At 68.5% G+C, this 55346-nt stretch carries 56 protein-coding genes, 2 tRNA genes and 1 pseudogene (2 of these 59 only partly in view); 27 read left to right on the forward strand and 32 right to left on the reverse strand.

All coding sequences use genetic code 11. From position 1 onward, the window contains the following. Positions 1-340 carry the 3' portion of a hypothetical protein gene (locus G5B46_RS12595; RefSeq protein WP_165259116.1) on the forward strand. It extends 53 nt beyond the left edge of the window, so 340 of the gene's 393 nt are visible here — the last part of the coding sequence; the start codon falls outside the window, past its left edge; its stop codon occupies positions 338-340. Here G5B46_RS12595 and G5B46_RS12600 read toward each other — a convergent pair. Continuing rightward, positions 337-1047, reverse strand: coding sequence for a DJ-1/PfpI family protein (locus tag G5B46_RS12600; RefSeq protein ID WP_165259117.1), 711 nt, complete (start codon positions 1045-1047; stop codon positions 337-339). The genes G5B46_RS12595 and G5B46_RS12600 overlap by 4 nt on opposite strands. Before the next feature lie 97 nt (positions 1048-1144). Between G5B46_RS12600 and G5B46_RS12605 the strand changes: the two genes are divergently transcribed. Beyond that, positions 1145-2086: a GlxA family transcriptional regulator gene (locus G5B46_RS12605; protein ID WP_165259119.1), complete on the forward strand. Its 942-nt coding sequence runs from the start codon at positions 1145-1147 to the stop codon at positions 2084-2086. On the opposite strand, the gene G5B46_RS12610 is transcribed toward G5B46_RS12605, so the two are convergent. Continuing rightward, positions 2083-2637 carry a DUF1003 domain-containing protein gene (locus G5B46_RS12610; RefSeq protein ID WP_165259121.1) on the reverse strand — a complete coding sequence of 185 codons (555 nt, stop codon included), beginning with the start codon at positions 2635-2637 and terminating at the stop codon, positions 2083-2085. The two genes, G5B46_RS12605 and G5B46_RS12610, sit on opposite strands and share 4 nt — an antisense overlap. A gap of 143 nt (positions 2638-2780) precedes the next feature. Here G5B46_RS12610 and G5B46_RS12615 point away from each other — a divergent pair, with 143 nt between their 5' ends. Together G5B46_RS12615 and G5B46_RS12620 are read left to right on the forward strand one after the other, a co-directional pair. Beyond that, complete coding sequence (locus G5B46_RS12615) at positions 2781-2960, forward strand: YegP family protein (protein ID WP_165259123.1); 180 nt, start codon at positions 2781-2783, stop codon at positions 2958-2960. An 89-nt stretch (positions 2961-3049) separates the two neighbouring features. Then, positions 3050-3847: an SDR family oxidoreductase gene (locus G5B46_RS12620; protein WP_165259125.1), complete on the forward strand. Its 798-nt coding sequence runs from the start codon at positions 3050-3052 to the stop codon at positions 3845-3847. Here the strand turns inward: G5B46_RS12620 and G5B46_RS12625 are convergent. Beyond that, the gene (locus tag G5B46_RS12625; protein ID WP_165259126.1) at positions 3807-4904 is read right to left on the reverse strand and encodes a cell wall hydrolase; all 1098 of its coding nucleotides are present in this window, start codon (positions 4902-4904) and stop codon (positions 3807-3809) included. The two genes, G5B46_RS12620 and G5B46_RS12625, sit on opposite strands and share 41 nt — an antisense overlap. 384 nt (positions 4905-5288) lie before the next feature. Between G5B46_RS12625 and G5B46_RS12630 the strand changes: the two genes are divergently transcribed. After that, a complete protein-coding gene (locus tag G5B46_RS12630; RefSeq protein ID WP_165259128.1) occupies positions 5289-5507 on the forward strand; it encodes a hypothetical protein in 219 nt (72 codons plus the stop codon). Positions 5508-6332: 825 nt separating this feature from the next. On the opposite strand, the gene G5B46_RS12635 is transcribed toward G5B46_RS12630, so the two are convergent. Next, positions 6333-6713: a nuclear transport factor 2 family protein gene (locus tag G5B46_RS12635; RefSeq protein WP_165259130.1), complete on the reverse strand. Its 381-nt coding sequence runs from the start codon at positions 6711-6713 to the stop codon at positions 6333-6335. Positions 6714-6847: 134 nt separating this feature from the next. Between G5B46_RS12635 and G5B46_RS12640 the strand changes: the two genes are divergently transcribed. After that, positions 6848-7399: a GNAT family N-acetyltransferase gene (locus G5B46_RS12640; RefSeq protein ID WP_165259131.1), complete on the forward strand. Its 552-nt coding sequence runs from the start codon at positions 6848-6850 to the stop codon at positions 7397-7399. Here G5B46_RS12640 and G5B46_RS12645 read toward each other — a convergent pair whose 3' ends face one another. The 9 genes from G5B46_RS12645 to G5B46_RS12685 all read right to left on the reverse strand — a co-directional run bounded on the left by G5B46_RS12645 (position 7400) and on the right by G5B46_RS12685 (position 16813). After that, positions 7400-7687, reverse strand: coding sequence for a type II toxin-antitoxin system RelE/ParE family toxin (locus G5B46_RS12645; protein ID WP_165259133.1), 288 nt, complete (start codon positions 7685-7687; stop codon positions 7400-7402). It lies immediately after the preceding gene. Continuing rightward, on the reverse strand, positions 7684-7938 hold the full coding sequence (locus tag G5B46_RS12650) for a hypothetical protein (protein WP_165259134.1): 255 nt from the start codon (positions 7936-7938) through the stop codon (positions 7684-7686). Before G5B46_RS12650 ends, G5B46_RS12645 begins: the two co-directional genes overlap by 4 nt. 117 nt (positions 7939-8055) lie before the next feature. Next, positions 8056-10119, reverse strand: coding sequence for an ATP-binding protein (locus G5B46_RS12655; protein WP_165259136.1), 2064 nt, complete (start codon positions 10117-10119; stop codon positions 8056-8058). A gap of 162 nt (positions 10120-10281) precedes the next feature. Then, a complete protein-coding gene (gene flhB, locus G5B46_RS12660) occupies positions 10282-11364 on the reverse strand; it encodes a flagellar biosynthesis protein FlhB (protein ID WP_165259137.1) in 1083 nt (360 codons plus the stop codon). Positions 11365-11373: 9 nt separating this feature from the next. Next, positions 11374-12129 carry a flagellar biosynthetic protein FliR gene (gene fliR, locus G5B46_RS12665; protein ID WP_165259139.1) on the reverse strand — a complete coding sequence of 252 codons (756 nt, stop codon included), beginning with the start codon at positions 12127-12129 and terminating at the stop codon, positions 11374-11376. 13 nt (positions 12130-12142) lie between these two features. Further along, the gene (fliQ, locus tag G5B46_RS12670) at positions 12143-12406 is read right to left on the reverse strand and encodes a flagellar biosynthesis protein FliQ (RefSeq protein ID WP_058349392.1); all 264 of its coding nucleotides are present in this window, start codon (positions 12404-12406) and stop codon (positions 12143-12145) included. Between the two features lie 373 nt (positions 12407-12779). Then, positions 12780-14453 carry an alkaline phosphatase family protein gene (locus tag G5B46_RS12675; protein WP_165259140.1) on the reverse strand — a complete coding sequence of 558 codons (1674 nt, stop codon included), beginning with the start codon at positions 14451-14453 and terminating at the stop codon, positions 12780-12782. A 58-nt stretch (positions 14454-14511) separates the two neighbouring features. Continuing rightward, positions 14512-16056, reverse strand: a complete 1545-nt coding sequence (locus tag G5B46_RS12680; RefSeq protein ID WP_165259141.1) for a glycine betaine ABC transporter substrate-binding protein — start codon at positions 16054-16056, stop codon at positions 14512-14514. Then, positions 16049-16813 carry an ATP-binding cassette domain-containing protein gene (locus G5B46_RS12685; RefSeq protein WP_165259143.1) on the reverse strand — a complete coding sequence of 255 codons (765 nt, stop codon included), beginning with the start codon at positions 16811-16813 and terminating at the stop codon, positions 16049-16051. Before G5B46_RS12685 ends, G5B46_RS12680 begins: the two co-directional genes overlap by 8 nt. 113 nt (positions 16814-16926) lie before the next feature. Between G5B46_RS12685 and G5B46_RS12690 the strand changes: the two genes are divergently transcribed. Next, positions 16927-17124, forward strand: coding sequence for a hypothetical protein (locus tag G5B46_RS12690; protein ID WP_240903459.1), 198 nt, complete (start codon positions 16927-16929; stop codon positions 17122-17124). A gap of 328 nt (positions 17125-17452) precedes the next feature. Here the strand turns inward: G5B46_RS12690 and G5B46_RS12695 are convergent, their stop codons facing one another. The 4 genes from G5B46_RS12695 to flgB form a co-directional block, all read right to left on the reverse strand. Further along, on the reverse strand, positions 17453-17692 hold the full coding sequence (locus G5B46_RS12695; RefSeq protein ID WP_205691650.1) for a CsbD family protein: 240 nt from the start codon (positions 17690-17692) through the stop codon (positions 17453-17455). Positions 17693-17766: 74 nt separating this feature from the next. Beyond that, complete coding sequence (gene fliE / locus G5B46_RS12700; protein WP_101718891.1) at positions 17767-18072, reverse strand: flagellar hook-basal body complex protein FliE; 306 nt, start codon at positions 18070-18072, stop codon at positions 17767-17769. An 11-nt stretch (positions 18073-18083) separates the two neighbouring features. Further along, positions 18084-18503 carry a flagellar basal body rod protein FlgC gene (gene flgC / locus G5B46_RS12705; RefSeq protein ID WP_165259144.1) on the reverse strand — a complete coding sequence of 140 codons (420 nt, stop codon included), beginning with the start codon at positions 18501-18503 and terminating at the stop codon, positions 18084-18086. 11 nt (positions 18504-18514) lie between these two features. Then, positions 18515-18961 (reverse strand): flagellar basal body rod protein FlgB, encoded by a 447-nt coding sequence (gene flgB, locus G5B46_RS12710; protein WP_165259145.1) that lies wholly within the window; start codon positions 18959-18961, stop codon positions 18515-18517. A 105-nt stretch (positions 18962-19066) separates the two neighbouring features. Here flgB and G5B46_RS12715 point away from each other — a divergent pair, with 105 nt between their 5' ends. From G5B46_RS12715 to G5B46_RS12730, 4 genes are read left to right on the forward strand one after another with little or no spacing between them, the layout of a single operon-like run. Continuing rightward, positions 19067-19393: a flagellar biosynthetic protein FliO gene (locus G5B46_RS12715; protein WP_165259146.1), complete on the forward strand. Its 327-nt coding sequence runs from the start codon at positions 19067-19069 to the stop codon at positions 19391-19393. Further along, complete coding sequence (fliP, locus tag G5B46_RS12720) at positions 19390-20190, forward strand: flagellar type III secretion system pore protein FliP (protein WP_165259392.1); 801 nt, start codon at positions 19390-19392, stop codon at positions 20188-20190. Before G5B46_RS12715 ends, fliP begins: the two co-directional genes overlap by 4 nt. Positions 20191-20237: 47 nt before the next feature. After that, positions 20238-21149 (forward strand): ribokinase, encoded by a 912-nt coding sequence (locus G5B46_RS12725; protein ID WP_165259147.1) that lies wholly within the window; start codon positions 20238-20240, stop codon positions 21147-21149. Positions 21150-21193: 44 nt separating this feature from the next. Then, a complete protein-coding gene (locus G5B46_RS12730) occupies positions 21194-21391 on the forward strand; it encodes a hypothetical protein (protein ID WP_165259148.1) in 198 nt (65 codons plus the stop codon). Here G5B46_RS12730 and G5B46_RS12735 read toward each other — a convergent pair. From G5B46_RS12735 to G5B46_RS12760, 6 genes are all read right to left on the reverse strand, one after another. Beyond that, positions 21380-21613, reverse strand: a complete 234-nt coding sequence (locus tag G5B46_RS12735) for a hypothetical protein (RefSeq protein ID WP_165259149.1) — start codon at positions 21611-21613, stop codon at positions 21380-21382. The genes G5B46_RS12730 and G5B46_RS12735 overlap by 12 nt on opposite strands. A gap of 10 nt (positions 21614-21623) precedes the next feature. Beyond that, positions 21624-22121: a PAS domain-containing protein gene (locus G5B46_RS12740; protein ID WP_165259394.1), complete on the reverse strand. Its 498-nt coding sequence runs from the start codon at positions 22119-22121 to the stop codon at positions 21624-21626. A 224-nt stretch (positions 22122-22345) separates the two neighbouring features. Then, positions 22346-22765, reverse strand: coding sequence for a MucR family transcriptional regulator (locus tag G5B46_RS12745; RefSeq protein WP_165259150.1), 420 nt, complete (start codon positions 22763-22765; stop codon positions 22346-22348). A gap of 242 nt (positions 22766-23007) precedes the next feature. Next, positions 23008-24219: a DUF2336 domain-containing protein gene (locus G5B46_RS12750; protein ID WP_165259151.1), complete on the reverse strand. Its 1212-nt coding sequence runs from the start codon at positions 24217-24219 to the stop codon at positions 23008-23010. A 130-nt stretch (positions 24220-24349) separates the two neighbouring features. Beyond that, positions 24350-25234 (reverse strand): crotonase/enoyl-CoA hydratase family protein, encoded by an 885-nt coding sequence (locus G5B46_RS12755; protein ID WP_165259152.1) that lies wholly within the window; start codon positions 25232-25234, stop codon positions 24350-24352. Positions 25235-25374: 140 nt separating this feature from the next. Next, positions 25375-26712: a cytochrome P450 gene (locus tag G5B46_RS12760; protein ID WP_165259153.1), complete on the reverse strand. Its 1338-nt coding sequence runs from the start codon at positions 26710-26712 to the stop codon at positions 25375-25377. Between the two features lie 204 nt (positions 26713-26916). On the opposite strand from G5B46_RS12760, the gene G5B46_RS12765 reads away from it, so the two are divergent. From G5B46_RS12765 to G5B46_RS12780, 4 genes are all read left to right on the forward strand, one after another. Further along, positions 26917-28455, forward strand: a complete 1539-nt coding sequence (locus G5B46_RS12765) for an acyl-CoA synthetase (RefSeq protein ID WP_165259154.1) — start codon at positions 26917-26919, stop codon at positions 28453-28455. A gap of 50 nt (positions 28456-28505) precedes the next feature. Then, positions 28506-29522: a GSU2403 family nucleotidyltransferase fold protein gene (locus G5B46_RS12770; RefSeq protein WP_165259155.1), complete on the forward strand. Its 1017-nt coding sequence runs from the start codon at positions 28506-28508 to the stop codon at positions 29520-29522. A gap of 53 nt (positions 29523-29575) precedes the next feature. Continuing rightward, positions 29576-30913 carry an Nramp family divalent metal transporter gene (locus G5B46_RS12775; RefSeq protein ID WP_165259157.1) on the forward strand — a complete coding sequence of 446 codons (1338 nt, stop codon included), beginning with the start codon at positions 29576-29578 and terminating at the stop codon, positions 30911-30913. Between the two features lie 76 nt (positions 30914-30989). Continuing rightward, a complete protein-coding gene (locus G5B46_RS12780; protein ID WP_165259158.1) occupies positions 30990-31439 on the forward strand; it encodes a MaoC family dehydratase in 450 nt (149 codons plus the stop codon). Between the two features lie 171 nt (positions 31440-31610). On the opposite strand, the pseudogene G5B46_RS12785 reads toward G5B46_RS12780, so the two are convergent. Beyond that, positions 31611-31798: pseudogene (locus G5B46_RS12785) on the reverse strand (CsbD family protein); the annotation flags it as partial. A 91-nt stretch (positions 31799-31889) separates the two neighbouring features. Then, a complete protein-coding gene (locus G5B46_RS12790; protein ID WP_116489004.1) occupies positions 31890-32738 on the reverse strand; it encodes a serine protease in 849 nt (282 codons plus the stop codon). Between the two features lie 104 nt (positions 32739-32842). On the opposite strand from G5B46_RS12790, the gene G5B46_RS12795 reads away from it, so the two are divergent. Together G5B46_RS12795 and G5B46_RS12800 are read left to right on the forward strand one after the other, a co-directional pair. Then, complete coding sequence (locus G5B46_RS12795; protein ID WP_165259161.1) at positions 32843-35023, forward strand: S9 family peptidase; 2181 nt, start codon at positions 32843-32845, stop codon at positions 35021-35023. Between the two features lie 140 nt (positions 35024-35163). Then, entirely contained in the window at positions 35164-35715 is a 552-nt protein-coding gene (locus G5B46_RS12800; protein WP_165259162.1) for a GNAT family N-acetyltransferase, read from the forward strand. 88 nt (positions 35716-35803) lie between these two features. Here G5B46_RS12800 and G5B46_RS12805 read toward each other — a convergent pair whose 3' ends face one another. Both G5B46_RS12805 and G5B46_RS12810 read right to left on the reverse strand, forming a co-directional pair. Continuing rightward, positions 35804-36241, reverse strand: a complete 438-nt coding sequence (locus tag G5B46_RS12805; RefSeq protein WP_116489006.1) for a MucR family transcriptional regulator — start codon at positions 36239-36241, stop codon at positions 35804-35806. A 444-nt stretch (positions 36242-36685) separates the two neighbouring features. Then, a tRNA-Gln gene (locus G5B46_RS12810) sits at positions 36686-36759 on the reverse strand. A gap of 184 nt (positions 36760-36943) precedes the next feature. Here G5B46_RS12810 and G5B46_RS12815 point away from each other — a divergent pair. Together G5B46_RS12815 and sppA are read left to right on the forward strand one after the other, a co-directional pair. Further along, positions 36944-37020 (forward strand) — tRNA-Pro (locus tag G5B46_RS12815). Positions 37021-37201: 181 nt separating this feature from the next. Then, positions 37202-38980, forward strand: coding sequence for a signal peptide peptidase SppA (gene sppA / locus G5B46_RS12820; protein ID WP_165259163.1), 1779 nt, complete (start codon positions 37202-37204; stop codon positions 38978-38980). Between the two features lie 947 nt (positions 38981-39927). Here the strand turns inward: sppA and G5B46_RS12825 are convergent. Continuing rightward, positions 39928-42789: a TonB-dependent receptor gene (locus G5B46_RS12825; RefSeq protein ID WP_165259164.1), complete on the reverse strand. Its 2862-nt coding sequence runs from the start codon at positions 42787-42789 to the stop codon at positions 39928-39930. A gap of 465 nt (positions 42790-43254) precedes the next feature. Here G5B46_RS12825 and G5B46_RS12830 point away from each other — a divergent pair, with 465 nt between their 5' ends. Both G5B46_RS12830 and G5B46_RS12835 read left to right on the forward strand, forming a co-directional pair. Next, positions 43255-43770, forward strand: coding sequence for a hypothetical protein (locus G5B46_RS12830; protein ID WP_165259165.1), 516 nt, complete (start codon positions 43255-43257; stop codon positions 43768-43770). A 98-nt stretch (positions 43771-43868) separates the two neighbouring features. Then, entirely contained in the window at positions 43869-44279 is a 411-nt protein-coding gene (locus tag G5B46_RS12835; protein ID WP_165259166.1) for a TIGR01244 family sulfur transferase, read from the forward strand. Positions 44280-44288: 9 nt separating this feature from the next. On the opposite strand, the gene G5B46_RS12840 is transcribed toward G5B46_RS12835, so the two are convergent. Then, entirely contained in the window at positions 44289-44441 is a 153-nt protein-coding gene (locus G5B46_RS12840) for a hypothetical protein (protein ID WP_165259167.1), read from the reverse strand. A gap of 69 nt (positions 44442-44510) precedes the next feature. On the opposite strand from G5B46_RS12840, the gene G5B46_RS12845 reads away from it, so the two are divergent. Continuing rightward, positions 44511-45407: an MBL fold metallo-hydrolase gene (locus G5B46_RS12845; RefSeq protein WP_165259168.1), complete on the forward strand. Its 897-nt coding sequence runs from the start codon at positions 44511-44513 to the stop codon at positions 45405-45407. A gap of 111 nt (positions 45408-45518) precedes the next feature. Here the strand turns inward: G5B46_RS12845 and G5B46_RS12850 are convergent, their stop codons facing one another. Beyond that, positions 45519-47570 (reverse strand): TonB-dependent siderophore receptor, encoded by a 2052-nt coding sequence (locus tag G5B46_RS12850; RefSeq protein ID WP_205691652.1) that lies wholly within the window; start codon positions 47568-47570, stop codon positions 45519-45521. 19 nt (positions 47571-47589) lie between these two features. Here G5B46_RS12850 and G5B46_RS12855 point away from each other — a divergent pair, with 19 nt between their 5' ends. The 5 genes from G5B46_RS12855 to G5B46_RS12875 all read left to right on the forward strand — a co-directional run bounded on the left by G5B46_RS12855 (position 47590) and on the right by G5B46_RS12875 (position 51655). Next, entirely contained in the window at positions 47590-48807 is a 1218-nt protein-coding gene (locus G5B46_RS12855; protein WP_240903460.1) for a heparan-alpha-glucosaminide N-acetyltransferase domain-containing protein, read from the forward strand. Positions 48808-48892: 85 nt separating this feature from the next. Further along, the gene (locus G5B46_RS12860) at positions 48893-49366 is read left to right on the forward strand and encodes a GatB/YqeY domain-containing protein (RefSeq protein WP_165259169.1); all 474 of its coding nucleotides are present in this window, start codon (positions 48893-48895) and stop codon (positions 49364-49366) included. 179 nt (positions 49367-49545) lie between these two features. Then, a complete protein-coding gene (locus tag G5B46_RS12865; protein WP_165258972.1) occupies positions 49546-49752 on the forward strand; it encodes a hypothetical protein in 207 nt (68 codons plus the stop codon). A 114-nt stretch (positions 49753-49866) separates the two neighbouring features. Continuing rightward, positions 49867-51063 (forward strand): GAF domain-containing sensor histidine kinase, encoded by a 1197-nt coding sequence (locus G5B46_RS12870; protein WP_165259170.1) that lies wholly within the window; start codon positions 49867-49869, stop codon positions 51061-51063. A 103-nt stretch (positions 51064-51166) separates the two neighbouring features. Next, positions 51167-51655: a hypothetical protein gene (locus G5B46_RS12875; protein ID WP_165259172.1), complete on the forward strand. Its 489-nt coding sequence runs from the start codon at positions 51167-51169 to the stop codon at positions 51653-51655. A 223-nt stretch (positions 51656-51878) separates the two neighbouring features. Here G5B46_RS12875 and G5B46_RS12880 read toward each other — a convergent pair whose 3' ends face one another. After that, positions 51879-53357 carry a GMC family oxidoreductase gene (locus G5B46_RS12880; protein ID WP_165259174.1) on the reverse strand — a complete coding sequence of 493 codons (1479 nt, stop codon included), beginning with the start codon at positions 53355-53357 and terminating at the stop codon, positions 51879-51881. Between the two features lie 92 nt (positions 53358-53449). Further along, positions 53450-55346 carry the 3' portion of a long-chain-fatty-acid--CoA ligase gene (locus G5B46_RS12885; RefSeq protein ID WP_165259176.1) on the reverse strand. It continues 1004 nt past the right edge of the window, so only the last 1897 of its 2901 coding nucleotides appear in the window; its start codon lies off the right edge, out of view; its stop codon occupies positions 53450-53452.

The raw sequence follows: 55346 nt of genomic DNA on the forward strand, positions 1-55346 counted from the left end.
CCTGGCCCAGCCCGCTGAAATGCAGCTGTCGTTGTTGCCCGAATTCGTATGCAAAGCCGACGAACTCGCACTGACCTTTGACGACGGGCTCCGTGAACTGGGCCGCGAAAGATCAGAGCTGAGCCCGCATTGCCAGGCCTCCCTCGACGCGCTTGAAGCTTGGCTTTGCCAGATGAGCGAAGCCGGCGACGAGGGTCTCTGGACCGACAACGCCGTGCGCAATCATCCGTCCTGGAGGGGCGTACGGTTGCTGGCGACGGCAGTGCTTGCGGCCTTCGAATGGGATGCCCCGGAGCCTAGTCCGCGCCAGGATGTCTACGTTCCAGCCGCGAGCGGCTAGACTCCTTCCAGCGCCCCCTTACCCAACCGCTCCGCCGCCGCCGCGGCCGCGGCCGCCGCGCGGCGCTCGTCCATGCCGTTGTCGTAGATGCGGCGCACGCGGGCCAGGATTTCCGGCGGGGCCAATTCAGGCCGGCCCGACTGGAACGGCGGGTCAGGCGCGTACTCGACGGCCAGCTGGATGGCCTGAGCGATGGTCGGACCGGCGATCTCGGCGACCAGGGTCAGGGCGAAGTCGACGCCGGCCGTCACCCCGCCGCCGGTGACGAAGCGGCCGTCGCGAACCACGCGGGCCTCGTCTGGGATGGCGCCGAACAGCGCCAGCTGGTCGCGCCAGGCCCAGTGGCAGGCCGCCCGCTTGCCCTCCAGCAGGCCTGCCGCCGCCAGCACCAGCGAGCCGGTGCAGACGCTGGTGACGTAGCGCGCGCTCCAGGCCAGGCGCTTGACCTGATCCAGGAAGGCTTCGTCGCCCATGGCCTGGGTCGTGCCGAAACCGCCGGGAATGCAGAGGATGTCGCAAGCCTCGATCTGGTCGAGCCGCGCCAGATGGGCGAAGATCAGGCCGTCGGCCTCGATCTCGCCGCCGGCGAGGCTGGCGACGGTGATCTGGGCGCCCGGCAGCCGCGCCAGGATCTGGTGGGGGCCGGTGAAGTCGAGATGGGTCACGCCCGGAAACAGGGCGAAGACGATGCGGATAGGGTCGGCCATGAGAGCCCTCCTGGTTTGACGACCGATGCTCTCCCCGATAGCGTTCGGCGGAAATGACGGAGATCCCTCGATTTCCGCCATCCTTCGGGGGAATGCGATGCCTCGCGCCGTCGGCATGCTGGTCTATCCGGGCTTCCAGCTTCTGGACGCCGCCGGCCCGATCTCGACCTTCGAGATCGCCGCGCGGTTCGATCCGGGGGCCTATGGCCTGACGGTGGTGTCGCGCGACGGCGGCTGGACGGCCAGCAGTTCGGGCGCGGCCTTCGACACCGTGGCGTTCGACAAGGCGCCTGCTTTCGACACCCTGCTGATCTCGGGCGGCGACGGCGTGCGGGCGCCGGCCAGTTGCGCGGCGACGCTCGACTATGTGCGCAAGACCGCGCGGCAGGCGCGGCGGACGGCCAGCGTCTGCTCTGGAACCTACGTGCTGGCGGCGGCGGGCCTGCTGGACGGCAAACGCGCCACCACCCACTGGAGCCGCACCAAGGACTTCCAGAAGCGCTTTCCGGACGTGCGGCTGGAGGCCGACCGGATCTGGGTGCAGGACGGCCCGATCTGGAGCTCGGCCGGCATCACGGCGGGGATCGACCTGGCGCTGGCGATGATCGGGGCTGACCTCGGCGAAGCCGTCGCCAAGCGCACGGCCCAGCAGCTTGTGGTCTATCACCGCCGGCCGGGCGGCCAGTCGCAATTCTCGGCCCTGCTGGAGCTGAAGGGCGGACGCTTCGACGCCCTCCTAGCCTGGGCGCGCGAGAACCTGGCCCGGCCGCTGAGCGTCGAGGAACTGGCCGAGCGCGCGGCCATGAGCCCGCGCAACTTCGCCCGCCTGTTCGCCGCCGAGACCGGCTCGACCCCGGCCAAGGCGATCGAGCGGCTGCGGGTGGAGGCCGCCCGGGCCCTGCTCGACAGCGCCCCGCTGCAGGTCGAGGACATCGCCCTGGAGTCAGGGTTCGGAGACTCCGAACGCATGCGCCGGGCCTTCATCCGCGTGTTCGGCCAGCCGCCCCAGGCCCTGCGCCGGGCGGCCAAGGCCAGCTAGCCGCCCCGCAGCGCCTTCACCTCGGCCCGCAGCTCGTCGAGGCATGCGGTGTTTGCGCGGGCCATGTCGGACAGTTCGGCCATGCGCAGGGCGTCGAGCTTGTCGTGCAGGCGCATGATCTCGAGCTCGGCGCGCAGGTTGACGACGTAGTCGTGCTCGGCCGCCTCGCGATCCTTCGCCGCCTGGCGGTTCTGGCTCATCATGATGATCGGGGCCTGGATCGCCGCCAGGGTCGACAGCACCAGGTTCAGGAAGATGAAGGGATAAGGATCGAAGGCCTTGTGGAACGGCATCAGGGCCAGGTTCAGGATCACCCAGGCGGCCAGCACCGCAGAGAACCCGCCGATGAAGCCCCAGGAGCCGCCGATCGCGGCCACCCGGTCGGCCAGGCGCTCCCAGAAGCTGCCCTCCTTCTGCGACAGCCCGGGCGCGAGACCCGTGGGGGCCTCGGCGGCGATCAGGTCGATGACGCTGCGCTTGACGGCCGAAAGATCGGCATAGGCCTCGCCCAGCAGGGTGCGCGAGAGGTGGTCGAGTTTGTCCGCGCTCATGGGTCCGTCCGGCCTGATGAGTCTCCATCATTCCGTGCGCCGGGCTTCACCGCAACGCGGTTGACAGGGTCGCGTCAGGGGCGCGAGGGTCGCTACGTCGGCTCGTCGACCAACGACCAGTCATCACCCCCCGGGAGCACCAGATGGCCCACAAGTTCCTGATCAAGAAGAACAAGGCCGGCGAGTTCGTCGCCTATTTCGTCTACAACAGCGAGACCATCTTCTGGACCGAAGGCTACGCCTCGAAGGCCTCGGCCAAGAACGCCATCGAGTCGATCAAGAAGAACGGCCCCGACGCCGAGATCGACGACCAGACCGACTGATGCGCGCCTGACGCGCACGTGAACTTGACCCCTCCCCGTCGGTCGCTGTCTGATCGGCGATAATGAACAACAACGACGGGGAGGCGGACATGTCGGCTCGCAAGGCCATCTTCATCACCGGCGCGGCCAGCGGCATCGGCCTGGCCAGCGCCAAGCGCTTTTCGGCGGAAGGCTGGTTCGTCGGCCTGTCGGACATCGACGAGGCGGGCCTGGCCCGCGCCCTGACCGAGATCGGCCCCGCCAACGGCTCCATCCATCCCCTGGACGTGCGCGACCGGCAGGCCTGGACGCCCGCCCTTTCCGCCTTCGTCGAGCGGTCCGGCGGCCGGCTGGACGTATTGTTCAACAACGCCGGCGTCGCGCGCTTCGGCCCCTTCTCGGAAAGCGACCCGCAGGGCGACGACCTGATGCTGGCGGTCAATGTGCAGGGCGTGCTGAACGGCGCGCGGGCCGCCCTGCCCTTCCTGAAGGCCACGCCCGGCTCGCGCCTCGTCAACATGGCCTCGTGCGCGGGGATCTACGGCTCGCCGGGCCTGGCGGTCTATTCGGCGACCAAGTTCGCGGTGCGCGGACTGTCCGAGGCGCTGGACGCCGAGTTCGCCGCCTTCGGCGTCAGCGTGGCCTGCGTCATGCCGTGGTTCGTCGAGACGCCGATCCTGCGCAACTCCCAGCCGGGCAAGAACGCCGACATGGGCGAGGAACTGCGCAAGAGCGGATTGCCCGTCTACGGCGTCGACGAGGCGGCGCAGACGGTCTGGCAGGCGGCGCACGGCCGCGAGCTCTATTACCTCGTGGGCAAGCGGGCCAGGCAGATGCGGTTCATGGCCCGCCTGGCCCCGGGGTTCCTCAGGAACCAGCTCCGGTCGCGATCACCGACGACGGCTTGACCGCCTCGGCCTTGTCGCCGGCCTTGGCCGGGCGCATCGCCGGGGCCGACGCCGGTTCGGGACCGACCTTCTCCGGACCGCCCATGCCGCCTTCCTTGGCCGTGACCAGGGCGCTGGCGACATAGATCACCGGCTTGCCGTCGGCGCTGGGCGCCTGCGGCAGGGCCGTCAGGACGGGCGCGTCCGGCAGGTCCTCGATGGTCGACGGCCGCGGCTTGTCGGTGAAGGCGCCCGGCGCGCCGGCGCGACCGCCGAAGCGGTAGAACACGTGCATGCCGACCTGGGCGACGCGCATCAGGCGCGGACCCCAGTTCGGCGCGACGCCGGTGGTATGGAAGTGGGTGGCCGAGCCGACCTCGGACATCACCGTGCCGGCCAGGGCGCGCGAGGCGACCTTGCGGGCCCGGGTCCAGGCGGCGCGTTCGGGACGGGCGCGCATCGAGCCGTCGCAGGCGAAGCTGAACTGGCAGCCGGTGCGGGCCGAGGCGCCCTGGAACACCACGCCGCAGATCGACTTGGGGAACGAAGGGTGGCGTACGCGGTTTAATACGACTTGAGCCACCGCGGCCTGGCCGCTGGAGGTCTCGCCCCGGGCTTCGTAGTAGACGGCCTGGGCCAGGCACTCGAGTTCGCGCGAGCTTTCGAGGGCGTTGGCGAGGTGGAACGGCGCGGCGGCCGGATTGAAGGAACCGCCGAGGCTGGCGCGCATCAGGAGCGGCTTGTCCTCGGTCTTGTCGTCACCGCTTTCGAGGCGGGCGGCGAGCAGAGAGGCCTGCCGGTCGCGCTGGGCGTCGCCGGCGACGGTGTAGGGGTCATGGCGACGGGCGATGGCGAGCGCCCCGGCGTCCATGCGCGACGCGGCCTGATGCAGCGCCGCTTCGGAGTAGCTCCCCGCGGCGCTGTCGGCCAGGCGCGTAACCCGAGCGTGCTGAGCGGCGGTCTGGGCCATGCCTCCCGCCAGATAGACGCCGCCAAGCGCCAGGCCCGTGACGGACCCGACCAATACGGCGCCGATCAGCCCGCGCGCGTCAGCGCACGTCTGCGACTTGATATTCAAAACTTGCGTCCTGCGCGACGAGGGCGCACCGGCCCCCCGACAAAAACGCTCCCAAGACACCCGGAAAAAGCACTATCGGGCCGGTCTGGCAGCGGAGGTTCGACCGTTCGCAATAAGGTCGAGATCCTGCTTATGCCTCGCCTTATGACCGAACTATGACCGAGTCGCAAGCGCCTGCTGCACCGCAGCATGCGTTTTGCCTGCCTTTTCGGCGACCGATACCGTTAACACTTTGATTCACAGGAAAAACCTGGACGGGCGCCAAAACGCCGCAGCAGCGCGGTTTTTGCCGCCGCCGCGCGGCTATGTCGGAACCTCGACCAAGCTTCGCCGTTAACCGCTGCAGTTGGATCGGCCCCGCGCCGAAGCTTTGGAGACCCCCTGATGCCCCGCCTCTCGCCGTTCGCGCCGCGCCTGGCCGCCATCCTGGCCCTGGCCGCCCTGACCACGGCCTGCGGCCACAACATGGAGCAACGGGCGGCCACCGGGGCCATCGCCGGCGCGGTCGTCGCCGGGCCTGTGGGCGCCGTCGTCGGCGCGGGGGCCGGGGCCGTGGTGAACACGGCGGCCAAGCCGGCGCCGAAGTCGAAGAAACGCCGGTAGAGCGCGCTTCGCGCGCCCCCTCCGGCCCTCCGCCTAGATGCTCCCCTGAAGGGGGAGCTGTCGCGGAGCGACTGAGGGGGAAGAGATAACGGCTCCAGCGGGTGAACCGACCTCATCAGATACTTCCCCCTCCGGCCCTTCGGGCCACCTCCCCCTTCAGGGGGAGGATCTTGGCGCGCGACTTCGACCTCTCGCGCGAAAGCGCAGAGTTTGTGGAGAGGGCGCGGGGCGTCCGGGCCTCGCCCGGATGTGTGAGTTTCAAATACCGTTTCGACGAAGCTGAACGCCCCGCGCGATCGTTATTCCTCAGGCCGGGGCGCGCGGGCCTCTTCCGCCCTTTGCCCCTTCCCCATGCAGTGCGCCCCGTTTCTTGGCGGCCAGGCGTGCATGGCGGCGCGAACCCTCGGACGGGCGGGAGCCTATTTAGGCAAGCTCCCGATAGGCGGATTTACGTCCCCCGCCCTCTAAACCCGCTCGATCGCATCCACGTCGCCGTTTCGGGCCGGATCCTTGCGCCCTCTCCCTGCGACGGGACAGCTTTGATTATGACCCGGGTTTCGGCGCGTCTGATCCAGGCGCATGAGAAAGTTGCAAGCGGTTGAGTTCGTGGAACTCTTTTCGGGATGCGCCGGGGATCCACGGGGCTCTATCCCCTTCGCCCCGTCTGATCCTTCTCCCTGGAGGGAGAAGGTGGCGTGAAGCTCCGGATGAGGGGTTAGCAACGGTCGACGGCGTGCCGGCACGCCGGCTGACACCGTAACCCCTCCCCCTCCCACGCTTCGCGCGGGCCCCTCCCTCTCCCTCTGGGAGAGGGTCGGAAAGATCCTACCCCAGCGTCACGAACAGTTCGTTCTCGATCACCCACTGGCCGGCGACCTTGCGCCAGGTGGCCAGGTAGGTTCCGCTCTGGGTCGCGCCCTCGCCTTTCCAGGTTCCCACCCAGCGGCCGCGTTCGGCCGCGCGGACGCCGTCGGCGTCGATCTCGATCAGGTCGCTGGTGCGGACGTAGGAGACGAAGTCGCGGTCGGCGAACTGGCCGGCGAAGGCCTCGATGATCTGGTCGCGGCCCAGCAGCAGCGAGCCGTCGCCGGCGATGACCTTGGCGTCGGTCGTGAAGAAGGGAACCAGCCGCCCAGCGTCCTTGCCGGCGATCAGCCGGTTGGTGAGCTTGCGACGGGCGGCGACGGCGTCCTGCGGCGCGATCATGAACTGACGAGTCCCTTCCTGGTGAAGACTCCAATCTTCGCGCATTTTCTTCACGTGAACCGGCGTCCACTTCGCTCGAAAATGCTCCGCGCGGTATAGGCTGCGCCGTCGCTCCTCAGCAAACCCGGACTCCGATGCCGCCCCTCGACGACCTCGCCGCCCGCGCCCCTCCCCTGCCCGTCCTGACGACGCCGCGCCTGACCCTGAGCCCGCCGGAGATCTCGGACTTCGACGACAGCGTGGCCATGTGGTGCGAGCCAGAGGTCTATCGCTATGTCGGGGGGCGCGCCTCGACCCGCGAGGAAAGCTGGGCGCGGCTGCTGCGCGCCCGGGGCCTGTGGGCCCTGCTCGGCTATGGCTACTGGGCCGTGCGCGAGACGGCCACGGGACGATATGTCGGCGAAGTGGGCTTCGCCGACTTCCACCGCGACATCGAGCCCTCGTTCGAGGGCGTGCCGGAAATGGGCTGGGTGCTGGCCAGCTGGTCGCACGGCCAGGGCTTCGGGACCGAGGCGGTGAACGCGGGCCTGGCCTGGGGGCAGCGCCGGTGGGGCCAGGATCCGGTGGTCTGCATCATCCACCCCGACAACGCCGCCTCCCTGGCGCTGGCCGCCAAGACCGGCTTCGTCGAGCAGGCCCGCACGACCTACAAGGACAGTCCGACGGTGCTGCTGCGGCGGGAGTGATCAGGGCTCGCGATCTTCGAGCGCATGGAAGAGGCGGAGCACGAGGACGCGGTCGTCCTCGACGCGATACTGGATGACATAGCCGTCGCGTCCGAACTCCACATTGAGTTCTCGCAGGTCGCTGGCAGTGACTCGCCCACGTAAAGCGAAAGCCCCAAGCGACCGGACAGCCGCCTTGATAGCGTCGGCCGAACGCCGAGCCGCTTGAGGACTCTTGCCGGCAAGGAAATCGGACAGTCGCACAAGATCGCGCTCGACCGCGCGCGCAAGAACGACCCGCCGCTTCAAGCCGGCCGCGTTCCGGGCCTGACTAGAGCGGCATCCAAGAATTCGAAAGCCTCTTCCATGGACATGACCTCTCCGCCACGATCCACGTCGTAGGCTCGGGCTCTAGCGATCGTGAAGCGCGGACCGCCCTTGCTGTCCTGCTCAAGCACGGCAAGAGCATACGCCTCGCGCGATACGCCTGCCGCCGCCGCAGCGGAAGATAACTGCTCGGCGAGTTCCGCATCGATATCGAGGGTGAAACCATCAGCCATGGCCGATGATAACCCAGCAGGCGGCTTCTGTCCTCAAGCCGCCCATCGTCGAGCGCCTAGCATTTCAGAAAATGCCTGCCCCCCGCTTTCCAGGGGTCTTACGGAAGAGAACAGCCTCTAGGCCGCCTGCAGCTGCTGCTTCACCCGCTCGGCCAGGGTCTTGATGTCGATCGGCTTGGGCAGGAAGGTCACGCCGGTCTCGCCCTCCAGCAGGTCGCTGAACTCGGCCTCGGCATAGCCGGAGATGAACATCACCGGGGCGTTGCCGAGATAGCCGCGCGCCTTCTTCAGCAAGGTGGGGCCGTCGATGCCGGGCATGATCACGTCGCTGATCAGGAGGTCGATCTGGCCGGCGTTCTCCTCGGCGATGACCAGGGCCTCCTCGCCGTCGCTGGCCTCCAGCACCTCGTAGCCGCGGGCGCGCAGCAGGCGAGCGGCGACGCCGCGCACGGCGTCCTCGTCCTCGACGAACAGGATGCGGCCGGCGCCCGACAGGTCGCGGGCGGCGCGGGGCTTGGGCGGCTCGGCGACCGCGACGGCCGCGGCCGCGGCCTGGGCCGGGGTCGGCTCGTGCACGGGCAGGAAGATGCGGAACGCCGCGCCCTCACCCGGACGGCTGTGGACGTGGATCCAGCCGTCGCTCTGCTTGACGATGCCGTAGACGGTGGCCAGGCCCAGGCCCGTGCCCTCGCCCACCGGCTTGGTGGTGAAGAACGGGTCGAAGATCTTGCCCATCACCTCGGGCGGGATGCCGGGGCCGTCGTCGCTGACCTCGATGAACGCCTGGTCGCCCTCGGCCCCGGGGAAGCCCAGGCTGCGCGCCTCGTCCTCGTTGAGGCGAGCGGTGCGGATGCGCACCACGCCGCCGCCCTTGGCCGCGCGCACCGCGTCGCGGGCGTTGACGGCCAGGTTCATGACCGCCGTCTCCAGCTGGCTCTTGTCGGCCCGCACCTGCGGCAGGTCGCGGCCGTAGTCGGTGATCAGCTTGACGTCTTCGCGCAGCAGGCGGCGCAGCAGGACCTCGAACTCGGAGATCAGCTCGCCCAGCTCCAGCACCTCGCGCTGGACGGTCTGCTTGCGGCTGAAAGCCAGCAGCTTGCGCACCAGGTCGGCGGCGCGCACGCCGGTCTGACGGATCTCGTTGAGACCCTCGTAGGAGGGATCGCCGACCGGGTGGCGGTGCAGCAGCTCGTCCAGGCGCAGCTGGATGGCGGTGAGCAGGTTGTTGAAGTCGTGGGCCACGCCGCCGGCCAGCTGGCCGATGGCTTGCATCTTCTGGGCCTGGGCCAGCTGCAGCTCGATCTGCTTCTGCTCGGAGACGTCGATCAGGTAGGCCACGAGGCGGCCGTCGGCGCGGTAGAGGTAGAGATGGGCGATGCGCGAGGGATCGCGGGCCAGGCGCACCTCGAACGGGCCGGCCTTGCCCTCGGCCAGGCGGGTCTCGGCCTCGGCGCGCGAAGGCGGATCGATCAGCTCGCCCAGGGTCATGCCGGCGCGCACGGCGCCGGTCATCGCCGACAGGGCCGGGTTGGCCTCCAGGATCGGCGAGTTGAACGGGTCCAGACCCTCCAGCAGGGCTGCGCCGAACGGCGAGGCGCCGGAGAAGGCGTCGAGCGCGCGCGGCGGCGGGGCGGCCTGGGCGACGACCGGCGCGGTGGGCGGCAGCGGCGCGGCGATCGGCTCGACCACGGCCGGCAGCCGGACCAGCAGGCGGCCACCGGCGACGCGGGCGGCCAGGGCGGGACGGTCGTGGCCGGCGACAACGATCACGCCTTCGGCCGCCTCGCCCTTGCGGGCGCGGACCAGGGCCGAGAACAGCGCGGCGTCCTTGGGCAGGCGGCGGGCCTCGCCCAGGGTGTCGCGCCACGCCTGGTTGGCCGACAGGATACGGCCGTCGGCGGCGGTCAGGGCCGCCGGCTCGCCCAGGGCGTCGATGAAGCTGTCGACCACGTCGACGCCGTTGTCGTGGGCGGCCGAGGCGCGGATGGCCACCAGGCCCAGGATCGCGACGCCCGCGACGCCCGCCAGCAGCAGCAGGCCCGCCAGGGTGGCCGGGCCGGCGCGCAGGGCCGGGGCCGTGGCGAAGCCGGCGGCGAGAACGAAGAAAACGGCCGCGCCCCAGATCAGGGGGTCGGCGCGGCGGCGGGTCGCCGTCATGTCTTTCGCGGGCGTCTCGGCCATGCCGACCGAAATCCTTCTGCAACTTTGCGGGGAAGAGGCCCCGACGATTCGTCCGGTAAGGATACTCCTTACGCGGCGCTAGAGCGCGTTTATCAAGCAGGCTGCTGATTCTACGGCGGAAATATGATTTCCCGGCTGATCCCTACAAGGATCAACGGCCGATCAGTCGGCCCAGGCGCGGCGCTTGGACTGCTTGTTGCTGAGCACGAAGCCGATGACCTTGGCCACGGCCTCGAAGTGCTCGGCGGGGATCTGCTGGTCGACCTCGACGGCGGCGTAGAGGGCGCGCGCCAGGGGCGGATCCTCCAGCACGTGGACGCCGGCTTCCTCGGCCACGGCGCGGATCTTCAGGGCCAGCTCGTCCAGACCCTTGGCCACGCAGATCGGCGCGGGGGTCTCGCCCTGCTCGTACTTCAGCGCCACGGCGTAGTGGGTCGGGTTCATGACGACGACGGTGGCCTGGGGCACGGCCTGCATCATCCGCTGGCGCGAGCGCTGCATCTGGATCTGGCGGCGCTTGGCCTTGATGTGCGGGTCGCCGTCGCTGTCCTTGTGCTCGTCCTTGACCTCTTTCAGGGTCATCCGCATGCGCTTGTTGAAGCGCAGGCGCTGCCAGAACCAGTCGAAGCCGGCGGTGACCACCAGGAAGATCAGCACCGCCCAGAACAGCTTCTTGCAGAGGTCGACGGCCAGCGGGAGCATGGCGGCCGGGTCCATGCCGACAAGGCCCGTCACCATGTCGGCGTCGGGCTTGAGCACGAACCAGGCGATGACGCCGGTGACCAGGAACTTCAGGGCCGACTTGGCGAACTGCATCATGCCGTCGGGCCCGAAGATGCGGCCCAGGCCCTTCAGCGGATCCAGCTTGTTGAGGTCGGGCTTCATCTTCTCGCCCGTGAACATGAACCCGGACTGGGCGATGTTGGCGGCCGCGCCCAGAACGCCCGAGCACAGCATGACCAGGATCAGCGGCGGCAGCGCGGCCAGCACCGCCTTGCGGGCGATGATCTGGGCGCCGCCCTCGACGTCCATCTGGCCGGCCTGGGCGATGAACGGCATCAGGGACTGGACGAGGTCGCGCGTCAGCCAGCCGCCGGCGATGACCACGGCCCCGAAGGCCCCGGCCAGCGAGGCCAGCTGGGCGATGTCGGCGCTCTTGGGAACGTCGCCTTTCTTGCGGGCGTCCGCCAGCTTCTTGGCTGACGGATCTTCTGTCTTCGATTCCTGGTCCGTATCGTCAGCCACGGCGCGCCCCTAGTTGAAGACGCCGAGCAGATCGCGATAGCGATCGCTCCACACCATGGCGATGCCGCCCAGGGACAGGGCCAGCAACGATAGGCCCAGGATCACGCTGAGCGGCGAGGTGACGAAGAAGATCTGGAACGAGGGCATGACCCGACCCACGAGGCCGGTCGCCAGGTTGAAGACGATCGAGAACACGATCACCGGCGCGGCCAGCTGGACGCCGAGCATGAAGCTCTGGGCCACCGTGCGCACGGCCAGGGCCGCGGCGTCGTTGACCGGCACGGTCTTGGTGAACGGAAACAGCTCGTACGAGCGCGCCATCGCCCCGATGAACAGGTGATGCAGGTCGGTGGCCATGACCAGGGTCAGGCCCAGCATCGACAGGAAGGTGGCGATGGCGGTGCTGGACGGCGCGCCGGACGGGTTGGTGGTCTGGGCGAACGACAGGGTGGTCTGCAGCGAGATGATCTCGCCGGCCGTCGTCAGGGCGCTCATGAACAGCTTCAGCACCGCGCCGATCATCAGGCCGATCAGGATCTCGTGGATCACCTGGCCGGCCAGACCGCCCAGGGTGGTGGGCAGCGGGCCGACGGTCTTGGCCACCACCGGGGTCAGGACGACGGCGATCAGCAGGGCGAAGGCCAGACGGATGCGCGGCGGCACGGCCTGCTCGCCGATGCCCGGCATGAGCATGACCATGGCCCCGATCCGGGCGAAGACCAGACCGGCGACATAGACCTGGGCGGTCGTCGCGAAGCTGTCCACGCCCCGCCCTTCCCTACATCGCCGCGATGCGGGCGGCGATCTGGCGCATGAAGCCAGACATCAGCGCGCCCATCAGCGGCAGGAACAGCAGCAGCGAGATGAAGATGGCCACGATCTTGGGCGCATAGACCAGGGTGGCTTCCTGGATCTGGGTCAGGGCCTGGAACAGGCCGATGGCGACGCCGACCACCAGGCCGACGATCAGCACGGGCGCGCACAGCTGCAGGGTCAGCCAGATCGCATCGCGACCCACGTCGAGGACTTCGGCTCCGGTCATGAACGGGCTTTCTGCGTACGCTCTGGTCGGTTTGGTGTGACCCGCACACTGCCCCCGACATGGTTAACAGGGAGTTAGGGACTGTTAACACCGCGTCTGCGTCACCGCGCCGCAGAGGTGACGCAGCGGCGCCCCGCATTAGTTGCTGGCGAAACTATCCAATGACATGCAAGCTGCACCGATCAGTCGGGAAACTGTCATGCGTACGGAATTGAAATTGCATTGGTGGCAGCGCCACCCCTTCGTCGGACTGGCCGTGGGCTGGGTGGCGATCGCGTTCGCGGCCGACCTGGTCGCCCTGATGCTTCGGCATTGAAAAAGGGCGCGGACCAGGATCCGCGCCCCCTCTCTCAAGCGATGCTTCCAGCCAGGATCAGCAGTCGTGGCCCGCGCCCAGCGGGCGACAGCGGCCATCGATCGCCTTGGGGATCGGCACGCCGGTGACGGCGGCGATGGTCGGGGCGATGTCGACGGTCTCGATCGGCAGGATGCGCTCGCGCGGTTGCGCGTTCTTCCACCAGAACAGGATCGGCACGCGGCGGTCGTAGTCCCAGGGCGTGCCGTGGGTGGCGACATAGGTCGTGCTGGCGGTCGCCGGCACCAGGTTCGACTTGAAGGCCACCAGGATGTCGCCCGAGCGGCCCGGATAGGCGCTGCGGCGCAGGCGCTCCTTGACGCTGATGGTGTCGGGCGAGGTTCCCTTGGCGACCGGCGGCGTAGTCAAGAGGTCGTTGATCTCATAGGCCTCGGCGACCTCGCCGCGCGAGCGGACCAGCGCCAGGGCGGCCGAGGCGATGCGGGCGCGCTCGACAGCCGGCGGGGTCTTCTTGTCGGCGCCGACGATCACCAGGGTGTCGATGCCGCCCGGCGCGACCAGCGGGTCGTAGTCGAGCGAAAGATCCGTGCGCAGCTGCTGGTTCAGGCCCTTCAGCCAGGCCGAGGTGGCGATGCGCGAAACGTCGTAGCCCTCGTCATGCAGGCGCTCGGGGAAGTCCGAACCGCCGTGGTCGGCGCTCAGCACCACCAGCACCTCGCCCTTGGCCTTGCCGATGCGCGACAGGAAGGTGTCGAGGCGCGCGTCCAGGCGGCTGAGGTGGTCGCACATCTCCGGACCGCGCGTGCCGTAGCGGTGGCCGATGAAGTCGGTGGCCGACAGGCTGACGGTCAGCACGTCGACCTGCGGGCCGTCGCCCAGGCCGAACTCGTCGCGCAGGGCGGCGGCGGCCTCCAGGGTCACCGCGTCGGTGTAGGGGCTGGCCGACAGGTCGCGCAGGGTCTCTGCGGCGTTGGTCGGCAGCGGACGCGGCAGCTTGGCGTCCCAGGTGCGCTCGCCGGTGGTCCAGGTCTTTTCGAGAGCGGCGCAGGCCTTGTTCTCGTAGGTCCAGACGAAGGGCTTCTTCTTCTGCTCGGCTGCCAGGCGCGCGTTCAGGGCGGCGACGGGCTTGAGCTTGGTCGCGGCGTCCTCGCCCGGCTTGACGTAGGTCGTGAAGCCGAAGCCCGCCTGGTACCAGAAGGCGCCGTCAGGATCGTGGCCGGCCATGGTGATGGCGCCGCGATCCTTGCCCGAGACGCCGTAGACGCGGCTCTTGGGCGAGACGGCCTTGAGCCATTCGCCGTAGGTGGGGACCATCAGGTTCCTGGGGCTGACCGGGTCCTGTTCGGACGGCGCGGCCAGGGTCACGGTTTCGTCGAGCAGGCAGTACGACTTCTTGCCGGTCGTGGCGTCGTACCAGTTGTTGCCGACGATGCCGGTGCGGTTGGGATAGGCGCCCGTGAGCAGGCTGGAGTGGCCCGGGCAGGTCTCGGTCATGCCGTGCGACTGATAGCCGTTGGGATAGGTCACCCCCTCGCGGCCGAGCTTGCCGAGGCCGCCCTTCCACTGGCCGCGCCACTGCTCGAACAGGTTGGCGCTGAACTGGTCGATGGAGATCACCACGACCAGCTTGGGATCGGGCTTCACCTGGTCGGCGGCCTGGGCCGGCGCGGAGGCGAAAAGGGCGACGCCGGCCAGCGCCGACAGCGCCGCCGTGTGGGTAAGCTTGCTCATGGCGCGCAACCTGCCCCAACGGCGAAGCGGCCGCAAACAAAGCTTCAGCGGACGGAGTTCATCGAGCCGCAGCGCCCAGTTCGCGCGCGGCCGCCGCGGGCGACTGCTTGCCCGCGTCGCGATCGACGGCGTAGTTGGCCCGGCGCATGGCCTGGACCGTGAGCTTGCCCGACAGCGACGCCGCCAGCGCCTTCAGCTCCGGATCATCGGCTCGCCCAGGCGAGACCAGCAGCACCGCATCGTAGGGCGGCAGCGCGCCCTTCGGGTCGGCCAGCACCACCAGGTCGTCGGCGGCGATGCGGCCGTCGCTGGAGAAGGCCGAGATGACGTCGGCCTCGCCCGAGGCCAGGGCGCGGTACATGAAGGTGGGCTGGAACTGGCGGCGGGCCTTGAATTTCAGGCCATAGGCCTTGTCGACCGCCGTCCATTCGGGCCGCGAGAAGAACTCCAGGTCGCCGCCCATGACGAGGCTGGGAGCCTTGGCGGAAAGATCGGCCAGGCTTTTCACGCCCAGGGCCTGGGCACGCTCGCGCTTCATGGCGAAGGCATAGGCGTTCTCGAAGCCCAGGGGCGCGGCCAGGACGACGCCGTCGCGCCTAGCCAGCTCGCCCCGCAGCGCGTCCAGGACCGCCTGGCGGCCGGGATTGTCGGTGCGGTGCAGGACGTTGGCCCACAGGGTGCCGGTATAGTCGACATAGGCGTCGATCTCTCCGGCCGCGAGAGCGCGATAGGCCACGGCCGAGCCGAGATTGATCCGCCGCTCGACGCGGGCTCCTCGCCCTTCCAGCCGCTGGGCCATCAGTTCGGCCAGCACGTACTGCTCGGAGAAGTTCTTGGCCCCGATCACATAGGCCTTTGGACGCGGGCTCAGGGCCGGCGCGGCCAGAGGGGCTAGGGCCGCGACCAGGCCAAGGCCCAGCGCCGCCAGCGCGCCGCCCCAGAGGACGGGCCTGCGCTGCTCCAGCCCGCGTCCGACCAGTCCCAGCAACTGGTCGACGACCAGGGCCAGCGCCGCCGAGGCCGCGCAGCCGACCAGCACCATGTCCCAGGCCTCGGTCTGGAGTCCTGAGAAGATGTAGTCGCCCAGCGAGGTCTGGCCGACGGGCGTGGCCAGGGTCGCGCCGCCGATGGTCCAGACGGCGGCCGTGCGCACGCCCGCCAGGATCACCGGCGCGGCCAGGGGCAGTTCGACCTTCGTAAGACTCTGGCGCGGGGTCATGCCCACGCCCCGGGCCGCCTCGGTCACGGCCGGGTCGACGCCGGCAAGGCCCGCGGCGGTGTTCCGCAGGATCGGCAGCATGGCGTAGAGCGACAGGGCCAGCAGCGCCGGCAGGAAGCCCAGCGCCGGAAAGCCGAAGCCCAGCGTCGCCTTGGCCAGGCTCGAGAGCAGCAGCAGCAGCGGATAGAACAGCGCCAGCAAGGCCAGGCTCGGGATGGTCTGGACAAGGCCCGTGACCGCCAGGGCCACCCAGCGCAGGCCCGGCCGGCGCGCGGCGGCGAAGCCCAGCGGCAGGGCGACGGCCAGGCCCAGCGCCAGGGCGGCGGCCGACAGGGCCGCGTGCCAGGCCAGGCGTTGCGGCAACAGGGCCAGCAGTTCAGCCATCCAGCAGCGCCCTCACCCGCTCGGCCTGGCGGCGCGGCGCGGCCATCAGGGCCTCGACGCGCGGGTCGTCGCCGCCCGCCATCAGGTCGCGCGGTGCGGCGTCGGCGATGATCCGGCCCTGGTCAAGCACGACGATCCGGTCAGCCAGCAGCAGGGCCTCGGCCACGTCGTGGGTGACCATCACCGTGGTCAGCGACAGCGCCTGGTGCAGGCGGCGGACGTCGTCGCCCAGGGCCTGGCGGGTGATCGGGTCCAGCGCCCCGAACGGCTCGTCCATCAGCAGGATCGAGGGCCGGCCGGCCAGGGCCCGGGCCACGCCCACCCGCTGGCGCTGGCCGCCCGACAAGGCCGAGGGACGGCGCTCGGCCACCGCGCGCGGCAGGTCGACGAGGTCGAGCAGTTCGTCCACCCGGGCGGCGATCTCGTCCCTGGCCCAGCCCAGCAGGGCCGGCACGACGCCGATGTTCTCGGCCACGGTCATGTGCGGAAAGAGACCGATCTCCTGGAAGACGTAGCCGATGCGGCGACGCAGGACCGGACCGTCCAGGGCGTTGACGGCCGTTCCGTCGATCCTGACGACGCCCGTGGTGGGCGGCGACAGGGCGTTGATGGTCTTGAGCAGCGTGGTCTTGCCCGCGCCCGAACCGCCGACCAGGGCCACGAACTGCCCCTTGGGGATGGACAGGTCGACGCCTTGCAGCGCGACGGCGCCGTCATGTGTCTTGCCGACCTGTTCGAGGGCTATGGCTGGGTTCATGCCGCCTCACCTTTCCCGGAAGCCGCCGCTGCGACAAGCCGTCCCGCTTGCACCAGGCCAAATCAGACGCGTTAATGGTGATTAACGGGGGTAGTTCTAGGCTGGCGTGGAGCATGACGATGGCCGCAACCCTGACCGCCTCCCCCTCGACGGGGAGCTTCAAGGCCCGCAAGCGCCGCAAGGCCGTGCAACGCCGCCTGCGCTGGGCGGTGGCCGTGATGCTGCTGCTGAACCTGGCTGTCTGGGCCGGGGTGGTCGCCGCGCTGCGCGGGATCGACGTGGCTGGGTTGTTGCCACCCCTCTCTCTTTGAGAGAGGGAGGGGCCCACCGCGAAGCGGTGGGAGGGTGAGAGGTTTCACCGGTAGCCGTTAGATCCCCGCCCGCCCCAAAGTCGTCATCCCGGCCGCAGCGCGTAGCGCGAAGAGCCGGGACCCAGGGCCGCCGACGAGGCCTTGACGACAGCGAGCCTAGCCACAGCGCCCAGTCCCCTGGGTCCCGGATAAACGCTGCGCGTTTTCCGGGATGAGGATGCGTTCTGAACGCATTTGACTGAGCTTCATTCGGAGAGATTGTAACCTCTCACCCTCCCACGCCTGCGGCGTGGGCCCCTCCCTCTCTCTCAGAGAGAGGGCTTCCAAGTCAGTCCTTGGCGTCCTTGGCGGCTTCCTTGATGTCTTCGCCGGCCGACTTCACGCCGCCGACCACCTCGTCCTTCTGACCTTCCTTCTTCAGCTCCTTGTCGCCGATGGCCGAGCCGACGGCGGACTTGATCTCGCCTTCGGTCTTCTGGGCGTGGCCGGAATCCTTGTCGCCGCAGGCGGTCAGGGCCAGCGCGGCGGCGGCGACGGCGGCGAGGGAAAGAGGACGGATGAGGTTCATGCGGTGGAGCTCCTTGTTCGAGCTCTCAACGCCCAGCTTTCAGGATCGGTTCGATCCGTTCGACGGCCAGGCCGTCAGATCGACATCCGCATGATCTCTTGATAGGCCGAGATCACCTGGTCGCGGATCGAGATCACGGTCTCGAGGCTGGCTTCGGCCGACGAGATGGCGGTGACGACGTCGATCAGCTCGGCCTTGCCGGCCGCCTGCTGGGCGATCTTGTGCTCGGCCTGGCGCGAGGCCTGGACCGTGTCGGTCATCGCCGACTTCAGCATGTCGCCGAAGTCCATCTTCTTGGGCTCGCCGACGCTCTTGCCGAGCGACAGCGGGGTCGCGCCGGTGGCGGCGTAGGCTTTCGAGGCGGCCAGAGCGGTGATCATCGCCTAAGCCCCTACTTCTTCAGGATGTCGAGCGTGCGCGACTGCATGCTGCGCGCGGTCTCGATCACGTTGAGGTTGGCCTCGTAGGCGCGCTGCGCCTCCTTCATGTCGAGCGCCTCGACCAGCGTGTCGACGTTGGGCAGCTTGACGTAGCCCTTGGCGTCGGCCGCCGGATTGCCGGGGTCGTACTCGGTCTTGAAGTCCTTCTGGTCGCCTTCGACGCGCGCCATGGCCACGCCCTCGGCGCCCTCGACCCTGGCGGGGCGGAACACCGGCACCTGGCGGCGGTAGGGGTCGCCGCCGGCCGTGCGGGCCGTCGAATTGGCGTTGGCGATGTTCTCGGCGATGATGCGCATGCGGCCCTGCTGGGCCTTGAGCGCGCTGGCCGCCACGGCCATCGCCGCCGCCGACTGGGATCGGATCTCAGCCATCTAGACGTCCTCTAGCCGTTCGGGCGACGCGCGGCGGTGCGCAGCATCGACATGGAGCGTTGGTAGAAGGAGACCGCCGCGTCGTAGTTCATGCGCGCATCGGTCATCTTGAGCATCTGGTCCTCGAGCGTCACGGAGTTGCCGTCGAGGGTGGTCTCGCTGTCGGGGCCCTGGGGCGAGCGGAACTGGCTCACCGGCTTGGAGGGCGCCAGGTGGCCGGCGCTGGTGGCCAGCATCTGGACCGGGCGGCCCGTAGGAGCCGCGCCATTGCCGCGATAGGGCGCACCGGTGGTCTGGGCGTCGAGCGAGGCCTGGAAGGTGAAGGGCTTCAGATCCCGCGGCTGGTAGCCGGGGGTGTCGCCGTTGGCGACGTTCTGGGCGACGACCTTCTGCCGCTCGGTCAGATAACCGAGCCGGTTCTTGAGCATCGAGAAAAGAGGGATGTCGTCCGGACCCATGCGAGCATGGTGAAGAAACAGGGTTAATCACGCATTAAGGACAGTCAGGCACACCAGGGATGCGGCGCCTCGCCGCGCCTCTTTCCTGTGGAATCCTGTCCGCGCATGGACGTCTTTCTCCTGATCCGCGCCGTGGCGGCGCTGGCCGTCACCCTGGGCCTGATCGGCCTGGCCGCCGTCGTGCTGCGCAAGTTCGGCCCCGAGGCCCTCAACCGCATCGTCTCCCAGCGCCGCGAGCGGCGGCTGCAGGTGGTCGAGACGCTGGTGCTGGACCCCGCCCGCCGCCTGGTGCTGTGCCGCCTGGACGGCGAGGAGCGCCTGGTGCTGCTGGGCGAAGGCCGCCTGCTGGACTGGGTTCCCGCCGGCCCGCCCTCGCCTTCCCCCGCCCCTTCTCCCGCCCCCGTCGCGACCCAGCCGGAGCCCGTGGTCTGATGCGCCTGCTCAAGAGCCTCACCGGCGCCACGCCGCAGGAACTGCGCCGCGCCGCCCTCATCGCCGTGCTGGCGGGCCTGGCGACCACGCTGGGGCCATCGCTGGCCATGGCCCAGTCGGCGATCAACGTCGACCTGGGCACGGGCGCGGGCCTGACCGAACGGGTCGTCCAGCTGGTCGGGCTGCTGACGGTGCTGTCGCTGGCGCCGTCGATCGTGATCATGACGACCTCGTTCGTGCGCATCGTCGTGGTGCTGGGCCTCTTGCGCACCGCGATCGGCGTGCAGCAGAGCCCGCCCAACCCGGTGATCATCAGTCTGGCGCTGTTCCTCACCGCCATCGTCATGGGCCCGACCTTCGAGCAGTCCTACGACGCCGGCGTCAAACCCCTGCTCGACAAGCAGATGGAGCTGCCGCAGGCCTTCGAGGCCGCCGGCCAGCCGGTGAAGACCTTCATGCTGCGCCAGGTGGACGAAGACGACCTGGCCCTGTTCATCCGCCTCTCGAAGATCGAGAAGCCCAAGACCGCCCAGGAGACGCCGCTGAAGGTGGTGACGCCGGCCTTCATGATCTCGGAACTCAAGCGCGCCTTCGAGATCGGCTTCCTGCTGTTCATCCCGTTCCTGGTCATCGACCTAGTCGTCGCCAGCGTTCTGATGAGCATGGGCATGATGATGCTGCCGCCGGCGACGGTGAGCCTGCCGTTCAAGCTGATCTTCTTCGTGCTAGTGGATGGATGGCGACTCGTCTGCGGCAGCCTGGTGGAAAGCTTCCAGCGCGGGGCCGGCGGCGGGTAAGCTGCGACGACACCGAACAGAATAACTAGAACAGAAGACCAAGACCGATGGGCGTTTTCGTACTGGGCTCGATCAATCTGGACGCCGTGGCGCGGGTCGACGACCTGCCGCGGCCGGGCGAGACGGTGGCCGGCCTGTCGCTGGAGCTGTTCCTCGGCGGCAAGGGCGCCAACCAGGCCGTCGCCGCCGCCCGCATGGGCGCCCCCACCCGCCTGATGGGCGCGGTCGGCAAGGACGACAGCGGCCTCAGCCTGAAGGGCAAGCTGGCCGGCTACGGCGTGCAGGTGGCCGACGTGGCCGAACTGTCGGGCGCCCCCACCGGCCAGGCCCACGTCTGGGTGTCGAACGGCGGCGAGAACATGATCGTCGTCACCGGCGGCGCCAACATGATGATCACGCCCCAGCAGGTGGCGGCCACGGCGCTGGAAGGCCAGCGCGTTCTGCTGGCCCAGCTGGAGACCCCGGCCGGCGCCATCGAGGCGCTGTTCAAGGCCGGCGCGGCCAAGGGCGGCCTGCGGGTGCTGAACGCCGCTCCCGCCCTGCCGCAGGGCGCGGCGCTGTTCCCGCTGACCGACATTCTCATCCTGAACCAGACCGAGCTGGCGACCTACGCCCGCCTCGACCACGAGCCGGCCAAGCTGGAAGAGGTCTCCAAGGCCGCCCGCAAGCTGATGAGCCGCCCCGACCAGACGATCATCGTCACCCTGGGCTCCACCGGCGTGGCCGCCGTGCGCCGCGACGAGGCCTTCCTGGTCGAGGGCCGCAAGGTCAAGGCGATCGACACCGTCGGCGCCGGCGACTGCTTCTGCGGCGCCCTGGCCGCCGGCCTGGCGGCCAATCTCGACCTGCGCGAAGCCGTCGAGCAGGCCAACGCCGCCGCCGCCCTGTCGGTTCAGAAGCCGGGCGCGGCGCCGTCGATGCCCAGCAAGCGCGAGGTCGAGGTCTTCCTGGAAGGTTGACCCTCGTCGCCTTCGGAGATCACTGTTTCCCCCGGAGGCGCATGATGGAAGACGGGATGGAACCCGCCGCCGAGGCGATGAAGAGCAACATCCTGATCCCGATCTGCGCCTTCGGCGCGGACCTCGGGACGGAGTACATATTGGTGTTGACGCCGCTCGTCGGCCTGTTGCTGTCGCTGAGCTGGGCGGTTCTCAACGCCCGCGGCAAGCGGCGGCGTCGCCGGCCTTCGTCAGGCCAGTAAAGCCAAGAGCTTCACGACCGCCATCGGCAAGCCGACCACGGCGAAGAAGAAGCCGAGCCCCCTGAAGGGCCCGATCAGCTTGGCGCCGCGGTCGCTCAGGGCGGCGTCGCTGTAGAGCAGATGGCGCACCCAGGTGTAGAGCTCTCGCGGCCGGGTCAGCAGAAGCAGGCCCACGACACCGAAGGCGGCGCACCAGACGATTTCGAAGATCAAGGCGCTCATGACCCGTCCGTCAGGCGGCGCGGATGCCGCTGAAGCCGCCTTCGGCCTGGGCGCCGACGACGGCGTCGTAGCCCAGGATCATGTCGACGTCCTTGCCGTTGGTCGCCAGCGGCAGGCGCAGCCACAGGATCGAGACGTGCGGCGCGCCGCGCCAGGCCAGGCTGTGCACGCCCACGCCCGGACGGCGCTCATCGACGACCTTGTCGAGCTCCTTGCGCCAGTAGTCGGCGGCGGCGGTGTTGTAGACCTCGCCCAGGGCCTTGCCGGTGATCTCGCGGCCATAGACGCCGTAGAGGCCGGTGCCGGCCAGGCGCAGACGGTAGTCGCGCGGCTCGCGCACGACGTCGATCAGGCTGACCGTCGGCAGCAGGCGCTTGATGCCCGAAGGGTGAAGGTCACCACGCGCAGGCAGGTTCGCCCCGCGGCGCAGGGACGCCCAGTATGCGAACATTTCCTGATGAGCGCGGGCCGCGGTCGCGGATGCGCTCAGTTGCGCGGACATCTTCAGAGTCCTTAACAAGCCTTTGGAATCACGGTGATTCACCGCTCATTCACTATGTCTTAAGCACCGAATCGGCGGAAGCGAAAAATGGCCGCCGCCAACAAAGATTCCGCTTGAGAGTCAATCTGGAAGCACAACGCCCGGGCGCTGGAAGAGCGCCCGGGCGTCGTTTTTCTCGCTTAGCTTAACCACAAGCGATTGATTGAATTAAGGTAAATGAACGCTCAGACTCAGCCCTTGCGCCCCTTCCCCGCGCCCCGGCCGGTCTGGCCAAGGCCCATCTGGCGGGCAAGATCAGAGCGCGCCTTGGCGTAGTTCGGCGCAACCATGGGATAGTCCGAAGGCAGGCCCCACTTCTCACGGTAGTCTTCGGGGCTCATGTCGTACTGGGTGCGCAGGTGACGCTTCAGCGATTTGAAGCGCCGGCCGTCCTCCAGGCAGATGATGTAGTCGGGCGTCACCGAGCGGCGGACCGGCACGGCCGGCTCCTTGGGCTCGGGCGCGGCGGCCTCGGGCGAGCCGATGGCCTTGAGGGCGTCGTGCACGCTGCGGATCAGCGCCGGCATCTCGGAGGCCGGCACGGCGTTGCCGCCCACGAAGGCCGCGACGATGCCAGCGGTAAGTTCGACGAGTGGGATCTCTTCTTCCATGACGCCTCTCCCGTTCCCTTTATCTTTCTCGACGCGCATCCGGTCTCGGCGCGCGAAGTTGCATCATGGATAAACGCGTCAGTAAAACCGGGCAATAGATGCCTCTGCGGAATATTGACTGTCGAACGACGCAGTCACTCGCAATGTCAACTTAAGGTCGCGAGGTAAAAATTCAGATTTTCTGGATTTTGATTGAACGCGTTCGGCGAACTTGACCGCACGGGTTCCTGTCGCGAGCGGCGCTAGCGGCCGAAATCCCGCGACAGCGCCAGCATCGCCGCGCGCTGGGGCACCGAGTACTCGTCGATGGCGTCGGTGTCGCCATCGCGGATGGCCTTCAGCAGGGCCGGCGTCAGGGCCGAGGACAGCGACCAGTTCCAGTAGCGCAGCACGGTCTGGGCGCGATCGACGGCGATGGCGTCGAACACGGCCAGGACCCGCTCCAGCCCCGGCGCCGGAACGCCCTCGGCGTCGGTCTCGGGACGACGCAGGCCGCGCCACAGCGCCCGCACGGCCGCGCGCGGCAGGCCAGTGGCCTTGCACAGGATGGCGATCGGCTCGCCGCCCTGGTCGGTGAAGATCTTGGCCCCGGTCATCGGCTTGAGGCCGGCGAGATAGGAGATCTCCTCGGCGGTCTCGCGGGTCAGGCCGGTCTGGGCCGCGGCGACGGCGTCCTCGAGGCTGTCGAAGGGGCTCTTGGCGATGGCGGCGCGGTTGCGCTGGCGGCGCTCGATGAACTGCAGCGCCTTGCGCGACAGCGGGTCCTGCCAGCCCTCGCCCGAAGCCACGGCGAAGACGTCGCCGACGGCCTCCTGCAGGATCTCGCGCGAGACGGCGAAGCGCTGGAGGATCGTGCGGCGGGCCTCGGCGTCGGCCCACCAGAACATCACGTAGGCGTGGCTGGGACGCAGTTCGGCCCGCTTGAGCAGCAGCGGGATCAGGCCGGGATTGTCGCGCGTCATCGCCACGACGTTCTCGACGCCCTGGTGGCTGAAACGGGCCAGCTCGTTGCGCAGCAGCGCCTCGACGACCGGCGTCTCGCCCATGTCGACCAGCGCGTCGGCCACCACCTCGCCGACGCCGCGGCGGATGGCGATCAGCCGGCGGTGCTCCTGGCTGGCGTGGTAGAGGCAGTCGATCAGATCGGCGTCCGACAGGTTGGGCGAGTTCTCCAGCAGGGCCCGCGCCACAACGACCTCGTCACGCAGCAGCAGCCGCACCAGCGAGCCGGGCATGTCGGACAGGTTGGCCAGGCGACGGGAGACCTTCTCGCGTTCCTCGACCACCGCCTCGCGCAGCATCTCGACCAGCAGGTCGGCGCACATCGCCCGCTCGAAGGCGTTGATGCGGCTGGCCGGCAGGCAAACCACGTCGGCGAGTCGCTTGAGGAGCGCGGCGCGCGACTTGGGCGGAACGGCGATCGGCTTGGCGAAGGGCGAAATCGGGTCGGTCATGATCTTCCTGGCGGCGAAGCCCCGGTCGCCGAGTTTCGAACCTAGACGGTAACGCCCTTAAGTTCGAATTAGCGCCAGGGATTCTCCCGCCAGGGGAATTTGCGGCCCAAAGCCTGGCTTCGCCAGGGGGTCAGCGAAATTGTCGCGGCTCCCACTCCGGCCAGATGTCGGGCAGGTCTGTGGAGACGCGGTTGGGATAGGCCGGCGCGCGCTTTTCCAGGAACGAGGTCACCCCCTCCTTGGCGTCGCCGGAGGCGCCGCGCGATTGGATGGCGCGGCTGTCGGCCTTGTGGGCCTCCATCGGATGGTCGGCGCCGGCCATGCGCCAGAGCAGCTGGCGGGTCAGGGCGACCGAGACGGGGGCGGTGTTGTCGGCGATCTCGCGCGCCAGGGCGCGGGCGGCGGGCAGCAGGTCTTCGGGTGCGTGCAGCGAGCGGACGAAGCCGCGCTCCTTGGCCTCGGTCGCCGGGAACACACGGCCGGTGTAGCACCACTCCAGCGCCGTCTGCAGGCCCACCAGACGCGGCAGGAACCAGGACGAGCAGGCCTCGGGCGTGATGCCCCGTCGGGCGAAGACGAAGCCGAACTTGGCGTCCTCGCTGGCCAGGCGGATGTCCATGGCCAGTTGCATGGTCGCGCCGACGCCGACCGCCGGGCCGTTCACGGCGGCGATCACGGGCTTGAGGCTGTCATAGATGCGCAGGGTCACCCGGCCGCCGCCGTCGCGATAGACGTCGCCGACCTTGCCCTCCTCGCGCTCCAGCGCCTGGGGCGAGGTGCGGTCGAAGGTGGCCCCGCCGCTCGAAAGGTCGGCGCCGGCGCAGAAGGCCCGGCCCGCGCCGGTGACGATCACCACCTTCACCGCGTCGTCGGCGTCGGTGATGTCGAAGACCTCGATCAGCTCCTTCATCATCCGGGCGGTGAAGGCGTTGAGCTTGTCGGGCCGGTTCAGGGTGATCGTCGCGATCCCGTCCTCGACGGCGTAGAGCAGGGTCTCGAAGGTCGGCTGCGACATGTGCTGGGCTCCCTGGCGATCTTTCAAACGATCGTATGATCTAGGAGCACTTGGACACAACCCCTGCTCACCGCCCCTCGCTCGTCATCGCGGGCAGGCGCTGCGCGCTTTCCGGGATGACGGCGGATGGTGGCGAGAGGTCACAGCGCCCGCCTCACCCCCAGCTTGCTGATGGCGTGGACGAAGTTGTTGGCCGCGACCTCGGTGCTCCCGGTCCATTCCAGGTCGGGGAACCTCGCCAGGATCTGGCGATAGGCCTCCTCCAGCTGGATCTGGGCGACGCGCTTGCCAAGGCAGGTGTGCGGGCCATAGCCGAAGGCCACGTGCTTGCCGGCGTTGGAGCGGGAGACGTCCAGGCGATCGGGGTTTTCGAACATCGCCGGGTCGCGGTTGGCCGCCCCGTAGTACATGACCACCTTCTCGCCTTCGGCGATCTGCTGCCCCGCCACCTCGACGTCGCGCGTGGCGGTGCGGCGCATATAGATCACCGGGCTGACCATGCGGATGAACTCGTCCACCGCGCCCGGCAGCAGGGACGGATCCTCGATCAGCCGCTGCTTCTGCTCGGGAAACTCGGTCAGCAGCCGCATGGCCCCCGACAGCGTGTTTCGCGTCGTGTCGTTGCCGGCGAAGACGATCAGCAGCCACGAGCCGTCGAGATACTCGTCGGCCAGCAGATCGCCATCGACCTGGGCCCGCGCGATGGCGGTCATCAGGTCCTGCCTGGGATCCTCGCGCCGCTTGAGCAGCATGGTGCGGCCGTAGTCGAACATCTCCTCGACGTTCTCGTTGAAGTCGGCGACGAACTGCATGAGCTCGAGCGTCGGCGTGATCGGCGCCATGGCCTGCTGCACGGCCAGGTCCTGGGCGCGCTCCAGATAGTGCATCCAGCGCAGGAACTTCGCCCTGTCCTCCGGCGGAACGCCCAGGATCTCGCACAGGGTGAACAGCGGCAGGATCGACGAGAAATGCTCGACCATGTCGATCTCGGCGCCGCCGGCCAGCAGCGGCTCCATCTCGTCGAGCAGGCGGGTGACCTCTCCCTTCACCTTGTCGGTCAGGCCGCGCAGATAGGCGGCGGTGAAATAGGGCATGTGCTCGCGGCGCAGCTGCAGATGATGCGGCGCGTCGAGGTTGATCATGGTGTCCATGGTCGCCCGGAACAGCAGGGCGTGGCGCTTGTCGGGCGGCCCCATCGACATCAGGATCCCGCCCTTCTGCGAGGAGAAGGTCTCAGGATCGCCGTTGACGCGCATGACGTCCTCATAGCGGGTGACGGCCCAGAAGCCGGGGCCGCCGAACGGCTCGCCATGCCACATCACCGGCGCCTGATCGCGCATGCGCGCGAAGTCGGCGAAGGGCTGGCCCCTGGTGAAGCGGAAGATGTCGGCCAGGTCGACCCCGTCGAGGGTGGGATAGGCCCGGGGCGCGCCGGGCCCCGGCCGGCCGTCGACCACCGTCTTGCTGATCAGCTCCATGCGCTCGCCTCCCGTCGAACGTCGTCGTGGCGGACACGATCACCCAGGATTGCGCGGCCGCCAACGGCGCCCCTACGGCAACTTGCGCGCGCGTCGGGCCTTGGGTCATGCTCCTGACTGAACGCCGATCACGCGGGTCACACGCGGACGGCGCCTGGGAGAGAAACGGCCGACCCCGCCCAGGCGGGCGGCCCAGGAGGTCGCATGCATCCGAGCGTCCACGCCCGCACCCAGCCCGACAAGCCCGCCTTCGTGATGGCCGGCTCGGGCGAGACCGTCACCTACAAGGAACTCGACGACCGCTCGAACCAGGGGGCGCAGCTGTTCCGGTCGATGGGCCTGCAGGTCGGCGACGTCGTGGCCATCCTGCTCGACAACCATCCGCGCTATCTGGAGATCGCCTGGGCGGCGCAGCGGGCGGGGCTCTACTACACCTGCATCTCGACCAAGCTGACCGCGCCGGAGGTCGAGTACATCGTAAAGGATTGCGGGGCCAAGGCGCTGATCGCCGGACCGGCGCTGGACGGCGCCGCACAGGCGTTGGCCCCGCTGATCCCGGGCGTGGCGCTTTTGCGGGTGGACGGGGCGGCCGGCCCCTACGCCGATTTCGACGCCGCCCGCGCGGCCATGCCCACGAGCCCGATCGCCGACGAGACCTCGGGCTCGGACATGCTCTATTCGTCGGGCACCACCGGCAGGCCCAAGGGCGTCAAGCCGGCCCTGGACGGCGCGCCGATCGACGCGCCGCACGCCCTGCAGATGATGGCCCAGCACCTGTTCAAGCTGGATGGCGACAGCGTCTATCTCTCGCCCGCGCCGCTCTATCACGCCGCCCCGCTGCGCTGGTGCATGAGCGTGCACAAGCTGGGCGGCACGGTCGTGGTGATGGAGAAGTTCGATCCCGAGACCGCGCTGGCCCTGATCGAAGAGCACAAGGCCACCTGCGGCCAGTTCGTGCCGACCCACTTCGTGCGGATGCTGAAGCTGCCCGAGGCGACGCGGGCCCGGTACGACGTCTCGACCATGCGCTCGGCGATCCACGCCGCCGCCCCCTGCCCCGTGCCGGTCAAGGAGCAGATGATCGCCTGGTGGGGGCCGGTGATCTATGAGTACTACGCTGGCACCGAAGGCAACGGCTTCTGCTGGATCGACAGCAGGAGCTGGCTGGAGCGGCGCGGCTCGGTGGGCCAGGCGGCGCTGGGCGAACTGCGCATCTGCGACGAGGCCGGCGATCCCCTGCCCGCCCGCACCGAGGGCGTGGTCTATTTCGCCAACGGCCCGGCGGTGACCTATCACAACGCCCCGGAGAAGACGGCCGCAAGCTACAACAAGCACGGCTGGACGACGCTGGGCGACGTGGGCTGGGCCGACGAGGACGGCTATCTGTACCTGACCGACCGCAAGAGCTTCATGATCATCTCCGGCGGGGTGAACATCTATCCGCAGGAGATCGAGAACCTCTTGATCACCCACCCCAGGGTGGCCGACGCCGCCGTAGTCGGCGCGCCCGACGAGGAGATGGGCGAGAAGGTGGTGGCGGTGATCCAGCCGCTGGACTGGTCCGACGCCGGCGAGGCCCTGGCCGCCGAACTGCTGGCCTTCGCCCGCGACAACCTCAGCCACGTGAAGGCCCCGCGGCAGGTGGACTTCGTGAGGGAACTGCCCCGGCACCCGACCGGCAAGCTCTACAAGCGGCTGGTGCGGGATGCATACTGGGGCAAGGGCGAGGGCCGGATCGTTTGATCGGGCGGAAAGTTATACGCAGATCTCCAAATTGCGTATAACCTGTCCCCATGGTCGAGCGCCTGCCCCTTTCCGCCCACACCAGCTATGCGGAGCTGATGGAGCGCCTGCGCCTTGGCCGCGTGAGCGAGTATCCTCCCGGCTCTTCCTTCGTGTCCAAGACCGTCAAGGGCCGGGTCTACTGGTACGTCCAGATGCCGACGGGAGGCGCGCAGAGCCGGCGGCAAGTGTATGTGGGCCCTGACAGCGATGACCTGCGCGAGCGTATCGCGCGGCACGGAGAGCATCGCGCCGACCACGACGATCGCCGACGCCTCGTCGCCGCGATCATCGCTTCAGGCGCTCCCCGTCCAGATCGGACCAGCGCCGAGATCATCCAGGCGCTTTCGGTCGCGGGCGCATTCCGCCTCCGGGCGTTGCTGGTCGGCACGGTCGCCTTTCAGACCTACGCCGCGCACCTGGGCGTCCGACTACCCGTCACCAGCCTTGCGACCATGGATCTCGACATCGCCCAGGACTTCGGCATCGCGTCGAACCTGGACGATACGCTCGACCGCCCGCTGCTGGAGGTTCTGCGAGAACTCGATCCCCGCTTCGCGCCGGTAAGCTACGCCTTCAACGCCAGCCGCACGACGAGCTATGCTCTGGGCGAGCGCTATCGACTGGACGTCCTGACGACTAACCGGGGCGCGCCCAGGGATGAACCGTCCTACCTGCCGACACTGGGCAGCGACGCCGTGCCCCTGCCGTTCATGGACTTCCTGCTGCGCGATCCGGTCGAGACCGCAGTGCTCCATGGCGGCGGCGTGCTGGTCAATGCGCCTTCGCCGCCGCGCTATGCGGTTCACAAGCTGATCGTGAGCCGGGACCGCAAGGTCAACCCCGAGAAGGGTCTCAAGGACCGCCAGCAAGCCACGCAGCTGATCCGCGCCCTGGCCGAAGACGATCCCTACGCCCTGCGCGACGCCTATGCGGAGGCGCGCGGACGCGGCGAGGCCTGGCGCAAGCTGCTGGATGAAGCGGTCAGTTTGCTGCCCGAAGACGCAAGGACCGTGCTGGAAGGCTGAAGCAGCGCAGGTTGCTTCTATACGGGGCGGGATTCCCGCCACACGGTCGGGACATGTTCTCCGCCCTGCTCGACCGCCTGCCCAAGACCGCGACCGCTCCGTTCTGCCCGGCGGAGGTGCGGGGCTCGGTGCCCGTGCCAAGCGGGCTGCCGGCCTGGAAGCGGATGCTGCGCACCGCGGGGCCGGGCCTGCTGGTCAGCGTCGGCTACATGGACCCCGGCAACTGGGCCACCGACATCGAGGCCGGCTCGCGCTACGGAACCAGCCTGCTGTTTGTGGTGGTGCTGTCCAGCCTGGCGGCGATCCTGCTGCAGATCCTGTCGATGCGGCTGGGCCTGGTGACCGGCAAGGACCTGGCCCGGATGTCGCGCGAGCGGTTCGGGCCGTGGACGGTCAAGGTCCAGTGGGTGCTGGCCGAACTGGCGATCATCGCCTGCGACATCGCCGAGGTGCTGGGCGGGGCCCTGGCCTTCAAGCTTCTGCTGGGCGTGCCGCTGTGGGCGGGCGTGCTGCTCACGGGGCTCGACACGATCATCGTGCTGAGCCTGAAGGGCAACGGCTTCCGCCAGCTGGAGGCGATCATACTGGGGCTGATCTCGACGATCGGGATCTGCTTTCTCGTGCAGCTGATCATCGTGCCGCCCGACGCAGGCGCGGTGGCGCGGGGGCTGGTCCCGTCGCTGGCCGCGCTGCAGCAGGGCGATGCGCTCTATCTGGCCATCGGCATACTGGGCGCGACGATCATGCCGCATAACCTCTACCTGCACTCGTCGATCGTGCAGACGCGGCAGGCGCCCGAAGACGAGCCGGGCAAGCGGGCGGCGATCCGGCTGGCGAGCATCGACACCGTGGTCGCCCTGGGGCTGGCGCTGTTCGTCAACGCCGCGATCCTGGTGCTGGCGGCCTCGGCCTTCCACGGCAACGGCCTGCGCGAGGTGGCCGGCATCGAGGAGGCGCACGAGTTGCTGGCGCCGGTCACCGGCGCGGCCGTCGCGGGCATCCTGTTCGGGATCGCCCTCTTCGCCTCGGGCCAGAGCGCGACCTTTACCGGCACCATCGCCGGCCAGGTGATCCTGGAGGGCTTCCTGAACCTGAAGATCCCCTGCTGGCAGCGGCGGCTGATCACCCGGGGCCTGGCCATCATTCCGGCGATGGTCGGCGTGCTGACGCTGGGCGACCACGCGGTGGGGCGCCTGCTGGTGCTGACCCAGGTAGTGCTGAGCGCCCAGCTGCCTTTCGCCATCTGGCCGCTGCTGCGCTTCACCGACGACAGGACGCTGATGGGACCGTTCGCCAATGGCTGGCTCGTGCGGATCGTGGCCTGGGGGCTGTTCCTCGTGATCTCGGCCGCCAACGTCTGGCTGGTGGTCTCGACGTTCCGACAACCGTAGGGGCCGCGCGCCGCCGGGTGTTGCCCCGGACGAGCGCCCGTGATCTCTTCCAAACAAACGTTTGGGAGAGCGCCGCATGAAAGAGATCGCCTTCGCCGACATCGCCAGCCTGGTCGGGCAGGAGGTCGGGGTGTCCGACTGGGTCGAGATCAGCCAGGAACGGGTCAACCAGTTCGCCGAAGCGACCGGCGACCACCAGTGGATCCACGTCGACGTCGAGCGGGCCACGCGCGAGATCGGCGGCCCGATCGCCCATGGCTACATGACGCTGTCGCTGATCCCGATGCTGGGCGCGGGCATCCTGCATGTCACCGGCGTGACCCGCGGCATCAACTACGGCTGCGACAAGGTGCGGTTCACGAGCATGGTGCGCGTAGGCAAGCGGGTGCGCATGCGCCAGAAGCTGGTCAGCGTCGAGCCCAAGGCCGGCGGCCTGCAGATGAAGAACGAGTGCACCATCGAGATCGAGGGCGAGGAGCGTCCGGCCTGCGTGGCCGAGACCATCTCGATCATCTACGGGGCCTAGATGCTCCCCCTGAAGGGGGAGCTGTCGCGGAGCGACTGAGGGGGAAGTCGGCGGGCTTCTGCGGAAGCTGATAACGTCCCCCCTCCGTCCCTTCCCCCCCCCAGAGGGAGAGGATCTTGAAAAGACAAAGGCCCCGGATCGCTCCGGGGCCTTCGTTTTGGGGATCGGACCAAGCCTTAGTGCTTGATCGCGTCGCCGATCTTGTCCTGGGCCTGACCGACCTTGTTCTGGACATCGCCCTTGATCTTCTGGGCCTTGCCCTCGGCTTCCAGGCGTTCGTTGTCCGTGGCCTTGCCGACGGCTTCCTTCACGGCGCCCACGCCCTTGTCGATGGCGCCTTCCACACGATTGGTGCTCATTGGCTTGCTCCTGTTCGAGTTTGAACTCCCCTTTCGAACGGGGCCCCGGGAGCAATGGTTCCTAGCTTGGCCGAAGGCTATTTCGCCGAAATCAGCGATTGAAGCCGGGCGCGGCGACGGCCTGGACGGCGACCACGTCCTGCGCGGCGGCGACGCTGGGCGGCTTGGCCGGCGCGGCCTGGATCAGCGGCGGGCCGGACGGCTTGTCGAGCAGGGCGACGGTCTCGCGGATGTACTTGGCGTGGGTGACGATGCCGATCTCGAGGCGCTCGCCCGACAGCTCGACCTGCTGGGTCAGCATGCCGGCCACGAACTGCACCTCCTGGCTTTCGGTCGAGCCCGGCCGGCGGCGCGCGCCCTCGGCCATGAACACTGGCCCGCCCGAATTGCCGGGGAACACCGAGAAATCCATCAGGAAGGTCGGGAACACGCTGGCCGGCGCCAGCGGATAGGAGGCCACCCGCCCCGAGCGCAGGATCGGAAAGCCCGCGGTGTTGGCCGACAGGCCGCGCGGAAAGCCCAGGGCCATCATCTCGTCGCCGGGACCAAGGCTGTACTTGTTGAAGGTGTCGTCCTGGGCCAGCCAGGCCAGCGGAATGGCGGCCTTGGCGAATTCGGGCGGCGCCTCGACGACGATGGCGGCGACGTCGCGGCTGGGATGCTTGATCCACAGGGGATGGTCGCCGTCGCGGATCTTCAGGGTGCGGGGATCGTAGCGCCAGACCCCCTCCTTGCTCTGCACGCGATAGCCGATCTTGGCCGAGACCGATGGCATGCGGTCGAAGACGTGGGCGGCGGTGACCAGGATGGTGCGCGGACGACCATCGGGCGTGGGGTCCTCGATGAGGAATCCGGTGCCCACCGTGCGCGAGCCGTCGGCGAGCGGCTGCTCCAGCTGCACCGTCGCCTGGATCAGATCGACCGACAGGTCCCAAGCCATGAACGCCCTCGTCTCCGATTCAACCTTAGACGTCGTATGAGTTTGACCAGACGCCCCAGCCGCAACAAGTTGGCGTTCTGACGCATCCGAGGGGGAATCTGTCCATGAACCGGCGCGAAATGATGACGAGCGTTGCCGCCGTCGCCGCCACGTCCTCCGTCCTCATCCCCGGGAGTTCCATGTCCGCCACCGCCAAGCCCGTTCCTCCGGTCGCCAAGAAGGTTCCCAAGCGCATCGAGCAGCTGGGCCGGGTGCGCGTCGACGACTACGCCTGGATGAAGGACGACAACTGGCAGAAGGTCCTGCGCGACCCCAGCCTGATCAAGGCCGAGGTCAAGGAGCACCTGACCGCCGAGAACGCCTATGTGAAGGCTATGCTGGCCCCGACCCAGGACCTGCAGAAGGCGATGTTCGAGGAGATGAAGGGCCGCATCAAGGAGGACGACTCCTCGGTGCCTTCGCCCGACGGCCCGTACGACTATTATTCGCGCTTCGCCCTGGGCGGCCAGCATCCGATCTACGCCCGCCGCCCCCGCGGAAAGAACGACGGCGAGGAAGTGCTGCTGGACAGCGACGCCCTGGCCAAGGGCAAGGCCTACAGCCAGGTCAGCGCCGCCGAGCACAGCCCCGACCACAAGCTGTTCGCCTATGCCGAGGACGCGCAGGGCTCCGAAGTCCACAAGATCTACGTCAAGGACCTGGCCACCGGCGAGATCCTGGCCGAGCCGGTCGACAGCAGCACCGGCGACTTCACCTGGTCGCCCGACTCCAAGTGGCTGTTCTGGACCCACCGCGACGACAACGGCCGTTCCGACAAGATCTATCGCCGCCCGGCGCGCGGCGGGCTGAAGGACGACGTGCTGGTCTATGAAGAGCCCGACGACGGCTTCTTCGTCAGCGTCAGCGTCACCGGTTCGGAAGCCTTCATCGTCATCAGCGCCGGCGACCACGAGACGTCGGAAACCCTGCTGATCCCGGCGAGCGACGTCGCCGCCAAGCCCAAGGTCGTGGAGCCGCGCACGCCGGGCCTGCGCTATTCGGTCGAGCACTGGGACGGCCAGTTCGTCATCCTGACCAACGCCGACGACGCCATCGACTTCAAGCTGGTCGAGGCTCCGGTCGCCAATCCGGGCCGCGCCCACTGGAAGGACTTCGTGGCCCACAAGCCGGGGACCTTCATCACCGGCCACGCCGCCTACAAGGACCACCTGGTCCGCGTCGAGCGCGTCAACGCCAACACCCGCATCGTCATCACCGACCGCGCGACCAAGGCCGAAAAGCCGATCGTCGTCGACGAGCAGGCCTATGTGCTGAGCGTCGAGGGCGGCTACGAGTTCGACACCCCCACCCTGCGCTACGTCTACCAGTCGCCGACCACGCCGCGTCAGTGGTTCGACTACGACATGCGCAGCGGCGACAAGGTGCTCCGAAAGACCCAGGAAATCCCCTCGGGCCACGATCCCTCCAAGTACGTGACCAAGCGCCTCTACGCCAAGGCGCCCGACGGCGCCGAGGTGCCGGTGACCGTGCTGATGAAGAAGGACGTCAAGCTGGACGGCAAGGCGCCGCTGCTGCTGTACGGCTACGGCAGCTACGGCATGTCGATGGATCCGTCGTTCTCGATCCGCAACTTCAGCCTGGTCGATCGCGGCTGGATCTGGGCCACGGCCCACATCCGCGGCGGCTCGGAAAAGGGCTACGGCTGGTTCCTGGACGGCAAGAAGTTCAAGAAGAAGAACACCTTCACCGACTTCATCGCCTGCGCCGAGCACCTGCACGCCAATGGCTACGGCGCCAAGGGCGCCACGGTGGCCTACGGCGGTTCGGCCGGCGGCATGCTGATGGGCGCGATCACCAACCTGCGGCCGGACCTGTGGGCCGGGATCATCGGGGCGGTGCCGTTCGTCGACGTGCTCAACACCATGAGCGACACCTCCCTGCCCCTGACCCCGCCGGAGTGGCCCGAATGGGGCAATCCGCTGGAGGACAAGGAGGCCTACGACTACATCGCCAGCTACTCGCCGTACGACAACGTCACCGCCAAGCCCTATCCGGCCGTGCTGGCCACCGGCGGCCTGTCGGATCCGCGCGTCACCTACTGGGAGCCCGAGAAGTGGGCCGCCAAGCTGCGGGCCAACACCACCAGCGGCAACCCGATCCTCCTGAAGATCAACATGGAGGCCGGCCACGGCGGCGCCTCGGGCCGCTTCGACTTCCTCAAGGAGATCGCGCTCGACTACGCGTTCGCCGTGTGGGCGGTCGACAAGGGCTGGACGAAGGCGTGATGCGTAGTTCGAACGTCAAGGCCCTCCCCCTGAAGGGGGAGGTGTCGGCGCAGCCGACGGAGGGGGAAGCGATCGCGGCGGGATGGAAACTTCCCCCTCCGGCGCTTCGCGCCACCTCCCCCTTCGGGGAGAGGGTCTAGATGACGCTAACCATCCGCCCCTCCACGGACGCCGACGTGCCGGCGATCACGGCCATCTACGGCTGGAACGTGCTCAACGGCCTGGGCACCTTCGAGGAGGTTCCGCCCGACCAGGCCGAGATGGCCCGGCGGCGCGCGGCCTTCCTCGATCGCGGCCTGCCCTACCTGGTCGCCGAGCAGGACGGAAAGGTGCTGGGCTATGCCTATGCCGGCCCGTTCCGGCTGCGGGCGGCCTATCGCTACACCGTCGAGGACAGCATCTACGTCGCGCCCGACGCGGCCGGAAAGGGCGTCGGCAAGGCCCTGCTGCAGGCGCTGATCGAGGCCTGCGAGGGCCTGGGCCTGCGCCAGATCTGCGCGGTGATCGGCGACAGCGGCAACGCCGCCTCGATCGGCGTGCACGCCGCGCTCGGTTTCGAGCACAAGGGCGTCTTCCCGGCCATGGGCTACAAGTTCGGCCGCTGGGTCGACCTCGTTTGGATGCAGCGGTCGCTGAACGGCGGCGGCGACACCCCGCCCGACGCGCCCGGCATGTCTCTCAGCGGCGTGTAGATCGCCCGCAGAGCAACGCTCAAAGCAAAAGCCCCGCCGTCACCGGCGGGGCTTTCGTGTTTTCTAAGGTTCACTTGGAACCGAGGCTTCAGGCCTTGCGAGCGCGAGCCTTGCCCGGAGCCTTGGCCTTGCGACCGCCTTGGCCCAGGCCCAGAGCCTTGGCCATGGCCGAACGGGCTTCGCTGTACGACGGCGCCGTGGTCGGATAGTCGGCCGGCAGGCCCCACTTCGACTTGTACTCGGCGACGGTCATGCCGTGGGTGGTCAGGTGGCGCTTCAGCGTCTTGTAGGGCTTGCCGTCCTCGAAGCTGATCAGGGCGTCCGGCGTGATGCTCTTGCGGATCTGGGCCGGAGTAGCCTTGGTAACGGTCTCGGTAACCGGCGCTTCCGGCGAACCAAGACCGGAAAGCGCGTCGTGCGTGGCCCGAATCAGAGCCGGCAGGTCAGAGACCGAGGTCGTGTTGTTGGCCACATAGTTGGCCACGATCTCAGCGGTCAGCTCGATCAGGGTCGATTTGTCTTCCACGGCGTCACTCCACAATGACTTTAAATTCGGAAATACACCCGCCCTGTGGAATTACAAGTACACAAATACGCAATCGATCGAGCAACGCTCCGCGAAAACAGGCTTTATTTCGCAGCAACAATGTCGATCGCGGATTTTCAAAGCCTTAGCCGTAGCCGATGAGGCTCGCCTTCAAGTTCAGTTCCAGCGCCGAACGTTTTCGCATGCGCGAAGACCGGCAAGGTTCGCGTGCATTTGCACTGTGCATGGCGTGGCGCCGGCGATTCAGATTCGCCCTGCCTTTTCAGGCGCTGGCGCAGGCTGAACTGAACACGGCCAGGAACGCCGCAAACGCTCGCAGCCGCGAAAGAGCCGATGGGCAAAGCAGAGCTTGAAGGGAGATAAATGCTCGCGATGTAAACGCTGCTTCCGGTCCGAAGCGCTGATCAGCGAGAGAAGAGAGAGTGGCTGGGGAACTAGGACTCGAACCTAGAATGACGGTACCAAAAACCGCAGTGTTACCATTACACCATTCCCCAGCAGGAACAGCGGCGACCCAGTGGGCCGCGGCGAGGCGGTGGAGATAGCCCAGGATTCGGACGGTGGCAACGCCCTCCAAATTCTTTTTTTGGGTCCATTTTCACGCTTGCGACTCTCCGAACAGCCTCCTATAAGCCGCCTCCCAAGTCGAGCACAGCCAACCGGCGGCGCGGCTTCGGAAGTCGGAGTGTGGCTCAGTCTGGTAGAGCACTGCGTTCGGGACGCAGGGGTCGCAGGTTCAAATCCTGCCACTCCGACCATCTTCTCTCCCGAGAAAATCCCCTCATTTGCACCGCTCGAGCGCGAAGTTCGGCAGGTTGCGCGCAGTTCATTTGACCGCGACGCGACAGCCGCTAGCTTGCGGCGACATTGAAGCGCGTCGGACGCACGATCGTCTGTGCTTTCGCGCCGGCGCGCTTTGGCTATCGCAACGGGATCCCGATGAAGCAGTTTCTCATGACCGTGGCCGGCGTGTTCGTCGGGCTCGTGCTCTTTCTCGTCGGGGTGCCCTTCATATTGATCGTGCTGGCGGCCGGCGCCGCCCGCCCCGCCCCCGTCGCCGCCAATTCGGTGGTGCAGCTGGACCTGCGCGGCGGCCTGTCGGACCAGGATTCGCAGAACCCCTTCGCGGCGTTCGGCGGCGGCGGCCAGTCGGTGATGGGCGTCATCGAGGTGCTGCGCCGCGCCGAGACCGACGACAAGGTCAAGGCGGTGTTCGTGCGCCTGCCGGAAGGCGGCGTCGCCCCGGCCTCGGCCGACGAGCTCGCCCAGGCCTTCAAGCACTTCCGCAGCGTCGGCAAGAAGCCGATCTTCGCCCATAGCCAGGGCATCTATCCCTCGGGCATGTCGACCTCGACCTACCGCCTGGGCGCGGCCGCCAGCGAGTTCTGGATGCAGCCGGACAGCTCGCTGCAGGCCGTGGGCGTGGCCAGCGAGACGATGTTCTACAAGCGCCTGTTCGACAAGTACGGCGTCAAGGCCGACTTCGAGCAGCGCTACGAGTACAAGAACGCGGTCAATCCCTATCTCAACAGCGACTTCACCGCGGCCCACCGCGAGGCGACGCTGTCGTGGATGACGTCGGTCTATACCGGCGCCCTCACCGCCGCCGCCCAGGACCGCAAGCTGGACCCGGCGCGCCTGATCAAGGCCATCGAGGCCGGCCCCTACAGCGCCCAGCAGGCGCAAGGGCTGGGCCTGATCGACAAGGTCGGCCAGGTGAAGGAAGCCCAGGACGCCATGCTGACCCGCGCCGGCAAGGGCGCCAAGCTGATCGACTTCTCCGACTACGCCTCGCGCTCGAAGAAGGACCTGCCCAAGACCGGCGCGGCCATCGCGGTGATCGGGGCCGAGGGTCCGATCGTCACGGGCACGTCGGGGCAGTCCTCGCCGTTCTCGGGCGACAGCACCATCCACTCCGACGAGACCGCCAAGGCGATCTACGACGCGATCGAGGACAAGGACGTCAAGGCCATCGTTCTGCGGGTCTCCTCGCCGGGCGGCTCGGACACGGCCTCCGAACAGATCCTGGCGGCCGTCAGGGCCGCCAAGGCGGCCGGAAAGCCCGTCGTGGTCAGCATGGGCACCTACGCGGCTTCCGGGGGCTACTGGATCAGCAGCCAGGCCTCGGCGATCGTGGCCCAGCCCTCGACCCTGACCGGCTCGATCGGCGTGTTCGGCGGCAAGTTCGCCCTGGGCGACGCGCTGTCGCGCTTCGGCGTCGACACCCGCCAGGTGACCGTGGGCGGCGACTATGCCGGCGCCTTCGGAACCGGCCAGGAATTCACCGCCGACCAGCGCGCCCGCTTCTCGGCCTGGATGGACAATATCTACGCCGGGTTCGTGGCCCGCGTGGCCGAGGGCCGCAAGCTGCCGGTCGAGCGCGTGCGCGAGATCGCCAAGGGCCGCGTCTGGACCGGCGCCCAGGCCAAGGACCTGGGCCTGGTGGACCAGCTGGGCGGCTTCTACGACGCCGTCGACAAGGCCAAGGCCCTGGCCAAGCTGACCGGCGACGTGCGCCTGAAGAAGATCGGCGGTCCCAAGTCGCCGTTCGACGCCCTGGAGAAGGCCCTGGGCGTCAGCTCGACCTCGATGCGCACCGTCGCCGCCGCCGCCTGGATCCTGGGCGACCCGCGCTCCGAGGCGATCCTGGACGAGATGGCCAAGACCCGCCTGCGCTCGCAGGGCGCCAGCGTCCTGGCCGACACGCCGTCCTACTGAGGTCTGCGCGAGGTTCACGAGAAAGGCCGCGCCGAAAGGGGCGGCCTTTTTTTGTGGCCGCGATCGGTGGGGGGCCTCAGGCGCCGCTCCCCCTCCGGCCCTCCGGGCCACCTCCCCCTTCAGGGGGAGGGTCTTGGCTGGCGCCCAGATGCTTCCCCTAAAGGGGGAGGGTCTTAGTCGGCGGACCTCCCCCTGTGGGGGAGGCGATCGCGTCAGCGATCGGTGGGGGGAGTTGGTGGGTGATCGGCCAGCGCCTCGACAGCTGAAAACGCCCCCCCCACCGGCCTTCGGCCGCCTCCCCCAGAGGGGGAGGTTCCTTCGCGCGGACGCGCGGCTTCTCGGCCTCTCGTGGAAACCACGGAAGTTGATGGAGAGGGCGCGGGGCGTCCGGGCTTCGCCCGGATGTGTGAGTTTCAAGTACCGTTTCGACGAAGCTGAACGCCCCGCGCGATCGTTTGTCCTCAGGCCGGGGCGCGCAGGCCTCTTCCGCCTTTTACCCCTTCCCCATGCAGTGCGCCCCGTTTCTTGGCGGCCAGGCGTGCATGGCGGCGCGGACCCTTGGGCGGGCGGGAGCCTAGTCAGGCAAGCCCCCGATGGACGGGTTTACGTCCCCCATCCTCATTCAAGCTTTCAGGCCCTGCTCACGCAGCTCCTTCAGCCCCGCTCGATCGCATCCACGTCGCACGCTTCGGGCCGGATCCTTGCGCCCTCTCCCTGCGACGGGACACGTTGATTATGCGGGCGTTCTGAGCCCGTCTGATTGAGCACCGCGAGAAAGTTGCAAGCGGTTGAGTTCGTGGAACTCTTTTCGACGAACGCCGGGGATGGACGGAGCTCCATCCCCGTCCGGCGCACAGACAAAAACGGCGGGTCCTTGCGGACCCGCCGTGATCGTTTTTTTCGCCCCCGGCGATCCTTAGGACCGCCGGGATTGAAGAGCGCCTGGATTAGAAGCGGGTCTTCAGAGCGAGGTAGAAGCGGCGGCCGAGCACGTCGTAGGTCGACGGGTCGGTGTTGGCCTGGATGTTCGACGAGAAGACCGGCGGTTGCTTGTCGGCGACGTTGTAGACGCCGGCGCGCACTTCCACCATGTCGGTGACCTTCCAGGCGCCGTTCAGATCGAAGTAGTTGACCGACTTGATCTTCTCGGAGTTGTCGCCAGCGTCGACCATCGAGTCGACGAAGCGCCAACGGACGCCCAGTTCGGCCGGGCCGAACGAGTAGGTGGCCGACGACATGACCTTCCACTCCGGCTTGGCGACGGCGACGGCGCTGACCGAGGTGTTGCCGATGGTGCCCTTCAGCTTGTCGATGGGCTCGCCCGGCAGGCTCTGGACGTCGAACTTGTCGAGGTAGTTACCCACGATGTTGAACGCCAGCGAACCGTAGTCGTCGCTCAGGCCGATCGCGCCGAGACCGAAGCCCCAGTCGATCTGGAAGTCGACGCCGGCCGTCTCGTAGGTGGCCAGGTTCAGGTTCGTCAGGACCAGGGTCTGGATCTCGCCCGTCTGGTTGCTGCGGTCGAAGAGGCCGCAGTAGAACGAGGAGCCGGCGCTGCCGTCATAGCACTTGGTGAGCGCCAGGCCGGCGTCGACGGTGCCGATCGCGTCCTTGATCTTGATCGAGTAGTAGTCGACCGAGGCCGACAGCTTCTCGAACAGCGGGTGTTCGAAGCGCGGGGTCCAGACGAGACCGACCGAGTAGGTGTCGGCGGTTTCTTCCTTCAGGTCCGGGTTGCCGCCGACGAGGGCGTTAACCTGGGTGTTCGGGTAGGTGTAGCTGTCGATGATCGCCGACGGCACGCCTTGCGCCAGGCAGAGCGAACGCACGGCCGCGGCGTTGGGGCCGGTACGAGCGCGGCTGTCGATCGAGCACGGATCGTCGATGATCTGCGGGAAGTTCTGGGCCTGCGGCGAGTAGAGTTCGCCGATCGACGGGGCGCGAACGCCACGCGAGTAGCCGCCGCGCAGACGGATGCCGTCCACGACTTCCCAGTCGCCGTCGACCTTGTAGGCCGAGACCGAACCGACGGTGTTGTAGTCCGAGAAGCGGTAGCCGCCCGTGACGTTCAGGGCCTTGATGAACGGCAGGTCCTTCAGGACCGGCACGAGCACTTCGCCGTACAGGTCGTAGACGTCGGCCGAGGCGTCCAGGGCGTCGTTGGCGTTGAAGCCGATGACGTCACCGGTCGAGAGCAGCGAGTCCGGAACGTAGTTGTACTTGTCCGAACGGTAGCTGGTGCCCACGGCGGCGCGGACTTCGCCGGCCGGCAGGTCGAACAGGCCGCCCTGCAGGTTCAGCTCGACGGCGCGTTGCTCGTAGCTGGTCCAGTTCTTGGTCACGCGGCTGATGTAGCTGGCGCATTCGGCCGACAGCGGCTGCAGGCCGAAGGGGTTGTAACCGCCGGCGCAGATGCTGGTGCCGCCGTCAGCCGCGTCGAGCAGCGAGACGACCGCCGCACGGCTCACGTTGCCGCGCTGGATCTCGTTCTGCTCGGACTTGCCGTACGAACCGAACAGATCCCAGGTCCAGTCGCGGAAGTTGGTTTGACCGCGCAGACCGGTGGTCAGCTGGAACACGTTGAAGGTGGTTTCCGAAATGCGCGGACCGACGTCCGTGAAGCGCTTGCGGAACAGGAAGTCGGCCGTCGGATCGGCGCGGCTGGCCAGCAGCGTGCGCAGGTCGGTCGGGACGAACGGGTTGTTGTAGTTGACCGAGAAGCCGGTCGTCGCGGCGGCCGGCGACGGGGCCAGGATCGTGCGCGAGTCGTAGTGCGTGAAGTTGAACGAGCCGTAGGCTTCGACATTCTCGGTGATGTCGTAGTTCATCATGCCGAACGCCGAGTAGCGGGTCATCGGCAGTTGCAGCAGGTTCAGCGGGCCGGTGTTGTAGCTGCCGTCGAGCGGGATCGTCGAATAGTCGATCGCGGTCGAACCACGGTAGTTGGTGCCGTTGCGGAACAGCGTGCCGTCGTTGTTGAAGCCGAGGTTGGAGTCGGCGGCGACGGTGCCCGGCGCGATGCCGTACTGGGCGAACACGGCGTTCATGGCCGCTTGCGTCGGCAGGTTGGTGCCCGAGAAGTCGTAACGGCCGTACGGGGTGGTCGCCGAGGCGCCCGAGACCGACGAGAACTTGCGGGCGGCGTTCAGGATCTCACCGCGCGTCGAGTAGCTCAGCGACATGATCGCGTGGCCCTTGTCGTCGGCGAACCGCGAACCACCGGTGATGCTGATCGAGCTTTCCTCGCCGTCCTTGGCGTCGGTGATGCCGTACTGGGCGTCGACCTGCAGGCCTTGGAAGCGGTCGTTGATCTTGAAGTTGACCACGCCGGCCATGGCGTCAGAGCCGTAGGTCGCCGAGGCGCCGCCGGTGATCACTTCGATGTTCTGGATGATCGCGCTCGGGATCAGGTTGACGTCGACCGTGCCGTCCGAGTTCGACGGAACGATGCGGTGACCGTCCATCAGAACCAGGGTGCGGTTCGAGCCCAGGCCGCGCAGCTGGATGTTGGCCTGACCGCCGTTCGACGGGTTGTTCGAGGTGGACGACACGCCCGGCACGAACTGCGGCATCTGGTTCAGCAGGGTGTCGACGGTCACCGAACCGGACTTGGCCAGTTGCTCCTGGCCGACCGAGACGATCGGGCTGTTCGACACGTAGTCCGGACGCGCGATGCGCGAACCGGTGACGACGACGGCTTCGATTTCGGTGCTGTCGCTTTCCGGCGCGGTTTGAGCAACCGCGGCGCCGGCCGAAGCCATGGCCAGACCACCGATGATCGTCGTCGCAAGCAGGCGCTTACGCGTCATCTGAATATTCAAGATGGAAATCCCTCCGAGAATGGACGGCGACAGGCGCGCATCCATGTCACAATCCCAGGCTGTCCAAAGCCCGGTTGGCGGGGACGTTAGGTGCGGCCGATCAACGCGGTCAATTCCGAGTTTCCGCGAGATATCGCGAAGTCTCACCCCTGTCGCAAAATCAACACACAATCACCCCTCACGGGGCAGGTTTTCGCGCTTTTCGTGCCAATTACGACATCAAGCTTGACCATAGATATCGGTGAAATCCCGATAACGGCAAAATATGACCACGTTCGAATAACATCGTTATCGAATTATTTTGCAGAACAGCAATATGTAGGACGTATTTTTTGCCTTGCGTCGACGCATTCTCGCCGCAATCCCGACACAATCAGAGAGTGTGTGCACTCACACTGGGCGAGCGCCCCTTCCCGCCAGGCGGGAAAGCCCTTGAAAAAACAGGAAATCCCAATGCGACGCTTTGGACTGCCGCTCGCCCTGGCCCTGACCGCCGCCGCCATCGCGCAACAGGCCCAGGCCCAATCGCCGACGGCGTCCAAGGCGGCGATGGAGAAGCTGTCGGCGTGTCGCGCGCAGACGGATTCGGCCGCCCGGCTGGCCTGCTACGACGAAACCGTCGCCGGGCTGCTGGCGGCCGAGAAGGCCGGCGACCTGATCGTGGTCGACAAGGAGACCGTGACCAAGGCGCAACGTGAATCGTTCGGCCTGAACCTGCCCAGCTTCTCGTTCGGGCAGAAGAAGGAAGCCGCCATCGAGCAGGTCGAATCGACGATCCGCGAGGCGCGCAGGACCCCGACCGGCTGGCGCTTCCTGCTGGAGGACGGCGCGCGCTGGGAGCAGATCGACACCGAGGCCCTGCCGCTGCCGCCGCGCGTCGGCGCCAAGGTGACGATCCGGCGCGCGGCGCTCGGCAGCTACATGCTGACGGTGAACGGACGGGCCATCCGGGTCGAGCGCGTCAACTAGGCGCGTCGCGGACGGTTCGAAGGACGGGGCTTGCCCTCGCCGCGCGGGCCGCGCATCTGGAGAGTCCTATAAAGAGGTCCTTCAGAGAGCCCGACGCCATGACCGATTTCCGCCGCGTGACCGACAGCCTGTCGGTCAGCCCCCAGATCACCACCGAGGACGTGGCCCGGGCCAAGGCCGAGGGCTTTACGCTGATCGTCAACAACCGCCCCGACGGCGAGGATCCCAGCCAGCCGACCAGCGGCGAGATCGAGGCGGCGGCCAAGGCCGCGGGCCTGGCCTACCTGCACGTGCCGGTGCGCGGCGGGCCGACCCAGGAGCAGGTGGACGCGGTGCGCGAGGCGGTAGAAGCGGCCGACGGCCCGGTCCTGGCCTTCTGTCGCTCGGGCACGCGCTCGATCGTCACCTGGTCGATCGGCCAGGCCCTGTCGGGCGCGTCCGATCGCGAAACGCTGGTGAAGCAGGGCTACGAGGCCGGCTACGACCTCTCCGGCGTCCTGCCGCACTGAACGAAACCCTCAGTAGCCGCCCAGCGTGCTCACGCGGGCGGCCATCGGGCTGGGTTCCGGCTCGCACGAGGCCAGCACGAACTGCGCCGCAATGAGACACAGGACGGCGAAGCAGGCGCGCTGGAGCCGTTTTGAAACAAAAATCGCCGCGTCGGCCGCCATGATCCGCACTCCACAGGGTTTACGGTTCGTTAAGCGCAAGAGCCGCGCCGCTCACTGGTCAGGACCGCGATGATCCCCTTCGTCCGCGAGATCGAGTTCGAGTACGGCCGCTGCGACCAGGTCTCGCCGCTGATCCGGCGGGTGATCGCCGACAATCCCGGGCCGTTCACCTACACCGGGACGGGGACCTACATCGTCGGCCGCGGGACCGTGGCGGTGATCGATCCCGGGCCCGATATCCCCGCCCACCTGGACGCCCTGCTGGCGGCGCTGGACGGCGAGACCGTCAGCCACATCCTGGTGACCCACCACCACGCCGACCACTCTCCCCTCGCCGGCCCGCTGGCGCAGCGCACCGGGGCAAGGATCTGGGGGCGGCCGGCGCCGGCGGTCGAGATCTCGGAAGAGACGGGCGTGCAGCTCGACGCCGAAGACGACGGCCATTTCCGCCCCGACATCGAGATCGCCGACGGCGACCTCTTCGAAGGGCCCGGCTGGACGCTGGAGGCGATCGCCACGCCCGGCCACACCTCCAACCACGTCTGCTTCGCGCTGAAGGAGGAGAACGCCCTGTTCTCCGGCGACCACGTGATGGGCTGGTCGACGACGGTGATCACCCCGCCCGACGGCGACATGGGCGACTATTTCGCCAGCCTGGCCAAGATCCAGGCGCGGGGCTTTTCCACCCTGTGGCCGACCCACGGCTCGCCGGTGCGCGAGGTCGCCCCGTTCCTCAAAGCGTATGTCGACCACCGCCGGGCGCGCGAGGCCCAGGTGCTGGCGGCCCTGGCGGACGGCCCGGCGCGGATCAAGGCGATGGTCCCGGTGCTGTACGCCGCGGTCGATCCGCGCCTGCACCCGGCCGCGGCGCTGTCGATGCTGGCGCACCTGATCCAGCTGGTGCGCGAGGGCCGGGTGATCAGCGACGGCCCGCCGGGCCTGGACAGCGAATATCGGCTGGCCTGAACCGTCTTGCGTCCTTCGAGGCCCGCTTCGCGGGCGCCTCAGGATGAGGAGTTCGGGGCGACAAGCCCCTCATCCAGAGGTGCGAGGCGCAGCCTCGAAGGACGCACAGCCCTAAAGCCGCGCCTTGACGCTGGCGCGGACCGTGCGCGGCGCGCCGGGGAAGATCCAGACGGGGCTGTAGGAGCTCTGGGCGTAGTGTTCGTCCAGCAGGTTGTCGACCTCCAGGCGTAGGTCGATCTTAGGCGTCACGGCGTACTCGACCGCCGCCTTGGCCTTCCAGTAGGACGGCAGGATAAGGCCCGAACCGTCCAGCGCCCCGGCCCGGTCGCCCATGTAGCTGGCGCCGACCGTCAGCGACCACCGATCGAAGGTTCCCACCGCGAAGGCGCCGCCGGAGTGCTCGGGCACGTTCAGCACCGCGTCGCTGGCGAAGGCGGTGTCGTCGGCTTTCGCGTCGGTCCAGGCGTAGTTGACCACCACGCGCCAGGCGGCGCTGACCTCGAACGAGCCGTCGAACTCGACGCCGCGGCTGGTCAGCTGGCCGACCGGGGCCAGGAAGCTGGCGTCGACGGGGTCGTTGGCCAGGATGTTCTGCTTTTCGATGTCGAACAGGGCCACGGCCAGGTCGACGCCGGGCCAGCGGCCGGAAAGGCCCAGCTCCCAGCCCTCGCCCTTCTCGGGCGCGAAACCCTGGCCGGTGCGGCCGGTGCCCGAGTTCAGCAGGAACGAGCGGCCGAAACTGGCGTGGGCGGTCAGGGCGTCGGTCAGCTGGTAGCGGGCGCCCAGGCGATAGTCGACGGGCGAGCCCTCGCCGCGCCCGACCGCGCCGGTGCGGTTGTTGCGCACGGTCTGGCGATAGTCGTCGACCCGCACGCCGGCCAGCAGGCTGAGCCGCTCGGAGACCTGCCACAGGTCCTGGGCGTAGAGGGTGGCGACGCGCCGGGTCTCGCGATTGTCGGTGAAGGGCAGCAGCGGCAGGGCCTGGCCGCCATAGACCGGGGCGTCGATCGAGATGGCGTGCGGCGCGTCGGCGGTCGGGTTCCGGCGCAGCAGGAACTCGCTGTAGTCGAGGGTGTAGCCCTTGATCCCGACGTTCAGGTGGTGAGCGCCCAGGCGGCCGTCGAGCTCGAGGCGGCCCGAGACGTCTTCCACCGCATAGTCGCGCTCGCGTCGCTGGCGCCACAGCTGGCGGCCGACCAGGCGCGACTGGTCGCTGGAAAAGCCGTGCATGTCGCCGGTGCGGTAGGCGAAACCGGCCGTCAGCCGCCAGTCGGGCGACAGTTCGTACTCGCCGGTCAGTTGGTGGCGCTCGTTGCGGAAGCGGGTCACACCATCGCCGGGCTCGCCGAAGAAGCGCGAGCGCGGGATGGCCAAGGCGTCGCCGTTCACCGCCGGCACGCCGCGGTCGAAGGGCGCGTCGAAGACGGTGAACTCGCCCACATAGGTCAGGCGCAGGGCGTCGGTCGGCCGCCAGGTCAGCGACGGGGCGACGGCGCGGCGGTGCAGGTCGACATGGTCGCGCCAGCCGTCGCTGCGCTCGTCGGCGATCACCAGGCGCGCGGCCAGTGTGTCGGACAGCGGGCCGGTGACGTCGATCTCGCCCCGGCGCAGGCCGAACGAGCCGACGGTGGCGGCCACGTGGCCGCCGCGCACGAACTGCGGGGTCTTGGAGACGATGTTGACGCGGCCGGCCGGGTCGATGTCGCCGAACAGGGCGCCGGCCGGACCTTTCAGGATCTCGACGCGCTCGGCCGTGGCCGGATCGCGGGGCGGCGCCAGGCCGCGATTGGCCAGGAAGCCGTCGACGTAATACTCCGCCCCGCCGTCGGGCGTGCCGAGAAAGCCGCGGATGGCGAAGTTGTCGAGGAAGCCGCCGCGGTTGTTCTGCTGGGAGACGCCGCTGGTCAGCTCCAGCGCGTCGGCCAGGCGCCCGGCCCCGACCGCGTCGAGCAGGTCGCGCTCGACCGAGCGGCTGGACGGCGAGGTGGCCTGGGTGATCTCGCCCGCGCCCAGCGTGACGTCGCGGGCGGCCCCGCGCCGGCCCAGGATGACGATCTCGCCCACGGCGTGGGGCTCCGTCTCGGCGGCCGGGACGGTTTCCGGCGGCTCGGCGGCGGACAGGGCCAGCAGGCATGCGCTGACGCAGCTCCACGACAGGGGCAAGAGAGCAACTCCGTTTGTAATGTTATTTCATATCAGCTATGCCGCCCGGGTGATGCTGTCAACCAACCCCGTATCGACCGCCCTCCCCGCTCCGTCGGCGGGCCGGATCGCCGCCATCGACGCCCTGCGGGGTCTGGTCATGCTGCTGATGATGGTCGACCACGTGCGGGAGTTCTTCTTCATCCACGCCCAGGTCTCGGACCCGATGGACGTGGAGGCGACAGCCCCGTCCCTGTTCTTCACCCGGCTGGCGGCGCACCTGTGCGCGCCGGTGTTCGTGGCCCTGACGGGCCTGGCCGCCTGGCTCTATGGCCGCAAGGCGGGCGGGAACGATCCGCGCGCCACCGCCCGCGCCGCCTCGGCCTTCCTGTTCAAGCGCGGCCTGTTCCTGGTGTTCCTGGAACTGACCTTCGTCAGCTTCGCCTGGACCTTCGACCTGACGCCCAGGACCTATTACCTGCAGGTGATCTGGGCGATCGGCCTGTCGATGATCGCGCTTTCGGCGCTGGTTCACCTGCCGCGCGCGGCGCTGGTCGCGGTCGGCCTCGTGATCGTGCTGGGCCACAACCTGCTGGACCCCATCAGCATCGCGGCGGGCCAGCCGGGCCACGCCATCTGGGCGATCCTGCACGACCGGGGCTTCATCGACCTGCCGTGGGGCGCGCGGGCCCGCACCTCGTACCCGCTGCTGCCGTGGATCGGGGTGGCGGCCCTGGGCTACGCGGCCGGACCCTGGTTCGTCGGCGCCTGGCGCGATCGCCGCAACCGCCTGCTGCTGACGGGCCTGGGCGCCCTGGCGCTGCTGGTGATCCTGCGCACCGTGAACGGCTATGGCGAGACGCCGTGGGTCGTCGGCTCCAGCCCGATCCGCACGGTGATGAGCTGGCTGAACGTCACCAAGTACCCGCCCTCGGCCGACTTCCTGCTGCTGACGCTGGGCGTCGGCGCGCTGCTGCTGGCGGGGCTGGAGAAGGCGCCGGCGCGGCTGGTCTCATGGCTGGCGGTGCTGGGCGGCGCGCCGCTGTTCTTCTATCTGATCCACCTCTACGCCCTGCATCTGCTGCAGCTTGCGGCGGTGGCCGTGCTGGGCCCGAACCAGGGCGAGGTCTGGAGCCTGCCCGGCGTGGCGTCGATCTGGCTGCTGGCCGCGCTGGTCGCGGTTCCGTGCTGGTACGCCTGCCGCTGGTTCGGCCCGGTCAAGCGGGCCAGCCGCCAGCCGTGGATGAAGTATCTGTAGCGCCCGGGATGACGCGCTCTTGAAAGTGCTGCGGTCATCATGACCTACAGCGCTATCTAAGAGCGTGACCTGAAAGGACGACGACATGGCTTTGCTCGACCAGCTGAAGACCGACCAACTGGCGGCGCGCAAGGCGAGCGACCGCCTGAAGGCCGACGTGCTCACCACCCTGATCGGCGAGGCCACGCAGATCACGACCGAGGAATTCAAGCGCGGCGTGACCGAGGTCACCGACGAGAAGGTCGTCGCGACCGTCGCCAAGTTCGCCAAGAACACCAAGCTGACGCTGGATAATCTCGCGACCGAACGCGCGCGCCTGGTCGAGGCCGGCGGCGATACGTCGAAGGTGGACGAGCGGACCAAGGCGGCCGAGACCGAACTGGCGATCCTGTCGTCGTACGGCCCCAAGCAGATGACGGAAGCCGAACTGCGCGCGGCCATCGACGATTTCCGCGCCAAGAACCCCGACGCCAATGTCGGGGCGATCATGGCCCACCTGAAGACCAGCTTCGGCGGCCAGTACGACGGCAAGACGGCCAGCGCGCTGGCCAGGGGCTAGTTCGCCAGCGGCTGCGCGGTCTTGACGGACCGCGCAGCGACGCCCCGCGCCTGACGTTCAGCCGCCGCTGCGCGCTTGGACACTTTGTCCACGACACCCGCACGAATAAAGTTGGTAGACCGCCCTTCGTTAGCGAGACGCTGCGAATTAGCTTTCAGCGCCCCCGACGGAGTAACGCTGTGGATTGGGCGAACTGGTTTCCTATAGTCTTCTTCCCACTCAAGATCCTGGTGCTGGGCATCGGCATGTTCTTCTCGATCAAGTGGCATCACGATCAAGACAAGAAGAAGAAGGCGCTGGAGAGGGAACGAGCGGCCAACGCCGCGATGGCGGCCAACGGCGCGCGGCCCGCAGGCGTGGAAGCGACGGCGGCCGGCGGGCAGTAATCCGTTCGCCCTGCCGAGGCGGCAATGGTCCGATACTCGACACAGGCCGCCGCCCTTGCTGAAATGGCCGCGGCGCTCCCCTCCCCGCGCCGAGTTCGGACGGCGTAAGACTTCATGTTCAGCAGCGACGAGACGGCCCGCCTCGCGGCCCTGCATGAGTACGGGCTCGTGGACACGCCGCCCGAGGCGGCGTTCGACCGGATCACCGCCCTGGCCGCCGAGCTGTTCGACACGCCGATCGCCGCCGTCACCCTGATCGACGCCGACCGGCAGTGGATCAAGTCGATCGTCGGGCTGGAGCCGGGCGGCACGCCGCGCGAAGACGCCTTCTGTCACTACACCATCGAGTCCGACGAGGTGATGGAGGTGCTCGACCCCGAGGGCGACGACCGCTTCCGCGACAATCCCTTCGTCACCGACGATCCCAACATCCGCTTCTACGCCGGCGCGCCGCTGCGGCTGCACAGCGGCCATCGGCTGGGCGCGCTTTGCGTCATCGACCAGCGGCCGCGCCCGCCGCTGACCGACGAGGAAAAACGCCGGCTGAAGGCGCTGGCCCAGATCGTGGTCACCGAGATGGACCTGCGGCTGCTGAACGCCCGCAACGAACTGCTGACCCGTCGGGCGCAGGCTGCGACCGAGGCCAAGAGCGAGTTCCTGGCCAACATGACCCACGAACTGCGCACGCCGCTGACCAGCGTGATCGGTTTCAACGGCCTGCTGGCCGCCTCGCCCAACCTGCCCGAACGCGAGCGGATGCTGGCGGGCAAGGCCAAGTCGGCCGGCGAGAAGCTGCTGACCATCGTCAACGACGTGCTCGACCTGGCGCGGCTGGAGGCCGGTGCGGTGAGCGAAACCGACGAGCCGATCGACGTGGCCGAGGTGGCGCGCTCGGCCGTCGAACTGTTCGCCGAGCGGGCCCTGGCCAAGGAGATCGCGCTCTCGGCCGAGATCGCGGGCGCCCTGCCCATCGTGCGCGGCGACGCCTCGCGCCTGCGCCAGATCCTGGTCAACCTGCTGGGCAACGCCCTGAAGTTCACCGAGCTGGGCCAGATCGGCCTGGTCATCGCCGCGCGCGGCGGCCAGCTGGTGATGACCGTCTCCGACAGCGGCGTGGGCATTCCCGCCGATCAGCTGGAGCGGATCTTCGAACGCTTCGAGCAGGCGCCCGGCGCGGCCAGCCGCTTCGGCGGCACCGGCCTTGGCCTGGCGATCTCGCGCCGGCTGGCGCGTCAGATGGGCGGCGAGATCACGGTGAGCAGCCGGGTCGGCGAAGGCTCGGTGTTCACCGTGACCCTGCCGGGGGCCTGACCCAAGGCGCGGCCGCAACTTTACATAGAACCAAAATCGCCGCTCCATGCCCAGCGGGGGCGTCGGCGATGGCCGGCTGCTCGATTGTCGAGGGAGGGCGGCCTTGCTGGTGAACGGAACCCAGATCGCGATCAGCGCGACCGAAACGAAGGCCATCGAAGACCTGCAAGTCGGCGACACGGTCTGGGCGGCGGGACTGAGCCGGGACTGGAAAGCCACCGCCGTCAAGTACTCCAGCGGAACCGGGCGCGGCGCGGCATCGCCGGCCGTCCTGTGCAAGGTGGGTGGAGACCGTGAGCTGATCTGCGCCAGGAATCAGTGGGTTCTGACGACGAGGGGCCTGCTGACCATCGACAGGCTCACGCCCGACGACAAGCTGATCCAGGCCGATGGCCAGACCGCCGATATCATCGCCTTGACCATCGGGATGCTCCAGCTGGGAGAAAGCGCCATCGCGACCTCGCCGATGGCGACCACGGACCCGGAGGGACACCTGATCCTCGCCCAGGGCTTCATGGTCGCCGACTACGCGCTCAACATGGGCCTTTCGTTGGCGCACCAGGAGGCGCCGGTCGTCGGGGTTTCGGACTAGTTGCCTAGGGATGCTTGTCATCCCGGCCGAAGGAGCGCGTCAGCGGTCCGCAGAGCCGGGATCTCCCACGTCTGAAGCTTTGGAACGGACGGAGATCCCGGCGCTCCGCTTCGCTACGACCGGGATGACAAACTTTAGGCGTACCGGCGAAGCCTGCGGCGGACCCTAGTCCCACGAGATCGACCCAGCCGACCCGAGCCCGCTCACCGCGCCGGAGGGATCGCTACGGCGACCCCACCCTGCCCGCCAGATGCTCGGCCAGGCGGATCGACAGGGTGATGATCGTGAAGGTCGGGTTGGAGATCCCGGTCGAGGGGAACACCGACGAGCCGGCCACATAGAGGTTGTCGAGCCCATGGACCCTTAGGCCGGCGTCGACCACGCCCTGCGCGGGATCGGCCGACATGCGAGTGGTGCCGATGTGGTGGCCGTTGACGGTCAGGCCCGCTTTGACGCTGGCCCAGGGCTGGTAATAGACGTCGCCGCCCAGCTCCTCGACCGCGGCTTTGAACAGCGCCGTGGTCTGGGTGTAGGTGGCCTCGTCGCGGTCGCTGAGCAGCCAGGTGATGTGGGTCTGGCGCTGGCCGAACACCGGGTCGACCGTGTCGGCCAGGGTGATGCGGCTGTCGGGATTGGGGGCCATCTCGAAATAGTACTGGCCGTAGTTGGCCCAGAACCAGCAGCTGCCGATGCCCAGCCGTTTCTGCTCGTCGGCGGTGGGCGAGAAGCGGCCCGAGACGCGAACGCCGTTCGCATCCTGCCAGGGCACCGCGCGGTTGCCGCTGAGGGTCTGGCCGGCCATCAGCCGGGTCTGGGCGTCGGTCAGGTAGGCGCCGCTGGCGCTGAGCACCGGCCCGTTCGACAGCGGATGGCACATGAAGTAGCGGCCGACCTGGTCGTGATCGTTGCCGACGTCGGACAGCAGGAGCTGGCGGGCGTTCTCGACCGCGCCGCAGGCCAGGACGACGATATCGGCCTTGATGGTGAACTCGGTCGCCTTCTTCGGCGGGCTCGCGCCGTCCATGCTGGCCGCCCGCAAGCCGCAGACCCGGCCCTGGTGCTGCTCGATCTGCAGCAGGGTGGCGTTGACGATGACGTCGACGTCGCTGTCGGCGATCGTCACGCCGTCGAAGGTGCGGGTGGCGAAGTTCAGGTAGGGCTTGCCCAGGTACTGGTAGATCGTGGTGTCGAAGCCGGTCAGTTCAGGGACCTCGGCGTGCAGGATCTCGGCCCAGGCCTGGGGGCTGAAGTCATCCCCGTGCAGCAGGCACAGCTGGGCGGCCTTGGCGTAGTAGGGATCAAGCTCGGCGCGGTCGATCGGCCAGCCGGGAAAGCCCGGACGCGCCTCGAAGTCGATCGGGTCGAGCGGGCGCGACTGCCCGCCCCAGTGGGCCGAGGTGCCGCCGAACATCCGCTCGCGCTCCCACGGGCCGCCGGCCCGGTTGTAGGGCCGGATCAGGAAGTCGGGCTCGGTCTGTGCGAACTGGCCGTCGGCCTTGCCGGCGTAGAGCAGGCTCTTGTCGGGCCAGGTGGGGTCGAGCGCGCCGCCGGGGCTGTCGGGCCCGCCCTCGATCAGCGTGACCTTCACCCCGGCCTTCTGCAGCTCCCAGGCGGCGGTGATCCCGGCCGGACCCGAACCGACGATGCAGACCTGCGTCTCGATCACCGCGCCTTCGGCGATGTCCTTGCCATTGCGGAGCATGAGAGCCTCCCCCGTTCGCTCTCATGCAACTTGCGGCGCCGAACGCCTAAAGGTTGTATCAAATCACACACCCGGATGGGTGGATTCGAATTCTAGCCCTTGATCGCCTTGAGCAGGCCGGTGACGCGGCCGCAGTTGCGGCCCAGGTCGCCGCCCTCGTCGCGGGCGATCGAACGGACGTCGACGCGGGCGCCGCCGGCGTCCGGACGGACGCGGACGACCACGTCGTCCTTCAGACCGTACCAGAAGCTGGCGCCGGCGGCCTCGATGCGGCCGTCGTTCGGATCGTCGGTGACCAGCTTCAGCCCCTTGGCCTGGACGGCGGCCTTGACGGCCTCGTAGGCGTCGGCGGGCGAGCGGTCCAGCACCAGGGTCTTGGCCGCCGGGCAGGTCTCGGCGTTGACCTCGGCCACCTGGCGGCCGGCGAACAGCTCCGAGCCCACCGGCAGGCTGGGGGCCTCGAACACCGGAGCCGAGGCCTCGCCGCGCGCGGCGATCACGGCCTCGGAAAAGCCCAGCGGCGCCTTCCAGTCGGTGGCGACGTCGCCCACGGGGGCTGCGCGGGCGGGCGTGCCGGTGGCCAGGAAGAAGACGCCCAAGGTGGCGACAGTGATGGCAAGGGCCAGCAGCGCGCGGCGCCAGTGGCGCCGGATGCCGCCGATCATGGCCACGATCACGCCCAGCCCGCCGGTCAGCAGGCTCAGCCAGGCGATCGCGGGCGCCAGGTCGCGGGTCATCAGGTCGTAGGCCACCGCCTTGTCGAGCAGGCCGAAACGAGCGCCGAGGGCGCCGGCCACGACCAGCACGGCCGGGACCAGGGCGATCACCACCGCGCCGGTCAGGATCGGCGCGGCCCAGCCGCCCTTGTCGCCGGATGCGGCCTTGGCGGCGGCTTTGGCCTTGCGCGGCTTGGCGGCGCTCAGCGGCATGGCCAGCGGCGGCTCCTCGGCGACGAACACCGGCGGGGCGTCGAAGGCTTCTTCGGGCGTCGCGGCCAGGGGCCCCGTCTGCGGCTCGACCAGCGGCGCGTGCGGAAAGACGTCCTCGGGCGAGACTGGCTCGGCCGGCTCGACATGAGCGACCGGGGCCGGCTCGGGATCGGGCAGCGCGGCGGCCAGGGCCTCGACGCTGACGGGCTCGGCCGCGGCGAGCGCGGCGGCGACCTCCGGCTCGTGGACCGGCTCCACCGGCGCCTCTGCCTGCGGGGCCTCGTCCTCGACCACGTCCTCCGGGGCCGCGACGGGCTCGGGGGCGTAGAGCACGGCGGCCTGGGCGCCGTCGGCGGCGGCCAGGGTGGCCGAACCGGCGGCGGCCAGGGTGGCCGAACCGGCGGCGGCCGAACCGATCGTGGGCAGCACATAGTCCTTCATGCGCTGGCGGATCAGCTTCTTGTCGATCTTGCCGGTGGCGCCCAGCGGGATCTCGTCGACGAAGACGACGTCGTCGGGCATCCACCACTTGGCGATCTTGCCCTGCAGGAAGTCGATGAACTCTTCCTTGGTGGCGGTCTCGCCCTCCTTCAGCTTGACCAGCAGGATCGGACGCTCGTCCCACTTGGGATGCGGCACGCCGATGACGGCGGCCAGGGCGGCCTTGGGGTGGCCGACGGCGATGTTCTCGATCTCGATGGTGCTGATCCACTCGCCGCCGGACTTCACGACGTCCTTGGCGCGGTCGGTGATCTGCATGAAGCCCATCTCGTCGATGGTCGCCACGTCGCCGGTGTCGAAGAAGCCCTCCTCGTCGAGGATCTTGCCGCCGGCGCCGCGGAAATACTCGGCGGCGATGATGGGCCCGCGGATCTTCAGGTGGCCGAAGGCCTTGCCGTCGTGCGGCAGCGGCTTGCCGTCGTCGTCGGTCAGCTTCAGCTCGACGCCCATCGGCGGGCGGCCCTGCTTGAGGCGGTAGGGGATCTGCTCGTCGTAGGACAGCTTCTCCAGCTGGTCGGTCATGGTCGACAGCGTGCCGACCGGCGAGGTCTCGGTCATG

This window comes from Caulobacter sp. 602-2 (assembly GCF_011043625.1).
Taxonomy (GTDB): Bacteria; Pseudomonadota; Alphaproteobacteria; order Caulobacterales; family Caulobacteraceae; genus Caulobacter.

Excerpts from the sequence above, each read along its gene's own strand:
- G5B46_RS12880 (WP_165259174.1), bottom strand. The coding sequence starts at position 53,357 with ATGCTCCGCAATGGCAAGGACATCGCCGAAGGCGCGGTGATCGAGACG.
- G5B46_RS12615 (WP_165259123.1), top strand. The coding sequence starts at position 2,781 with ATGGCCCACAAGTTCCTGATCAAGAAGAACAAGGCCGGCGAGTTCGTC.
- fliQ (WP_058349392.1), bottom strand. The coding sequence starts at position 12,406 with ATGACCGGAGCCGAAGTCCTCGACGTGGGTCGCGATGCGATCTGGCTG.
- G5B46_RS12725 (WP_165259147.1), top strand. The coding sequence starts at position 20,238 with ATGGGCGTTTTCGTACTGGGCTCGATCAATCTGGACGCCGTGGCGCGG.
- G5B46_RS12800 (WP_165259162.1), top strand. The coding sequence starts at position 35,164 with ATGACGCTAACCATCCGCCCCTCCACGGACGCCGACGTGCCGGCGATC.
- G5B46_RS12620 (WP_165259125.1), top strand. The coding sequence starts at position 3,050 with ATGTCGGCTCGCAAGGCCATCTTCATCACCGGCGCGGCCAGCGGCATC.
- G5B46_RS12640 (WP_165259131.1), top strand. The coding sequence starts at position 6,848 with ATGCCGCCCCTCGACGACCTCGCCGCCCGCGCCCCTCCCCTGCCCGTC.
- G5B46_RS12845 (WP_165259168.1), top strand. The coding sequence starts at position 44,511 with ATGATCCCCTTCGTCCGCGAGATCGAGTTCGAGTACGGCCGCTGCGAC.
- G5B46_RS12715 (WP_165259146.1), top strand. The coding sequence starts at position 19,067 with ATGGACGTCTTTCTCCTGATCCGCGCCGTGGCGGCGCTGGCCGTCACC.
- G5B46_RS12600 (WP_165259117.1), bottom strand. The coding sequence starts at position 1,047 with ATGGCCGACCCTATCCGCATCGTCTTCGCCCTGTTTCCGGGCGTGACC.
- G5B46_RS12770 (WP_165259155.1), top strand. The coding sequence starts at position 28,506 with ATGGTCGAGCGCCTGCCCCTTTCCGCCCACACCAGCTATGCGGAGCTG.
- flgB (WP_165259145.1), bottom strand. The coding sequence starts at position 18,961 with ATGGGTCCGGACGACATCCCTCTTTTCTCGATGCTCAAGAACCGGCTC.
- G5B46_RS12690 (WP_240903459.1), top strand. The coding sequence starts at position 16,927 with ATGACGATGGCCGCAACCCTGACCGCCTCCCCCTCGACGGGGAGCTTC.
- G5B46_RS12655 (WP_165259136.1), bottom strand. The coding sequence starts at position 10,119 with ATGGCCGAGACGCCCGCGAAAGACATGACGGCGACCCGCCGCCGCGCC.
- G5B46_RS12755 (WP_165259152.1), bottom strand. The coding sequence starts at position 25,234 with ATGTCGCAGCCGACCTTCGAGACCCTGCTCTACGCCGTCGAGGACGGG.
- G5B46_RS12735 (WP_165259149.1), bottom strand. The coding sequence starts at position 21,613 with ATGAGCGCCTTGATCTTCGAAATCGTCTGGTGCGCCGCCTTCGGTGTC.
- G5B46_RS12855 (WP_240903460.1), top strand. The coding sequence starts at position 47,590 with ATGTTATTTCATATCAGCTATGCCGCCCGGGTGATGCTGTCAACCAAC.
- G5B46_RS12730 (WP_165259148.1), top strand. The coding sequence starts at position 21,194 with ATGGAAGACGGGATGGAACCCGCCGCCGAGGCGATGAAGAGCAACATC.
- G5B46_RS12680 (WP_165259141.1), bottom strand. The coding sequence starts at position 16,056 with ATGGCTGAACTGCTGGCCCTGTTGCCGCAACGCCTGGCCTGGCACGCG.
- G5B46_RS12760 (WP_165259153.1), bottom strand. The coding sequence starts at position 26,712 with ATGGAGCTGATCAGCAAGACGGTGGTCGACGGCCGGCCGGGGCCCGGC.
- G5B46_RS12835 (WP_165259166.1), top strand. The coding sequence starts at position 43,869 with ATGACCGATTTCCGCCGCGTGACCGACAGCCTGTCGGTCAGCCCCCAG.
- G5B46_RS12765 (WP_165259154.1), top strand. The coding sequence starts at position 26,917 with ATGCATCCGAGCGTCCACGCCCGCACCCAGCCCGACAAGCCCGCCTTC.
- G5B46_RS12825 (WP_165259164.1), bottom strand. The coding sequence starts at position 42,789 with ATGACGCGTAAGCGCCTGCTTGCGACGACGATCATCGGTGGTCTGGCC.
- G5B46_RS12610 (WP_165259121.1), bottom strand. The coding sequence starts at position 2,637 with ATGAGCGCGGACAAACTCGACCACCTCTCGCGCACCCTGCTGGGCGAG.
- sppA (WP_165259163.1), top strand. The coding sequence starts at position 37,202 with ATGAAGCAGTTTCTCATGACCGTGGCCGGCGTGTTCGTCGGGCTCGTG.
- G5B46_RS12745 (WP_165259150.1), bottom strand. The coding sequence starts at position 22,765 with ATGGAAGAAGAGATCCCACTCGTCGAACTTACCGCTGGCATCGTCGCG.
- G5B46_RS12605 (WP_165259119.1), top strand. The coding sequence starts at position 1,145 with ATGCCTCGCGCCGTCGGCATGCTGGTCTATCCGGGCTTCCAGCTTCTG.
- fliE (WP_101718891.1), bottom strand. The coding sequence starts at position 18,072 with ATGATCACCGCTCTGGCCGCCTCGAAAGCCTACGCCGCCACCGGCGCG.
- G5B46_RS12750 (WP_165259151.1), bottom strand. The coding sequence starts at position 24,219 with ATGACCGACCCGATTTCGCCCTTCGCCAAGCCGATCGCCGTTCCGCCC.
- G5B46_RS12790 (WP_116489004.1), bottom strand. The coding sequence starts at position 32,738 with ATGGCTTGGGACCTGTCGGTCGATCTGATCCAGGCGACGGTGCAGCTG.
- G5B46_RS12870 (WP_165259170.1), top strand. The coding sequence starts at position 49,867 with ATGTTCAGCAGCGACGAGACGGCCCGCCTCGCGGCCCTGCATGAGTAC.
- G5B46_RS12630 (WP_165259128.1), top strand. The coding sequence starts at position 5,289 with ATGCCCCGCCTCTCGCCGTTCGCGCCGCGCCTGGCCGCCATCCTGGCC.
- G5B46_RS12840 (WP_165259167.1), bottom strand. The coding sequence starts at position 44,441 with ATGGCGGCCGACGCGGCGATTTTTGTTTCAAAACGGCTCCAGCGCGCC.
- G5B46_RS12675 (WP_165259140.1), bottom strand. The coding sequence starts at position 14,453 with ATGAGCAAGCTTACCCACACGGCGGCGCTGTCGGCGCTGGCCGGCGTC.
- G5B46_RS12795 (WP_165259161.1), top strand. The coding sequence starts at position 32,843 with ATGAACCGGCGCGAAATGATGACGAGCGTTGCCGCCGTCGCCGCCACG.
- flgC (WP_165259144.1), bottom strand. The coding sequence starts at position 18,503 with ATGGCTGAGATCCGATCCCAGTCGGCGGCGGCGATGGCCGTGGCGGCC.
- G5B46_RS12780 (WP_165259158.1), top strand. The coding sequence starts at position 30,990 with ATGAAAGAGATCGCCTTCGCCGACATCGCCAGCCTGGTCGGGCAGGAG.
- G5B46_RS12685 (WP_165259143.1), bottom strand. The coding sequence starts at position 16,813 with ATGAACCCAGCCATAGCCCTCGAACAGGTCGGCAAGACACATGACGGC.
- G5B46_RS12635 (WP_165259130.1), bottom strand. The coding sequence starts at position 6,713 with ATGATCGCGCCGCAGGACGCCGTCGCCGCCCGTCGCAAGCTCACCAAC.
- G5B46_RS12775 (WP_165259157.1), top strand. The coding sequence starts at position 29,576 with ATGTTCTCCGCCCTGCTCGACCGCCTGCCCAAGACCGCGACCGCTCCG.
- G5B46_RS12695 (WP_205691650.1), bottom strand. The coding sequence starts at position 17,692 with ATGAACCTCATCCGTCCTCTTTCCCTCGCCGCCGTCGCCGCCGCCGCG.
- G5B46_RS12650 (WP_165259134.1), bottom strand. The coding sequence starts at position 7,938 with ATGGCTGATGGTTTCACCCTCGATATCGATGCGGAACTCGCCGAGCAG.
- G5B46_RS12830 (WP_165259165.1), top strand. The coding sequence starts at position 43,255 with ATGCGACGCTTTGGACTGCCGCTCGCCCTGGCCCTGACCGCCGCCGCC.
- G5B46_RS12860 (WP_165259169.1), top strand. The coding sequence starts at position 48,893 with ATGGCTTTGCTCGACCAGCTGAAGACCGACCAACTGGCGGCGCGCAAG.